This window comes from Glycomyces endophyticus (genome assembly GCF_039531525.1).
In the GTDB taxonomy this organism is placed as follows: Bacteria; Actinomycetota; Actinomycetes; order Mycobacteriales; family Micromonosporaceae; genus Glycomyces; species Glycomyces endophyticus.
This window is the reverse complement of the sequence record NZ_BAAAQF010000019.1, coordinates 57672-111527: the sequence shown is the minus strand read 5'-3', so window position 1 is coordinate 111527 and position 53856 is coordinate 57672. Positions and strand designations below refer to the sequence as shown.

Here is a 53856-nt window from a genome sequence, read left to right as displayed (position 1 = left end):
CTCCCGCGAAGGCGGCGCCGGGCTGGGGGACCGAGCTCTCGGTGGCGACGAGGTCGTTCAAGGGGTGCCTCCGGAGCTCAGATCGCCGCTTGGATGGACTGGTAGTCGGCGGCGACGGCCTGGTCGGCGGCGTCGTAGTCGTCCGCGGTGGAGCGCACGGCCTCCGCCAGGAGCTCGAGGTTCTCCTGGGCCAGCGTCGTCAGCTCCTTCTGCTCGTCCTGCCGGCCGGAGAGGATCGGCGGCAGGAACTGGCAGATGATCCCGTAGGCCTCGCCGTCCTGCGCGATCGTGTCGATGGCGCTGAGGACGGCGTCGAACCGCGCCCGCACGGCGTCGATGTTGGCGGCGTGGCCGCGCAGGTCGTCGGTGACGACCTCGAACCGGTCGCTCACGGCCGCTCCTCCGGCTCCGGTTCGGGGAAGCGCATCTTGATGCTGTCCACCAGGGCCCTGGCGGTGGGGGAGCCGGGGTCGAGGCGGGCCTCGACGGCGTCGCGGGCCTGCTTGAGGAGGACCTTGCCGGCGTTGCCGTAGGCCTCCATGAACTGGCGCTCGGCGTGGCGCAGCTGCATGCGCTGGAGTTCGGGGGCGAACTGGACGCCGATGACCGCGCCGGAGGAGTTGAGCTTGACGGCGACCGCGCCGTTGGCGTCCATGCCGACCGCGGTGAGCTCCTGGACGGCCTCGGAGGCGGCGATGGCGTCGGCGGCGCGCTGCTCGGCGCGCTCCTTCCAGTCGGCCAGGGCGGCGCGAGCGTCCTCGGGGCCGCGGATGTCGGCGAAGGGGTTGTCGTTGTCCACAGTCATTCCCGTTCCGTATGCAGACCGATGGACACTGACGGCCCGCCGGTGGTCACCACTCCGAAAGATAAGGCTTGTTCACCTACCGTAGGGGACGATTTCGGGACAGGGCAATGCGGTTGCGGTCCAGAGTTGCCGGTGGTGCGGTATTGGCGGCCTGCTTGGCACGAAATGGGGAGAGAGCGGGGACGCCGTCCGCCGGCCCCCGTTCAGTCGGCGGGCAGGTGCCGGGCGACGATCGCCTCGGCGTCCTTCACCGGTGTCGCGCCGAAGTTCAGGCCGCGCTCACCGCCGAGGCGCGACGCGCAGAACGCGTCGGCGACCTCGCCGGGGGAGTGGCGGATCAGCAGGGACGCCTGGAGGGCGAGGCCGAGGTCCTCGGTGAGGCGGCGGGCGCCGGACTGGTCGACGCCGGCGGCGAGGGTGCGCTTGAGGCCGTCCACGTGCGCGGCGAGGCGGGCGTCCGCCGCGGCCGCGGCCGCGATCTCGGCGAGGAAGGCCTCGGCGGTCTCGGGGGCGGTCCGCAACGCGCGCAGCACGTCGAGGGCGATGACGTTGCCCGAGCCCTCCCAGACGGACAGGAGCGGCTGCTCGCGGTAGCGGCGGGCGAGCGGCGCCTCCTCGACGTACCCGTTGCCGCCCAGGCATTCGAGGGCCTCGGCGGCGTGGGCGGGCCCGCGCTTGCAGACCCAGTACTTGGCGACCGCGGTGGCGAGGCGGCGGAACGGCGCCTCGGCCGGGGTGTCGTACGCGGAGGCCAGCCGCATCATGACGGCGGTGGCGGCCTCGGACTCGACGCTGAGGTCGGCGAGGACCTGGGTCATGAGCGGCTGGTCGATCAGCCGCCTGCCGAACGCGCTGCGGTGCGCCGCATGCCAGATCGCCTCGGCGGCGGACTGGCGCATCCCGGCGGCGGTGGCGATGACGCAGTCGAGGCGGGTGTGGTTGACCATCTCGATGATGACCGGGACGCCGCGGCCCTCGTCGCCGACGCGGTGGGCGAGGGCGTCGTGGAGCTCGATCTCGGCGGAGGCGTTCGAGCGGTTCCCGAGCTTGTCCTTCAAGCGCTGCAGGCGGATCGCGTTGCGGGTGCCGTCGGGGAGGACGCGGGGGAGGAGGAAGCAGGTGAGGCCGCCGGGGGCCTGCGCGAGGACCAGGAACGCGTCGTTCATCGGCGCGGAGCAGAACCACTTGTGGCCGCGCAGCGCGTACATGCCGTCCGCCGTCGGGGTCGCGGCGGTGGTGTTGGCGCGGACGTCGGAGCCGCCCTGCTTCTCGGTCATCGCCATGCCGACGAGGACGCCGGCCTTGCCGGCGGCCGGCCGCAGTCCGAAGTCGTAGGCGCGCGAGGTGATCCGGGGCTCCCACTCGGCGGCGAGCGCGGGCTCCGCGCGCAGCGCCGGGACGGCCGCGTACGTCATCGACACCGGGCAGCAGTGGCCCGGTTCCACCTGGGCGAGCAGCGACATGAGGACCGCCCGCGCGGCGTGCGCGCCCGGTTTCGCCGCCTCCCATGGCATCGCGTGCGCGCCGTGCTCGACGGCGAGGCCCATGAACCGGTGCCAGGACGGGTGGAAGTCGACCTCGTCGATCCGCTCGCCGTACCGGTCGTGGGTGCGCAGCACGGGCGGGTACCGGTGCGCCTCCTCGGCCCACCGGGCCGCCTCGGCCGATCCGAGGACGGCCCCGAGCTCGCGGGCCTCGGCCTCGATCCAGCCGGCGCCGGCCCGCGAGGCGGCCTCGCGCAGCGGGGCGTTGTCGTCGAAGAGGTTGCGGCCCAGCAGGGGCGGCGGCTGATTGGCGACGACGTGGGTCTCGGTCATGACGCTCCCGGGCTCGGCGGATCCCACATGGTAGTACGCGGGGGTGCGGCCGGACCAGTGTCCGGCCGCACCCGTCGCCGCTACGGGCCGTACGGTCCGGTCGCGGGCGAGCGCTCGCCCGCGGAGAGGCCCGCGATCCCCGGGAAGTCCAGGTTCGGGCAGCTCAGCCCCTTCTCGGGCTTGGTGCGGTGCACGAAGTAGTCGTTGACCGCCTCGTCGACGCACTCCGAGAACCCGCCGTAGATCGTGTGCCAGTAGCCCTCGTAGGTGATGAGGCTGCCGTCGGCCTGGTCGGCGGCGGTCTCGGTCCACGGGTAGACCGTGGCGTAGTCGTGCACGTTGCCGATGAACACGATCTCGGGCGCGCTGCGCGGGACGTCGAGTTCGTCGCGCTCGTTGGTGTGCTCGATGCCCGAGCCCAGGCAGGTGAGCGCGTGCTGGTCGTACGGCGACCACTCGACGTTCGGCGAGTCGGCGGCGAGCCGGTCCTGGAGCGTCGCGTACTCGTCGTAGTCGGCGATGTCCCAGCCCCAGTCCTGGCACCAGGCCGGGTAGTAGAGGTTCTCCCAGAGGACCGGCTCCTCCTGGAGCGCGCTCGCGCCGCCGAGCTGCTCGCCGTCCCGCATCGCCTTGAACTCCGCGGCGAGGTCGGTCCAGGCCTGCGGGAAGTTCGCCGAGAACGTGTAGAACGAGGAGAGCGCGTAGAAGTCGAGCGGCGTGCCGTCGTAGGGGTCGACGAGCTCACCGGCCCGCGCCCGCGCCTTGAGGTCGGCGTACACCGATGCCACGTCGGAGCCGTACAGGGCGCACTCGGGCGCGGACTCGCACCAGGACGCGAACTCCAGGAAGTTCTCCTCCACGGCCGCGGTCTCGGTCCGCAGGAAGTCCCATGTGGTCTCGAGGCTGTGGTCCATGTTGCCGTCCAGGACCATCGTGCGGATGTTGCGCGGGTACTCCTCGGCGTACTGCTGGCCCATGAGGGTCCCGTACGAGTATCCGAGGAAGTTGAGCTTCCCCTCGCCGAGGGCGCGGCGGATGCGCTCCATGTCCTCGACGGTGTCGAGGTTGGAGACGTGGTCGAAGAGCCGCCCGGTGTGCTCGCGGCAGTCCGCGGTGAGCGCCGCGTTCGCGGCCTCGATCGCCTCGAAGGACTCCTGGTCGACCGGGACGCCGAGCGCCGCGTTGTTCAAGGCCTCCTCGCTGCACAGGACCTGCGTGGAGGTGCCGACGCCGCGCGGGTCGAACCCGACGATGTCGAAGCGCTCGGCGGCCTCGCCGGTGAGGGGGTTGCCTCCGATGACCGAGCCCACGCCCGAGCCGCCGGGGCCGCCCGGGTCCATGAGGACGGTGCCGATCCGCTTGGCGGGGTTCGTCGCCTCGCGCTTGGCCAGGCCGATCTCGACGGTGCCGCGCCAGGGGCGCGCGTAGTCCAGCGGGACGTCGATCGTCGCGCACTCGACCGCCTCGGCGGGGTCGACTTCGGGGCAGGGGCCCCAGTCGATGCCGCGCGGGTGCGCGGCGGCGGCGAGCGGGGCGACGGCGAGGAGGGTGAGCGTGAGCGCGGCGGCCGAGGCGGCCGCCGCAAGGGTGCGGGTGAGTGGTCTCAAGCCGGAATTCCTTCCAGTCGAAGGGGGTCCGAGTCTCGCGCGGGCTTTGCGCGGTTCCTCTCAAATTGTAGGGAACGCACCCGTTTGCCGGGGTCCCCGCGACTCGTCCCTGCCGCCCGTCCGGTCTCCTGCGGCACGAGCGCCCGCGCCCTCCTCGACGTCCTCACCGGGAAGGACGCCCCCCGCGGACGCCTCCCCTTCGACGTCCCGTCGAGCACCGAGGCCGTCGCCGCCAGCCGCCCCGACGTGCCCTTCGACACGAAGGACCCGCTCTTCAGGTTCGGCCACGGCCTCGCCTATTAGCCGAGTCCGCGACATGCGGGGACCGTGTGCTACGGTTCCCGCATGTCCGCCGTCCGCTGGTATCAGCGCTTTACGCAGGCTCCGGGTGGAGCCCGCGGTCACCTGCGCTGACCATCGGACACCCGGAGCCACACGCCAGAGACGCCCGTCTCTGGCGTTCGTCGTCGAGGCGGGCCGGCACCGGGCTGACACCGAGTGGATTCCACCCGCCTCTGCAACCAGAGGAGACTTCCGCCCGATGAGCACGCCTTCCGGCCGCGCCGCCTCGGACCGCGCCGCCACGCATCTCGCCGCCGCCAACAGCGCCGCGCGCGCCGCCGCCCCGCAAACCAGCGACCTGCGCGTCCGCGGCTTCCAGCCGCTCGTCGCCCCGGCCGTCCTCCGCGGCGAGCTGCCCCTGGGCCCCGACCGCGCCGCCCTCGTCGCCGACAGCCGCGCCGCCGTCGACGACGTCCTCGCGGGCCGCGACGACCGCCTCCTCCTCGTCGTCGGGCCCTGCTCGGTCCACGACCCCGCCGCCGCGAGCGACTACGCGCGGCGCCTCGCCGCGGCCGCCGCGCCGCTCGCCGACGACCTCCTGGTCGTCATGCGCGTCTACTTCGAGAAGCCCCGCACCACCGTCGGCTGGAAGGGCCTCATCAACGATCCGCACCTGAACGGCACCCACGACATCGAGACGGGCCTGCGCCTGGCCCGGCGGGTCCTCCTCGACGTCCTCGACACCGGCCTGCCCGTCGGCTGCGAGTTCCTCGAGCCGCTCAGCCCCCAGCACATCGCCGACGCCGTCTCCTGGGGCGCGATCGGCGCGCGCACCACCGAGAGCCAGGTCCACCGCCAGCTCGCCTCGGGCCTGTCGATGCCCATCGGCTTCAAGAACTCCACCGACGGCGACCTCGGCGGCGCCATCGACGGCTGCCGCTCCGCCGCCGGCGAGCACACGTTCTTCGGCGTCGACGAGGACGGCCGCGCCTCCATCGTCTCCACCAGCGGCAACCCCGACTGCCACATCATCCTGCGCGGCGGGCGCGGCGGCCCGAACTACGGCCCCGCCGACGTGCGCGACGCGCTGGCGCTGCTCGCCAAGCACGACATGCCCGAACGCCTCGTCGTGGACGCGAGCCACGCCAACTCCGGCAAGGACCACGTCCGCCAGGCCGAGGTCGTGCGCGAGCTGGGCGACCGCATCGCCCTGGGCGAGCGCGGCATCGCCGGCCTCATGATCGAGAGCTTCATCGAGCCCGGCCGCCAGGAGCCGGCCCCGCTCGACACGCTCGTCTACGGGCAGAGCGTCACCGACGCCTGCGTCGGCTGGGACGAGACCGAGCGCCTCCTCGGCGAGCTCGCCGCCGCGGTCCGCCGGGGCCGCGAGCGCCGGGCCTGAGGCACGACGAGACGGGGCGCCCGCGACCGCGGGCGCGCCGTTCCGCGTCCCCTCAGCCCATCTGGTCGCCGGGGGAGAGGTGCTCGACGGTCACGCCCGTCTCGGTGAACGTACGCGTCACCGTCCCCGAGGGGTAGATCCACAGGATCGTCAGCGGCGTGTCGCCGACGTTGCGGTACAGGTGCGGCACCGGCGAGGGCACGTACGCGGTGTCCCACTTCTCCAGGCGGGTCGCCTCGCCGTCCACCACGACCTCGGCGACGCCGTCGAGGATCGTCACCTGCTCGTCGCAGTTGTGCGAGTGCAGCGGCGCGCCCGACCCGACCGGGTAGGTGCTGATCCCGGTGGTGATCCGGTTCTCGCCCTGGGCGACCGGGGTCGTCACCAGGGGGATCGTGCGGACGGCGCCGCCGCGGTCCATCACCTCGACGTCCGCGACTTTGACGATGACTGCCATGGCTCCTCCGATCGGGCAATTGACACGACGGTCTTCAGGCTAGATCCCGCGACCGCCGCGAACCATCACGCGGGCTGCAAGGTAAGGCTGCGCTCTCGACCTGTGACAGCGGTCAATTCCTGCTGTACGTTTTCGGAAACCCACTGGAAACAGCCCTCACAGGCGTCCCTGAGCGGACGCCGAAAGAGGACGGACGCAAGGCAATGGAGCTTATGAGACTTCCGATCATCGACCCGGAGGAGATGGACGAGCGGCAGCGCGCGATCGCCGACCGCATCGCCGGGCGGCGCGGCGCGGTCCGCGGCCCGTTCCGCGTGTGGCTCAACAGTCCCGAACTGTGCGACCGGGTCGAGTCCCTCGGGGCGTTCGTCCGCTTCGACTCCAGCCTCCCCACCCGCCTCTCGGAGCTGGCGCTGCTCCTGGCCGCCCGCGCCTTCGACGCCCAGTACTCGTGGAACGCCCACGTGGACAAGGCCGTCGACGCCGGCATCCCGCGGGCGGCCGTCGAGGCCATCGCCCGCAGGGAGGCCCCGGCCTTCGACCGCGACGAGGACGCCGCGTTCCACGCGTTCTGCGCCGAGCTGCTGGCCGACCACTTCGTTTCCGAGGCGACCTTCCGGGCCGCCGAGGCCCACTTCGGCGCGAAGGGCCTGGTCGAGGCCGTCGGGTGCCTCGGGAACTTCGCGATGCTCGCGATGTGCCTGAACGCCTTCGAGGTCGACCTCCAGCCCGACCGCGAGCCCCCGTTCCCCGACGTCCGCGGCTTCGCCAGGACCGGGACCCGGGAGGGCTGATGACCGCTCCCCTCGACAACGCGGTCGAGGCGCCCCTGCCGGTCGCCCCGCCCGTCATCCGCGTCCGCGGCGTCGTCAAGCGCTTCGGCGGCGCGGCCGCCCTCAAGGGCGTCAGCGTCGACTTCCGCCCCGGCGAGATCCACGCCCTCATGGGCATGAACGGCGCCGGCAAGTCCACCCTCGTGCAGCTCCTCGCCGGCGTCCACGCCCCCGACGCCGGAACGATCGAGGTCGGCGGCGCCGCGCACGACCACCTCACCCCCCGCCAGGCCCGCCGGCTCGGCATCGCCACCGTCCCCCAGCGGCGCGAGCTCGTCCTCGGGCTCACCGTCGCCGAGAACGTCATGCTCGGCGCGCTCCCCGGCCGCGGCGGCTTCGTCGACCGCCGCGCCATGCGCGCCACCGCCCGGGACGCCCTGCGGCAGCTCGGCATCGACCTCGACGTGGACCGCACGGTCGCCGACCTCACCGTCCCCGAGCAGACCATGGTCGAGGTCGCCCGCGAGGTGAACCGCGGCGGCGACGCCCTCATCCTCGACGAGCCCACCGCGTGCCTCGGGGCCGAGGACGCCGAGCAGATCCGGGCCCTGGTGCGCCGGCTCAGCGCCGCCGGGAAGGCCGTCATCTACATCTCCCACCACATCGACGAGGTCCTCGGCCTCGCCGACCGGCTCACCGTCCTGCGCGACGGCGAGGTGGTCGCCGGCGCCGCCGCGGGCGAGATGGACGAGCGGTCCCTGGTCCGGGCCATGGTCGGCCGCGAGGTCGTCTCGGTGCGGCCGCCCCGCCGCGCCCCCCGGCCCGAGGTCGGCCTGGCCCTGACGGGCCTGCGCGACGGCCGCTTCATCGAGCACCTCGACGTCGAGGTCCGCCGCGGCGAGATCGTCGCGGTCCTCGGCCCCGCCGGGGACGCCCAGTCCCGCCTGTTCGACCTCGTGTCCGGCCGCCGCCGCCCCGGCGGAGGCGCGTTCGCGGTCGACGGCCGGGCCGTCCCGTTCGGGCGCGTCGGCCGCTCCCTCGGCGCCGGGCTCCGCTGCGTCACCGGCGACCGCCGCACCCTCGGGCTGGTGCCGGAGCTGAGCGTCGACGAGAACGTCATGCTCGCCCACGACCGGCTCCACCGGCGCCGCCTCCACTTCCCGGCGGCCCTCGCCCGCCGCGCCGCGCCGCTGCGCGAGGCCTACAAGGTCCGTGCGCTGCAGCGCAACCCCGCGGTCGGCCGCCTCTCGGGCGGCAACCAGCAGAAGGTCCTGCTCGCCAAGTGGCTCGGCACCGACCCGGCGGCGTGCTTCCTGGAGGAGCCCACCAACGGCGTCGACGTCGCGGCCATGGCCGAGATCCACGCGCTCATCGACGCCCTCGCCGACCGCGGCGTCGCGGTCCTCCTCGCCTCCTCCTCCGCGGAGGAGGTCATGCGCCTGGCCGCCTCGGTCCTCGCCGTCCGCGGCGGCCGCGCCGTCGCCGGGTTCGACGTCGACGCCGTCACGCGCGAGGAGCTCATCGCCGCCGTCCTCGGCGGCGCCCTCCGCGAACCCCAGCCCCGCCCCGCTTTGCAAGGAGACCCCACGTGACCACGACCGCCACCGCCGCCGGTCCCGCCGCCCCCGCCGGCCTCAAGGAGCGGCTCCCCGGCTTCCTCCGCATCCCCCACCTCGGGCTCGTCGCCGTGATCGCCGTCGTCGTGGTGTTCGCGGCGAGCCGCACGGACAAGTTCCTCACCGTCACCAACCTCCTCAACGTCTCCCGGCAGGTCGCCGTCGTCTCGATCATCGCGGGCGGGCTCACCCTGCTCATGACGGCGGGCGGCATGGACTTCTCGATGGCGTCCATCACCGGCGTCGGCACCGCCGTCGCCGCGCAGCTCATCGAGGGCGGCTCGCCCGTCTGGCAGGCGGTTCTGGCGACCCTCGGCCTGGCGACGCTCCTGGGCCTGGTCAACGGCGTCGCCGTCACGTTCACGAACGTCGCGCCGTTCGTGGTCACCCTCGCCACCGCCACGCTCCTCGACGGCGTGAAGCTGCTGGTCCTGGGCGGGTTCTCGATCTCGATCGGGCTGAGCCTGTCGTGGCTCGGCAACGGCGCGGTCCTCGGCGTCCCCACGCTCGTGGTCGTCGCCGCCGCGGTCCTGATCGTCATCGGGATCGTCATGCGCCACACCGTGTTCGGCCGCGACGCGTTCGCGATCGGCGGGAACGAGGACGTGGCCCGCCTGTCGGGCGTCAAGGTCGCCCGCAACAAGCTCGTCCTCTACGCCGTCGCCGGGCTCCTCTCGGGACTGGCCGCGATCATGCTCGTCTCGCGCCTGGCCGCCTCCAGCCCCGAGACCGGCGGGCTCGCCCTCCAGCTCGAAGCCGTCGCGGCCGTCGTCATCGGCGGCACCTCCCTCGCGGGCGGCCGGGGCACCGTCGTCGGCACCGCGCTCGGCGTGGTCCTCCTCGGGATCGTCGGCAACGTCCTCAACCTGCTCCAGATCTCCAGCTACTACCACCTGGTCGCCACCGGCGCGGTGCTCCTCGTCGCGGCGGTCTTCAACTCCCTCCACAAGTCCGGCCACTAGGCCGGCGCCAACCCCTTCCAATGAAGAAAGGGCGGTGCTCCATGCCCGCACACCTCCGACGGCCCCTCGCCGCGCTCGCGGCCGCGGCCCTGACCGCACTGTCGGCCGCGGCCTGCTCCGACGACGCGGGCGGCGGCGACGAGGACGCCATCACCATCGGCTTCGTCAACGGCTCCACCACCGAGTTCCACACCTGCCTGGAGCAGTCCGTCCAGGACGCCGCCGCCGACCTGGGCGTCGAGGTCCTGGTCGCGAACTCGCAGCAGGACGCCGCGAAGGAGCTCTCGAACATCGAGGACATGATCGCCCAGCAGGTCGACGCCGTCGTGGTGCAGACCGTCAGCGCCGACGCGCTCGAAGGCGACATCGCCAAGGCGAACGGCGCGGGCGTCCCGATCTTCCTCACCTCGATCGTCGCGGACGCCGACCCCGAGGCCCTGCTCGGCGCGGTCGAGACCGACCTGCACGGCATCGGCGCGGCCGCGGCCGGGTTCGTCACCGAGGACTCGGCCGGCGCGCCGGTCACCGCGGGGATCATCGCGGGCGCGCCCGGCGCGGCCTCCGACATCCTCGTGGGCGGCTTCAAGGACGCCGTCGGCGACAACGTCGAGGTCGTCGCCGAGCAGCCCGGCATGTTCGACCGGGCCACCGCCCAGGACGTCGCCGAGAACATGATCCAGGGCAACCCGGAGCTCGACTACGTGTTCGTCGCCAACGAGGACATGGCGTTCGGCGCCCTGAACGCGTTCCAGGCCGCGGACTCCGACGTCAAGATCGTCGCCAACAACGGCACCGACGCGGGGCTCCAGGCGATCCGGGACGGCGAGTTCGCCGCCACGGTCGCCAACTCCCCGTACGTGCTCGGCCAGATGGCCGTCGACAACATCGTCGGCCTCCTCGAAGACCAGGAGGTCGAGCCGATCCAGTCGAACCCGTTCACCCTCATCACCGCCGACAACCTCGACGACGCCCCCGGCTACTGCGGCTAGACGCCCGCTGTCCATGAGCGGGACGGGCTCCGGCCCGCGGGGGAGGGGGACGCCCCTCCTCCGGCACCGCTCCACCATCGACCACAGGAGAGAGCCATGGACCGCCTCCTCATCATGAAGAGCTTCGTCACCGCCGCCAAGGTCGGCAGCTTCTCGGGCGCCGCCAAGGAGCTCGGCACCTCCGGGTCGCTGATCTCCCGGCACGTCGCCGACCTCGAGAAGCAGCTCGGCGTGCAGCTGGTCACCCGCACCGCCCGCTCGATCAGCCTCACCGAGTCCGGCTCCCGCTACGCCGAGTTCGCGCGCCGCATCCTCGACGACATCGACGCCGAGGACGCCGGGATCTCCGCGCTCCACGACCGCCCCGAGGGACCGCTGTCGGTCATCTGCCCCAAGTGGATCGGCACGCTCGACCTCGGCGACGCCGTCGCCGCGTTCGCCGCCGCGCACCCCAGGATCCACCTCCGGCTCGAACTCGGCGGCATGTCCGACCGGACCTACGACTTCCTGGAGAACGGGTTCGACGTCGCCTTCCACACCAGGGACCTGCGCGACTCCAACGTGCGCCTCAAGAAGATCGCCACGCTCCCGTTCGTGCTGTGCGCCTCCGAGTCCTACCTGCGGCGCAGCGGCCCCTTGGACGCCCCCGGCGACCTCAACGACCACGAGTGCCTGGTCCACCTGAACGACCCGGTCTGGCGCATCGGCCACGGCTACCGGTCGACCCTGCACAAGATCCGCAACACCGTGTTCCAGTCGAACTCGTACCTCGCGATCCAGAAGGCCGCCGTCCACGGCCGCGGCGTCGCCCTCATCCCGCAGCGCCCCGCCGCCGCCGACCTGGAGAGCGGCGCGCTCCGCGAGCTCCTCCCCGACCTGCCGGTCCCCGAGCGGCCCCTCTACGCCGTCTACGGCCCCAGCCAGAACGCCAGCACCCGCGTGAAGCTGTTCCTCGACTTCCTCACCAAGTGGTTCGCCGAGCAGCAGCCCGCGCCCCGCGCAAGCACCGGTTGAGGCGACGGTGCCGTCCGGACCCTTGTCCCACCGGGGACTCCATTCCTACGATCGCAATGCCGCCGACATCGGCGGCGACCTGCAAGGAGGCAGCATGGGCATCCAGCGCATCGAGTCGACGACCTTCGGGGTCGACGACCTCGACGAGTGCGCGCGGTTCTTCGACGACTTCGGCCTCACCCCCGCCGAGCGCACCGCGGACCGCGCCGTCTTCACCACCCTCGTCGGCCAGACCCTCGTCCTGGAGACCGACCCGCCCCCGCACCTGCCCCCGCCCGTCGAACCCGGGCCCACGATCCGCGAGGTCGTCTGGGGCGTCGACACCCCCGCCGAACTCGACCGCCTCACCGCGGCCGTCGCCGCCGACCGCGAGGTCGTCGAGACCGCCGACGGGGTCCGCCACTTCAGCGACCTCTCCGGCTTCGGCGTCGGCCTCGCCCTGGTGCGCGACAGCGGCTTCCGGCCCGCCGAGGCCCGCCCCGGCAACACCGCCGGGAACGTCGCCCGCTGGAACCGCGCCCTCACGAGCGTCGGCCGCGTCCGGCCCCTCCGCATGTGCCACGTCGCCCTCAACATCGCCAAGGCCGGCAAGGACGAGGCCAACGCCTTCTACACCGACCGGCTGGAGTTCACCCCGCGCGACGTCGTCAAGCCCATGGGCACCTTCATGCAGTGCGAGGGCGACGACGACCAGCACAACCTCCTGCTGTGCCACCGCCCCGACAAGACCGGCCACAACCACGTCTCCTTCGAGGTCCCCGGCTTCGACGACGTCATCGAGGGCGGCAACGCCATGATCGAGCGCGGCTGGCGCGAGGCCCGCCGCCTCGGCCGCCACACCGTGGGCTCCAACGTCTTCCGCTTCATCCACGCCCCCAGCGGCGGCCGCGTCGAACTCGCCGCCGACATGGACCGCGTCGACGACTCCTACGGCACCCGCGTCCACGAGACCACCCCGCCCCACCACATCTGGGCCCTGCGCACCAACCGGGACTCCGAGTCGGCGCAGCAGTAGAGAGGCACCCATGACACACCACTACCCCGACCTTCGGATGTACATCGACGGCGAGACATGCGTCTCGTCGGACGGCGCCACCCGCCCGGTCCTGAACCCCGCCACCGAACAGGAGATCGGCCGCGTCCCCACCGCCACGGCCGCCGACCTCGACCGCGCGCTCGCCGCCGCCGCCAGGGGCTTCCGGACCTGGCGCTCAACCCCCGTCAGCGAGCGCACCCGCATCCTCCGCAAGGCCGCCGACCTCATCACCGCCGACGCCGACCACTTCGCGCACGTGATGACCCTCGAAGCCGGGAAGACCTACCGGGAGACCCGCGGCGAGGCCCTGCGCGTCGCCGACACGCTCCGCTGGAACATCGAGGAGGCCCGCCGCGCCTACGGCCGCGTCGTCCCCGTCGACGACCAGACCCTCCTCACAGTGCGCCGCGAGCCCGTCGGCCCGGTCGCCGCGTTCACGCCCTGGAACTTCCCCATCGGCTCCCCGATGCGCAAGATCGCCGCCGCGCTGGCGGCCGGCTGCTCGATCGTCGTCAAGGCCGCCTCCGAGACCCCGGGCACCGCCAACGAGATCGCCCGCCGCTTCCACGACGCCGGGCTCCCCCCGGGGGTCCTGAACGTGGTCTTCGGCGACGGCGCCATGGTCGCGAAGCACCTCATCGAGTCCCCGGTGACGCGCCTGGTCGCGTTCACCGGCTCGGTGCCCGTGGGCAAGCAGGTCGCGGCCCTCGCCGGGTCCGTCATGAAGCCGTCCATCATGGAGCTCGGCGGGCACGCGCCCGTGATCGTCTGCGCCGACGCCGATCCGGTGACCGCGGCCAAGCGCGCCGCGAAGGCCAAGTTCCACAACGCCGGCCAGGTCTGCACCTCGCCGAGCCGGTTCCTCGTCCACGAGTCCCTCATCGAGGCGTTCACCGACGCGTTCGTGAAGGAGTGCGAGGCGGTCGGCCTCGGCGACGGCTTCAGCGGCGCCGACATGGGCCCGCTGTCGAACGTGCGGCGGCTGACCGCGATGCAGGACCTCGTCGCCGACGCCGTCGATCGCGGCGCGACGATCCGCACCGGCGGCACGCGACCGGACCGGCCCGGGTACTTCTTCCCGCCGACCGTCCTCACCGACGTGCCGCTGGACGCGCGCTGCATGGTGGAGGAGCCCTTCGGGCCGCTCGCGCCGATCGTGCCGTTCACCGAGTTCGACGAGGCGGTCCGGATCGCGAACTCGCTCCCGTTCGGCCTGGCCGCGTATCTGTTCACGAAGAACGCGGCCGTCGCCGAGCGGTTCACCCGCGAGATCGAGGCCGGCGTGCTCTCGGTCAACCACTGCGGCGGCTCGGTCTCCGAGGCGCCCTCGGGTGGGTTCAAGGAGTCCGGGTACGGCCGCGAGGGCGGGTCCGAGGTCCTCGACGCCTACCTGGCGACCAAGCGCGTGCACCACCTGCTGGAGGCGTGATGCGGTACTGCCGCGTCGAGGTCGAGTACCGCCGCTGGTGGGGACGGGTCGAGGGGGAGGAGGTCCTGCTCCTCACCGGCTCGCCGCTGACCGGCGCGCCCGAGCCCACCGGCGGGACCGTCCCGGTCGCCGCCGCGCGGTTCCTGCCGCCGGTCGCCCCGGGCGTGTTCTACGCCGTCGGCCTGAACTACCGCGGCCACATCGAGCACGCGCGGGCCATGGGCCACCCGGGCGCGGCCGTGCCCGAGCGCCCCGAGGTCGGCTACCGCGCCAACAACGCCCTGACCGGCCACCGCGACGCCATCGTCAGGCCCGCGGACCTCCAGGGCCGCTTCGAGGCCGAGGGCGAACTCGTCGCCGTCGTCGGGAAGCCCCTGCGCCGCGCGGGCGCCGACGAGGCCCGCGAGGCGGTGTTCGGCTGGACGATCGGCAACGACGTCTCGGCCCGCGAGTGGCAGCACGGCGACCGGACCCTGTGGCGCGCCAAGAACAGCGACACGTTCAAGCCCATGGGCCCCTGGATCGAGACCGAGGTGGACCCGCTCGCGCAGACCACCGAGGTCCGCGTGAACGGCGAGCTCAAGGCCGCGTTCGACACCGGCGCGATGGTCTTCGACCCGTACGAGTACCTCGCCGAGATGTCGCGGTACCTGACCGTCCACCCCGGCGACGTCCTCTGGATGGGCGCGGACGGCACCTGCGAGATCACGGCGGGCGACACCGTCGAGGTCGCGATCTCCGGGATCGGCGCCCTGGAGAACCCCGTAGTAGAGGACGAACCGATCGAGAGGAGCCGTCGATGAGCGACGACGACAAGCACCTGCCCCGCTACATCCACCACGTCAACTTCCCGACCACCGACGTCGACCGAACGGTCGAGTGGTACACGAAGGTCTTCGGGATGCAGCGGATCATGCCCAAGAGCAACACCAAGGTCGTGCTCCTGACGCGCGGCGGCTGGGACCTCCACTTCACGCCCGTGCAGGAGATGGAGCGCATGGCGCCCTACCACTTCGCGGTCGAGGTGGAGGACTTCGACGGGTTCCTCAAGCACCTCGCCGACCTGGGCGTGCGCTACACGCGGCCGCTCGCGCGGCCCGAGAACCGGTCCCAGTTCTGCTACATCCACGACCCCGACCACACCATGATCGAGATCGTCTACCACCCGAACAAGCGCCTGGAGGTCGAGCTGTACGTCAACCCGGCCGCCTTCGGGCCCAAGCCGGAAGGCGCCTGATGCCCTACGCCGACTCCTCCGGCTCCCGGATCTACTACGAGGTCCACGGCGCCGGACCCGCGATCCTCCTCGTGCACGGCTCCGGCGGGCACCACGCCGCCTGGTGGCAGCAGGTCCCGGCCCTCGCCGAGCGGTTCACCGTCGCCGCGGTCGACCTGCGCGGCTTCGGGAACTCCGACTCCGGCAGCGCCTTCGACGAGCAGCGGGAGGTCGACAGCCTCGAGTTCCCCGGCGACATCACCGCCGTGCTCGACGCCGCCGACCTGCGCGACGCGCTCCTGGTGGGCCAGTCCATCGGCGCGGTCGCGGCCCTGCGCGCCGCCGTCGCCTCCGACCGCGTCTCGGGAGTCGTCCTCGGCCACTCCCTCGGCGGCCTCAACCACCCCGAGCTGGCCGCGCTCGCCGCCGCCGACCGCGCCGAGGCCGTCAAGCTCCCGGTCATCGACCGGCTCCTCACCCCGGAGTTCCGCAAGCGCTCGCCCGAGCTGACGTTCCTGTTCACGCAGATGGGCACCTTCAACGCCGCCACCATGCAGGACCTGCGGAACCTCTCCACCGGCGGCCCCACCGTCGAAGAGGTCGAGCAGGCCGGCCTCGCGGTCACGTTCCTCGCCGGGGAGCGCGACGCCGTGATCCGCCCCGCGACGGTGCGCCGCGCGCACGAACTCCTCCCCGGCTCGCGCCTCGAACTCGTCGCGGGCGCCCCGCACTCGATGTACTGGGAGGCCCCCGACCTGTTCAACGCCGCCGTCGCGCGCGCCCGAGACGCCCTGACCACCAAGGAGACAGCATGAGACCCACCCTCCAGCAGGCCGAAGACCTGACCGACGCGGCCCTGAAGGCGGGTGCCGCGCTCGGCAAGGCCCTCTCGGTGGCCGTCGTCGACGAAGGCGGCTACACCGTCCTGGTCAAGCGCGCCGACGGCGCCCGGCCGATCACCCCGCAGATCGCCCAGGCCAAGGCCTACAGCGCCGCCGTCATGGAGCGGCCCTCCGCGCAGCTGCGGAACTGGGCCGACTCGAACCCGGTGTTCTTCAACCAGGTCGCGCAGATGGGCCACCAGCCGATCGTCCCCACCGAGGGCGGCATCCCCGTCAAACTCGACGGCCGCCTCATCGGCGGCCTCGGCATCTCCGGCGGCACCCCCGACGAGGACGAGCGGATCGCCCGCGAGACCCTCGCGGGCCTGGGCTACGAACTCGACTTCGCCGCCTGGGGCCAGCCCGGCACGAAGGCGGTGTGACCCGTGGCCGACGACAACCGGTTCCACATCGACCACCACGGCAGCCTCCCGCGCCCCGGCGAGATCCTCGAGGCCCGCCGCCGCTACGAGGCCGGCGCCATCGACTACGGCGAGCTGCGCGAACTCGAGGACGAGAACATCGCCGAACTCCTCGCCTGGCAGTGGATGACCCGCTCCACAGTGGTCACCGACGGCGACTGGCGCCGCGAGGACCTCCGCAGCGCCGTCTTCGACCACGTGCGCGGCTTCAAGGAGACCACCGAGACCGACCGCTGGGGCCGCACCCGCTGGACCGCCGACGGCGACCTCGCCGCCGAGTCCCCGCTCGCCGCCGACGACGCGGACTTCCTCCTCGCCAACACCGAGATCGCCGTCAAGACCACGCTCCCGTCCCCGGCCTGGATCGCCGAGCAGACCTACGAGCCCGGCGGCCACTGGTCCAGCGCCCGCGCCCTCGGCGACGCCCTCGCCGAACTCGTCCACGCCGAGATCAAGCGCTGCCTCGCCAAGGGCGTCAGGCTCGTCCAGCTCGACAACCCCGCCTACGCCAAGCACCTCTTCGGCCGCGAGCCCGTCCTGAGCCTCGCCGACGCCGTCGCCATCGACGCGGCCGCCGTCACCGGCCTCGACCGCCCCGACGACGCCCGCGTCGGCCTCTGCCCGACCCACAGCGCCGCAGACGGACTCGACCTCGACGCGGCCCGAGCCCTCTTCACCGGCGTCCCGGTCGACCGCTGGATCCTGCCCTACAGCACCGGCTCCGACACCGAGTTCGCGCTCTTCGACGCCGTCCCCGAGGACCGCGACGTCTGCCTCGGCGTCGTCGACGCCACCGACCCCGCCCTCGAAGACGTCGACACCCTTCTGTCCCGCGTCGACCGCGCCGCCGCCAAGCACGGCGAGGACCGCCTCGCCTTCAGCCCCTCCCAAGGCTTCGCACCCGCCGCGGGCCGCGACCTCCTCACCCTCGAACAGGCCCGCCAGAAGATGGTCCTGGTCGAGGTCCTCTCGCGGTACTACTGGGGCAACGAGTTCTGACGAGCCCTGCTCCTCCCCACGCCGGCAGGCCCCGCCACGGGGCCTGCCGGCGCTCTCATGCCCAGTCGGCGCTGATCGCCTGGTACAGCACGTGGTCCTGCCAGCGCCCCGCGATCCTCAAGTACTCCGGTGCCAGCCCGTACCGCACGAACCCGGTGCGCTCCAGCACCTTCCGCGACCCGAGGTTGTGGGGGAGGACCTCACCCTGCACCCGGTGCAGGCCCAGGTCCTCGAAGGCCACCCGCTTCGCGAGTCGCACCGCCGCGGTGGCGACGCCGCGCCCGGTCTCGGACTTCGCCACCCAGTAGGCGATGCTGCACGACTGGAACGCCCCTCGGATGATCGAGTTGAGCGCGATCTGCCCGACGATCCGGCCGCCGTCGAGGATGACGAGCGAGCGCCCGGCGTCGATCTCGGCCGCGGCGATGTCGGAGGCGATCCGTTCGAGCACGCTCGCGTCGGTGAAGTGCTCGTCGTCGCGCAGCGGCTCCCACGGGGCCAGGTGGTCGCGGTTGTCGCGCCGGAGCGCGGCGATCTCGGCGGCGTCTGACAGGTGTACGGGTCTGATCGCGGTCACCTGCGAATCATGCTCCGATCGCCCCTCAGAACGCAAGATATGCATGCAGTCCGACCCGTAGTCGCAGGCCACGGGCGTCCCTATCGTTGGCTTTCAGCAACCGCAGCAGTGGGAAGAGAGTGGTGTCCGTGCAGTCGATGAAGACCCTCACGGGAGGGCGCTGGATCGAGACCGGTCGATGGGTTGAGGTGTTCGACCCGGCCGATGTGCGCACGCCGGCCGCCCGCGTCCCGGCGCTCGCCGCGAGCGACGTCGAGGCCATGTTCGCCGCGGCGGCCGACGGGTTCCGGACCTGGCGCCGCACCTCGCCGCTCCAGCGGGCCCGGGTCCTCTTCCAGGCCGCCGCGCTCCTGCGCGAGCGCGCCGCCGACATCGCCGCCGCCGTCACCACCGAGATGGGCAAGACCCGCGCCGAGGCGGCCGGCGAGGTCGAGAAGGCCGCCGACTTCTTCGAGTACTACGCCGGCCTCGCCCGCGAGCCCTACGGCCACCTCGTCCACGACGCCCGCCCCGGCACCGAGACCCACTACCGGCGCGAGCCGGTCGGCGTCGTCCTCGCCGTCACGCCCTGGAACGACCCGGTCATCACCCCCGCGCGGAAGCTCGCGCCCGCGCTGGCGGCCGGGAACGCGGTCGTGCTCAAGCCCGCGAGCGAGACGCCGACCTCCGCCCTGCACCTGGCCCGCGCCCTCCACGACGCCGGGCTCCCCGCCGGCGTGCTCGGGGTCGCCACGGGCCGCTCCAAAGACCTCTCCCCGGCGCTGCTCGCGAATGCGGGGATCGCGGCGGTCACCTTCACCGGCTCCAACGAGGTGGGGGAGCGCCTGCGCCGGGCGTTCGCCGATCGGAACGTCCGCTTCCAAGGGGAGCTCGGGGGCAAGAACGCCACCGTGGTCCTCGCGGACGCGGACCTGGACGCGGCGGCCGACGCGGTGGTCGCCGCCGGGTTCGGCCAGACCGGGCAGCGGTGCACCGCCACCAGCCGGGTCCTGGTCGAGCACAGCGTCCACGACCGGTTCGCCGCGATCCTCGAGTCCAAGGCCGCCGCGCTCGCGGTCGGCCCCGGCGCCGAGCCGGAGACGCAGTGCGGCCCGCTCGTCAGCCCCGCGCAGCGCGACTCGGTCCTGGCCGACATCGCGCTGGCGGTCGAGCAGGGCGCCGCGGTCCTCCTCGGCGGCGACGTGCCGGCCGCGCATCCCCACGGCTGCTTCGTGAACCCGACGATCCTCACCGGCGTCACGCCCGGCATGGACGTGTGGCGGCACGAGGTGTTCGGGCCCGTGGTCGTGCTGCGCGCCGTCGCGGACCTCGACGAGGCGATCGACGCCGTCAACGACTCCGACTTCGGCCTGGCCGCCGCCGTCTTCACCCGGGACCTCGCCGCCGCGCACCGCTTCGCCGACGAGGTCGAGTGCGGGCAGGTCGCGGTCAACACCACCACCTCCGGGTGGGACGTCCACCAGCCGTTCGGCGGCTTCCGCGACTCCGGCTCGCCGTTCAAGGAGCAAGGGGCCGAAGCGGTCCGCTTCTACACGCGCGTCAAGACCGTGGCGGTCCGGCATGGCTGACCCGGTGATCGGGGTCGTCGGCGCCGGGATCGTCGGCCTCGCGATCGCCCGCGAGCTGACGGCGCGCCGCCCCGGTGCGCGCGTGGTGGTCCTGGAGAAGGAGGACCGGGTCGCGGCCCACCAGACCGGCCACAACTCCGGGGTCGTGCACGCCGGGATCTACTACCCGCCCGGCAGCCTCAAGGCCGCGCTCTGCACCCGGGGCGCGGGCCTGCTCAAGGACTACTGCGCCGAGCGCGCGATCCCCTTCGCGGAGGTCGGCAAGCTCGTGGTCGCCGTCCGCGAGGACGAGGTGCCGCGCCTGGACGCCCTCTACAAGCGCGCCAAGGAGAACGGCGTCCCCGGCCTGCGCCGCCTCGGCCCCGGCGCCATGCGCGGGGTGGAGCCGCACGCCGCGGGCCTCGCCGCGATCCACTCCCCGCGCACCGCGATCACCGACTACACCGCGGTCGCCCGCGCCTTCGCCGAGGACGTCGCGGCCGCCGGGGGCGAGGTCCGCCTGCGCACCCCGGTGACCCGCGTCGAGGCGCACGGCTCGCGGCTGCGCGTGAACGGCGGCCTCGTCGTCGACGAGCTGATCCTCTGCGCCGGTCTCCAGTCCGACCGCGTCGCGGGCCTCGCCGGCGACGGCCCCGGCCCCCGCATCGTCCCCTTCCGCGGCGAGTACATGCGCGTCAGCGACGCCAAGGCGGACCTGGTGCGCGGCATGGTCTACCCCGTCCCCGACCCGCGCTACCCGTTCCTCGGCGTGCACTTCACGCGCCGCACCGACGGCACCGTCGAGGTCGGCCCCAACGCCGTTCTCGCCCTCGCCCCCGAGGGGTACCGGCGCCGCGACCTCAGCCCCGCGCACCTGGCCCGGCTCGCCGCCTGGCCCGGCGCGTGGCGCATGGCCGCCCGCCACTGGCGCACCGGCGCCAAGGAGGTCTACGGCTCGCTCTCCAAGCGCGCCTACATGCGAGCGGCCCGGCGGTACGTGCCCGAGATCGGCGTCCGCGACGTCGAGCGCGCGGGCGCGGGGATCCGGGCCCAGGCCCTCGACCGGGACGGCGGCCTGGTCGACGACTTCCGCATCCACCGGCTCGGCCCGGTCACCGCCGTCCGCAACGCCCCGTCCCCGGCGGCCACCTCCGCGATGGCCATCGCCGAACACGTTTTGCACACACTCGAATAAGGAGCGACCATGTTCGTAGTCGACACTCAGGTCCACGTCTGGAAAGAGGAGACCCCGGACCGCCCGTGGGTTCCCGGCGCGCGCGAGCGCATCCGGCTCAACGGGCACCGCGAGGAGGCCTTCAGCTACGAGGAGTGCCTGGAGCTGATGGACGAGGCCGGCGTCAACCGCGCCCTCATCCTCCCCCCGAGCTGGGAGGGCAACCGCATCGACTACTCCCTGGAGGCCTGCGAGGCCCACCCCGACCGGTTCGGCGTCATGGCCCGCGTCCCCCAGGACGACCCGGTCGAGGGCACCGCGCTCCTGCGCGACTTCGCCCAGAACCCGCACGTCAGGGGCACCCGCCTGACCTTCCACCGCCCGCAGGACCGCAACTGGATGATCGACGGCACCAACGACTGGTACTGGCCCGTCGCCGAAGAACTCGGCATCCCCACGATGGTCCACGCCCCCATCTGGAAGCGCGAGCTCGGCCAGATCGCCGACCGCCACCCGGGCCTGAAGATCATCATCGACCACATGGGGATCATGGCCCGCTGCGTCGACGACGCCGTCGGCTACTGGGTCTCCGAGACCGCCGACCTCGCGAAGCACCCGAACATCTACGTGAAGGTCTCGGCGATCCCCGGCTACTCGACGCAGCCGTTCCCGAACCTGAACATCGAGCGGTACGTGCGCGAGATGGTCGACAAGATGGGCCCCGAGCGCTGCTTCTGGGGCACCGACATCACGCGCCTGCTCGGCCACGGCGTCACCTACACCGACACGATCGAGCAGTTCACCAAGCATTTCTCCTTCTCCGCCGAGGAGCTGGAGTGGATCATGGGGCGGGGGATCTGCGAGGTCCTCGACTGGCCGACCGAGAGCTGAGGGACCGATGACGACCGAGACCCACCAGGGCGCTGACGGCGGCGACGCGGTCGTCTCCGCCTTCAACGCCGCCGGCGCCGACTACCTGTTCTCCTCGCCGGGGTCCGAATGGGCCCCGGTGTGGGAGTCCCTCGCCCGCCGCCGCCGCGACGGCGAGCAGGCCCCGCACTACCTGGACCTCACCCACGAGACCGTCGCGGTCGGCATGGCCCACGGCTACGGCCTGGTCAAGCGCCGCCCCCAGGGCGTGCTCCTGCACGCCGGCCCCGGACTCCTCCAGGGCTCCATGGCCGTCCACGGCGCGCTCCTCGCGGGCGTCCCCATGGTCGTGGCCTCCTCCGAGTCCACCACCTACGGCGACGGACCGGGCAAGGACCCCGGCGGCCAGTGGTACCGCAACCTGTCCGTCGTCGGCGGCCCGCACCGGATCGCCGCGCCGTTCACCAAGTGGGCCAACGAGGCCGCGAGCGTCCACACCCTCCCGGTGATGATCGCCCGCGCCGCCGAGCTCGCCTGGCGGGCCCCCGCCGGGCCCGTCTACCTCAACGTGCCCCTCGAGATCCTCCTCGAGGAGTGGGACGGCCGCGAGGCCAAGCCCGTCGTCGCGCCCGGCGCCACCCAGTCGGCCCCCGCCGAGGTCGACGCGGTCGCCGAACTCGTCCGCGGGGCCCGCAACCCCGTGGTCGTCACCGAGACCGCCGGACGCGAAGCGGGCGGCTTCGAGGCCCTCACGGCCTTCGCCGAGGCCTGGGGCCTGCCCGTGGTCGAACCCGACTCGGCGGTGTGCGCGAACTTCCCGCGCACCCACGCCCTCCACGCTGGCAGCGACATCGGGCCCTGGATCGACGAAGCGGACCTCATCCTCCTCGTCAACTGCCGCGCCCCCTTCTACCCGCCGAGCCGCCGACCCGCGACCGCCCGCGTCGTCGTGGTCGACGAGGTCCCGCAGCGACCCCATATCGCCTACCAGGTCCTCTTCGCCGACCACTACCTCGAAGGCGGCGTCGCGAACACGCTCCGGCAGCTCGCCGCCCGCGTCACCGAGGCCGACGGCGCCGCCGTCGCCGGCCGCCTCGCCGCGGCCGAGTCCCGCCACGCCGGCGCCCGCGCCCGCCTCGCCGCGACCGAGGCGAAGGCCGACGAGGGCGACCGCATCGACCCGGCCCAGGTCGCCGCCGCGCTCCGCGACCTCCTCGCGGGCTCCGACGCCGCCGTCGTCGACGAGACGATCACCCACAGCCGCACCGTGAAAGCGCACCTCCTCGCCGACCGGCCCGACTCCTACTTCTACGTCCAGGGCGGCCTCGGGCAGGGCATCGCCGTCGCGCTCGGCGTCAAGCTCGCCGAGCCCCGGCGGCCCGTCGTCCTCACCATCGGCGACGGCGCGTTCATGTACAACCCGATCGTCCAGTCCCTCGACGCCGCCAAGGCCAACGGCCTCCCGCTGCTCATCGTCGTGTTCAACAACCGCCAGTACAAGTCCATGAAAATGAACCACCTGCGGTTCTACCCCGACGGCGCGGCCGTGCAGACCGGCGACCACCTCGGCGTCGACCTCTCCGGCCAGCCCGAGCTGTCCGCGTTCGCCGCGCCCTTCGGCATGCACGCCGAGGCCGTCGACCGGCCCGCCGAGCTCGCCCCGGCCCTCGCCCGCGCGCACCGGGCCGTCCAAGGCGGCACCACCGCCATCGTGAACGTCACCGTCTCCCGCTGACCCCCAAGGAGTCCCCATGGCCCCCAAGACCGTCGACGCCGCAAGCCTGACCGGGTTCGCCACCGCCGTCTTCACCCGCGCCGGCCTCGCCGCCGACCACGCCGCCACCCTCGCCGACGTCATCGTCTGGGCGAGCCTGCGCGGCGTCGACTCCCACGGCGCCCCCTACATCGCCCGCTACCTCGACCTCCTCGACTCCGGCAAGGCGAACGCCAAGCCCGACATCAGGATCGAGTCCACCTCCGCCGCCGTGTGCACTGTGGACGCCGACCGCGCGCCCGGCCCGGTCGCGCTGGCCCTCGCCGCCGACGAGGCCGCCGCCCGCGCCAGGACCCACGGGATCGGCGCGGCCGCCGTCCGCCGCACCACCCTCACCGGCGCGATCGGCTACTACGCCACCCGCATCGCCGAGGCCGGCCTGGTCGGCATCGGGTTCGTCGCCGGCATGCCGAACATGGCCTACCCGGGCGTCAAGGGCGCGGCCGTCGCCACCAGCCCGCTCGCCGTCGCCGCCCCCACGGCCTCCGGCCCGGTCCCGCTGCTGGACATGGCGACCGCGACGATGGCCCTCGGCCGCATCAAGCAGTACCGGCAGTCGGGCGAGCCGCTGCCGGAGGGCGCCGCGGCCACCGCCGACGGCGTGCCGACCACCGACCCCGCGCAGGCGGTGCTCCCGCTGCCGCTCGGCGGCGCCAAAGGTGCGGGCATGTCCCTCGCCTTCGAGCTGCTCACGAGCGTCCTCGTCGGCGAGCCGATCGTCTCGGCGTTCCACGAGGGGGACAGGAAGCACCGCCAGAACGCGCTCCTCATCGCCCTCGACCCCGCCGCGTTCGGCGCGGGGGACTACCCGGCCGCCGTCGCGGGCACGATCGCCGCCGTCAAGAGCCTGCCCCGCCTCGACGAGTCGGCCGAACCGCGCGTCCCCGGCGACCGCGGCGCGGCCTCGGAGGCCGACCGCCGCGCCGACGGCATCCCCTTGTCGCCCAAGGTGTGGGCCGACCTGGAGGCCGCCGCCGACCGCTTCGGCGTGCCGCTGCCGAGCGAGTGACCGCCCCGCGGCCGGGCCGACCGCCTCGGCCCGGCCGCGGGCGTTTGCGCGCCGTCCGGAGTGGATACCTTCAGACATGCGTATCGCGGCCTCACTCCTCGTCCTGCTCCTGGCCCTCGCCGGCTGCACCAGTCCCGACACGACGGTCACCTTCGACGCCGAGACCGTGACGGTGCGCGTCGGCGAGACCCTGCGGATCGAGTTCGGCAGGTTCAACGGCACCACCGGCGACAACTGGTACCTCGTGGACGGCGCCGACACCGGCGTGCTCGCCGACGCCGGCAAGTCCACCGACGACGACCCCGGGGCCGAGTACCTCACTTGGGACTTCGACGCCGTCGCCGCGGGGGAGACCACCCTGGTGTTCCAGTACTGCTACCGCTCCGAGCTCGACGACTGCGTGGGCGACGCCGACGGCAACGGCCCGCCCGACCCGATCCAGCTCGCCGTCACCGTCACCGATTGACCGGTCCGCAAGGGCCGCAGCGCTACACGTACGCCGCGTAGTGCTCCAGCAGCAGCGTCGCGTACTCCTCCGCCACGGCCCTGGCGGTGTCGGGCTCGACGGCGGCCACGCCTGAGGAGAGGCTCGCGGTGACCACCAGCTGCCCGTCGCCGACGGTGACGCCGTACTCCCCGGCGCCCTCCATCGAGAGGCGCCAGGCGAAGCCCTCCGCCTCCGCGACCGCGATGTCGACCACCTCGTACCCCGCCTCGCCGATGGGCCCGCGGAGGTCGGCGACGGTCGTCGCGGCGTAGTCGGGCGCGTCGCCGACCTGCACGCTGAGGTCCATGGTCTGGCCGTCCTGCGTCTCGTAGGTGCAGTGCAGCGAGTCGACGCCGGCGGCGCCGTCACCGGGCGTCGTGGCGTGCACGGCCGCGCCGGTCAGCTCCTCGAACCGCGCCGTGTCGATGTCGCTGCACAGCGACCCGTCGAAGTCGGCCGGGACCTCCGCGGACGGGCTCGGCGAGTCCGCGTCGCCGCCGGCCAGGAGGCCGCCGAGCCGGTCGGACAGGAACACGGCCGCGAGGACGACCGTCAGGACCAGCGCCAGGACCGCCACGATGACGATCCCGACGACCCATTTCAGGCCCTGCCCCGAGGAGGGCCGGGGCGGCGGCAGTGTTGACATGCATTGGCTCCCAGAGGATTCGGTCAGCGGAGCGGATACCGGCCCGGTCGCAAGAGGAACGGGACCACGACGACCGCGAGGATGCCGCAGCCTTCCGGACACGGGCGCTCCTCGCAATGGTGGGGCGTCAGCGGACGGAAGCGACCATATCCATCCGGCGCAACCCGCCCGCTATTCTAGCGCTAGAATAGCGGGATGGAGTCGCTCACCGACGCCGAGCTGACCGTGCTCGGCCTGCTCGTCGAGGCCCCGCGGCACGGGTACGCGCTCGAACGCGTCATCGAGGAGCGCGGTGTGCGCGACTGGACCGCGCTCGGGTTCTCCTCGATCTACTACGTCATCGACCGGCTCGCCAAACGCGGCCTGATCGAACCCGCCGGGCCGCCCGGGACCGGCAGGTCCCGCGTCGCGTACCGCGCGACCGCCGCCGGGCTCGCGCAGTGCGCCGCCGCCACCCGCGACGCCCTCGCCGAGCCCGCACCGGTCCGCGCCCGCGTCCTCGTGGGGATGGCGAACAGCCCCGTCCTCCCCGGCGCCGAGGTCGCCGCCGGGCTCGCCGAACGCGCTGCGGCGCTGCGGGACCGGCTCGCCGGAGTCCGCGCCGCCCGCGCCGCCCAGGAACCCCTGCCGCCCGCCGCCCGCGCGGTCTTCGACTACAGCGAGACCGTGCTCGCCGCCGAGATCGACTGGGCCGAACGCACCAGCACCGCCTACGACGAGGAGCGCACGATGGAGAAGTACGACGTCAAGAAGGCCCGCAAGGACCTCTACGCCCCCTCGGCGAAGGACTTCGCCCTCGTCGAGGTCCCCGAGCTGCGCTACCTCGCGGTCGACGGCCGCGGCGACCCGAACACCGCGCCCGCCTACACCGGCGCCGTCGAGGCGCTCTACGCCACCGCGTACGCCCTCAAGTTCGCGAGCAAGGCCGAGGGCCGCGACTTCACCGTCGGCCCCCTCGAAGGGCTCTGGCGCGCCGACGACCCCGCCGCCTTCCTCACCCGCGCCAAGGCCGAGTGGGACTGGACCATGCTCATCAGCCTCCCCGAGTGGATCACCGACGCCCAGGTCGCCGCGGCCGTCGCCAAGACCGCCGCGAAGCAGGACAACCCCGCGCTCGCCGAGCTGCGCGTCCTCGCCCTCACCGAGGGGCCCAGCGTCCAGATCCTCCACCTCGGCTCCTATGACGACGAGGGCCCGGTCCTCGCCCGCCTCCACACCGAGTACATGCCCGCCAACGGCCTCGCCTTCAACGGCGACCACCACGAGGTCTACCTCAGCGACCCCCGTCGCACCGCCCCGGCGAAACTCAAGACCGTGCTGCGCCAACCGGTCAAGCCCGCATAAGGGCCCGTTCGCGTCCGACCCGGGCGGGTCCCGCGCCGGTATGGTTGCCGCGTGACCCCTCCTCACCTCCTCGGCGTCGACTTCGGCACGTCCCATGTGGTCGCCGCGCTCCGCACGCCCGACGGGCGGACCCGGCCGCTGCTGTTCGACGGCTCCCCGCTGCTGCCCTCCGGGGTCTTCCTCGACGTCGCGGGCGAGACCCACCTCGGCCGCGACGCCCTGCGCCTGGCCGTGGGCGCGCCGGACCGGTTCGAGCCCAACCCCAAGCGGCACGTCGCCGAGCCGTCGATCCTGCTGGGCGACAGCGAGATCGAGATGTCGGCGGTTCTCACCGCGGTCTTCGCGAAGGTCCTGCGCGCCTGCACGGAGGAGACGCCCGTCCCGCCGCCGATCGTCCTCACCCACCCCTCCACCTGGGGCGCGGTGAAGACCGGCCTGCTCCGCGACGCCGCACTGGCGGCCGGGTTCCCGTCGGCGGCGACGGTCAGCGAGCCGGTCGCGGCCGCCGCCTACTACGAACGCGCGCTGGGGCACACGATCGACGGCGCCCTCGCCGTGGTCGACCTCGGCGGCGGCACGGTCGACATCGCGGTCCTGGCGCGCGATGGCGACGGGCCTCCCGCGGTCGTGGCCGAAGGCGGCCTGAGCGGCTTCGGCGGCATCGACATCGACGCGGCCGTCGTCGAACACCTGCGCGCCGCCGCCCCCGAGACCGAAGCCGGATTCTGGGCCGGCGTCGTGGACCCCAAGACCGATCGCCAACGGCGCGAACGCAACCAGGTGTGGACCGAGGCCCGCGAGGCCAAGGAGATGCTCTCGCGCGCGACCACCGCGCCCCTCGCTCTCCCCGGTCGCGACACGACCGCGCACCTCACCCGCGCCGAGCTTGAGGCCGTCGCCGAGCCGCTGCTCGCGCCCGTCGCCGCCGAGCTCGACCGGGTCCGCGAGCGCGCCGAGTCGGGCGGGCACGACCTCACCGCGATCTTCATGGTCGGCGGCGCCGCCCGGATGCCCCTGGCCGGCAGCGTCGTGCACCGCGCCACCGGCATCGCCCCGGTCCTGATCGAACGGCCCGAACTCGTCGTCGCCGACGGCGCGGCCGGCTTCGCCGGTCCGGCCGCCCCCGCGGACACGCCCACCGCGCCCGCCGAGCCGGCCCCCGGGCCGTACACGCCCCCGGCCGTGCCCGCGACGCCGCCGTCGACCGTCCACACCGCACCGGTCCTGCCCGCCCGCCCGACCCGTCCCAGGCGCCGTCTCGCGGTCGCGGCCGCAGCGGCGGCGGCGATCGCCCTGCTCGCGTCCGTGCTCTTCCTGAACCCGGGCGACCTCCTCTTCCCCGACCGGGCACCGGTCTCGGGCGCCCTCGTGACCACCGCGGGGACGGTCTGCGACGGGGCGGTCCCCGCCTTCCCCGAAGGGGCGACCGGGTTCCTTCGCGGCCCCCACTTCGAGCTGCGCCCCTCCTGCGCGGGCGTCCTCACTCCCGCCGAGGCGGCGGGGCTCGCCTGGCTCATCGAGGACCTGCCCGAGCTCGCCCCCGGCCAGCGGCTGGCGCTGGTGCACTTCGAGGCCGCCGAGCAGGTGCTCAGCCTGCCCGACGGCAGCGTCCACGAGGTCGCGACCGAGATCGTGCTCGGCGACCGGTCCTGGAACGTCACCGGAGTGCCCGGCGAGGACACGCTGTACTACGCCGTGATCCCTGCGGGCGACCGAACCGCCGTGACCGTCACCGACGCCGAGCGCGCGCAGACCCTCGACCTCGCGAGCGGCGAGGTCGAGACGCCGGTCCTTGCGTACTACCACGGGGCGCTCGACGAACGGCAGCTCCTGGTGAAGTGGAAGGTGGGACTGGAGTCCGACGACCAGGAGTGGACGGGCGGCTCGCTCTCGATGGAGGACCCCGTGCAGGTGTCCCGGCAGGCCTTCGACGAGACCGCGGGGTGGCTCACCGAACCCGGCATGGTCCGGCTCACCGCCGTCTTCTCGTACATCCACGACTACACCAACAACGACATGCGCTTCGAGTTCGACGCGCTGGAGCAGTTCTGGGTCAACACCCGGAACGGCCCGCTGGCGGCGGTCGGCGTCGAGGCGGTCGACCACTTCATCGAGAACGACGACCCCGGCTCGGAGGGCGAGGGCCGGACTTACACGATGGTGTTCGAGGTCCCCGCGGACATGACCTCGGTCGAGTTCGCGTTCGCGCCGCCGGACGCCGTCCTCGACTACAGCATCGACGTGTGGCTGTACCCCGTCGACGGCGAGGAGGTCTACTACTACACCTTGGACTTCGCCGCCTGACCGCCGCCGGCCAGGTCAGATGGGACCCAAGGCGTTGGTCAGCTTCGGGTGGTTCCTGAGCTCGGGGTAGCAGGTGCGGATCATGTCCCGGTAGGCCTCGTCGTACCTGGTCGGGTCCTTCAGCGGCCGGTTGTGCGGGTTCGGGCTGTAGTCGGGCTGGACCATCATCTGCGTGTTGTGGTAGGCCAGTTTGGACTGCATGTCGGTGTGCTCCAGCAGCAGCGCCTCCGCCATCCGGTCCTCGCGGGACTTGGTGGGGTCGTTGAGGACGTCCTCGAGCTTCTTCAGGTGCGCCGGGTCGGCGCCGCTGCCGGTGGTGCTGACGACGCGGTGGTCCTCGTAGTCCAGTTCGATGGCCGACGCGTGGCCCTTGGTCCAGGGCTTGCCGTCGCTGTAGGTCCACGGCGGGTTCAGCTTCGACATGATCTGCTGCGGCGGCACGTGGTTCGACTCCAGGCCGTTCGCCTTCAGGTTGCTGTGGTTGGAGTGCCAGCCGCCGCCGTAGGGGCGCGTCGTCGGATTGGGGTTGCGCATGGTGGCGGAGTTACCCGGCTTGAGGTTCGTGACGTGGCGGCCCAGTCCGATCTGGTGGACGGGCCGGTGGTCGTGGACCGCCGCGGTGTTGTTGCGGATGGCGGCTCCGACGGGCGGCTGCGTCGCGCTGACCCGGGCCCGCGACGGCCCGCCGGTGGTGGTGTCCGGGCTGTCGCCGGAGTCCCCTCCGGAGCGCCGGTGCAGGCCGGTGACCGCGATGAGGGCGCCCAGGAGCAGTGCGGTCCTGAGGGCGCGGGCGAAGGGTGCGCGCATGAAGGGGTCCTTACACGTCGAGGAGGGCACGGAGGGATTCGATCGAGGTCACCAGGCCCATGAGCCAGCCGAAGATCCGGCCGACCCACTTGACCACCGCGGTGGCCATCTGGGCCGCGACGATGGGGGTGGCCACGCCGAGGGAGAAGACCACTTCGGCGAGCCAGACCACCACCTTCGCGATGCAGTCGGCGATGAATCCGCGCACGAACTCGCGCACCATGGCCACGAGGTTCCCGGCGCCGCGCACCGCCTCGCCCATGCCCGCGGCGGTGCCCGCGAACGCGCCGGTGAGGTCGACGTTCGCCGCCGCCATCGCGCGGTAGGCCGCGGCCGCGTCGTCGTTCCACCCGGGGAGGTCCGCTTCCAGTGCGGCGCCGAACTCCTCGCCGATGGCGAACAGCTCGCCGGCGATGTTGTCCCATGTCATCGCGATCGTCTCGATCGTCTCGGGGTCGCCCGCGAGCCAGTCCAGGGCCTCCTTGAGCGGCTGGACCTGCTCCATCGCCCATTCGATGCCCATGGCGAGGAGCGTGCTGAAGGGGTCGATCAGGGTCGAGCCGACGTTCAGCGCCGCACCGAGTCCCGCGATCGAGCCGTCGATCCAGCTCCCCGACGCGATGGCCTGGCTGATGCCCTGGTAGTCCTCGTAGAACGCGAAGCCGGTGCCGCCGTCGCGGTAGCCGGCCTGCCCTTCCTTGATCTGCCCGGTGGTGGCGATCAGATCGCTCATGTCAGCTCGCTCCCGGGTCGCGCACGCCGGACTGGAGGTCGGAGAAGCCGCCGGCCGCGAACTCGTCCGCGGACTCGTACTCGGCGGCGCACTCGTCGAGGGCCTGCGCGAGCAGCTCGAAGTTCTCGGCGAGGGCGTCCATGCCCGCGTCCTGGTCCTGGTGGCGCTGCTCCATGATCGGCGGGAGCATCTGGCAGAGCTGCCCGTAGGCGTCGTCCGACATGGCGATGTGGGAGCTCGCCCCGCGGATCGCGGCGAAGCGCCCGTGGAGGGCGCGGAGGTGCGCGGCGTGGGTCCGGAGCTCCTCGGGGTTGACGTCGATGCCCGCGCCCATGGCTAGGACGCCTCCCCGACGTCGGCCCGGCCGCAGGGAAGGGGCGCCCGGCGCAGGCCGGACGCCTCGGTGCAGAAGGGTCGTGTCATCCCAGCTCCGTTCGGTCGCATGCCTTCCGGTCGGGCCGAAGGCGGTCGGGCGTGGGGACGAGTATATGAAAACAAAGCTAACTTCAGGGAACGGCGAGATGGACGCCCGCCCGGACCGCCGCAGGGGACGACTGCCGGTCCACATCAGACCTCGCCTGCTCGCCTACGCCGCCTGCTGGAACACCACCGCCGCGCCGTGGGCGGCCGTGGCCGGGAGGAACGGGCGGCCGTCGGCGGCCCGGCGGACCGTCACGCCCCGGGAGCGGAGGTAGGCGACCGTGTCGTCGAGGTCCCCGACCGCCACGGTGTACGCGGCGACGCCGGGTATCTGGCGCGGAACCGCTCCGGGGAGGCGCTCGGCGAGGTCGCGGGGCGTGGTGAGGACGAGCCGGCCCGAGCCGGCCGCGAAGACCGACGCGGACCCCTCGGACACGGGGTCCCGGCCGAGGTAGCGCCCGTACCGCTCGATCGTGGACCGGCGGCGGTCGTTGCCGACGCAGATGAGCGCCTCCACCACGCCGACCGCGCCGTTGGGGTGCTCGGTGCCCAGCTGGGCGTCGAGGAGGTCGGCCGGGGCGTCCTCGGCCGCGCCCACCCGGCCCTCGCCGACCATGCCGAAGGACGCCGAGGCCGCGTCGTGGATCTCCAGGAACCGCACGTCGGCCAGGCGCGTCCCCTCGGCGGTCGCGACGGGCCGCTGGGCCCCGAGGGCGCCGCTGGTGCGCACCCCGGCCGCGGCCAGGCGCTCGGCCGTCTCGGCCGCGTCGCGGGTGCCGAACACCAGGATGTGCGCGCCCTCGCCCTCGCGCAGCCGCCGGGCCAGGCCGCCGAGGGTCTGCTTGACGACCGCGCGGGTGGCCGCGAGCCGGTCGTCGGGGACCTGGAGCGGGATCAGCTTCGCGGAGGCGGGCAGCCGCGCAGGGTCCTTGGGCGCGAACGCGAGCAGCTCGATGAAGCTGCGCGGGAAGTCCGCGTGCGTGTTCCCGGCCCCCACCGGCTCGGGCGCGGCGCCCGGCCGCGGCGGCAGCGCCGGGTACGCGGGCGCGCCGACGTGGAAGCCCAGGTGCCGGAAGGTCTCCAGGGCCGCCTCCATGTCGCGGACCACGAGTCCGATGTGGTGGATGCCGGTGATGTCCTCGGTCATGCCGTGCGCCTTTCGGTCGTGGATCGGTCGGCGTCGCCGTACGCGGTGCGCCGGAAGGCGGCGGCGAGGCCGGTGAAGGCCGCGGCGACCCGCGGGGCCGCGTCGCGGTAGCGGTCCGGGGAGGGCGCGCGGGCCGGCTCGAACGCGCGCCGGACCACCGCGGCGAGCTGATCGGCGCGGTACCCGGCGTCCGTGCCGGGCCGGAACGGCTCGGAAGCGAAGAACCCGTAGGCCACCGCCTCCATGCCGAACTCGGCGTCGGCGAGGTCCAGGCCCGCCCGCAGCAGCCGGTGCTCGGCGAGCGCGGCCAGGTACTCACGGGTCGTCGCCGCCTTCACCGCCGCGGTCTCCTCGCGGGCCGGGTGCCGCGCCAGCGCTTCGAGCTCGTCCGGCCCGGCGCCGAAGACGAGTCCGAGGACCGGGCGCCCCAGCGCCTCCAGGAAGTGCCGCCGCAGGTACCGGTGCGGCGCGGCCTCGATCGGGTCGGCCGCGACCGCTTCGGCGATCCGGGTCCACATCGCCGCGGCCTCGCGCGCGCCCACCGCCAGGAGCAGGTGGTCGCGGCTCGCCCAGTGCAGGTACACGGTCCCCTTGCCGACCCCGGCCCGCGCGGCGACCTCCTCGATCCTGATCCGGCGCGAGCGCCGCTCCAGAAGCAGGGCCGACGCCGCGTCGAGCAGCGCGTCCGCGCGCCGTCCGAGATCCGCCCGCTGCGACACCGCCATGGCCGCCTCCGTTCAACTCGTGACCAGAATACACTTCTGGTCACGAGTCTGCGAGTGGCGCTACTGCTCCTCGGTCCGGTACACCCGGAACCCGCGCCGCTCGTAGTTGCCGAGCGCCACGGGGGAGTCGTCGGTGCACGTGTGCCCCCAGACCCGCTGCGGCGCTTCGAGACCGGGCCACCGCTCGGCGAGGGTCCAGGCCCGTGCGATCCCCTCCGACAGCAGGTGCCCGCCCAGGCCGCGGCCGATGAACGCCGGGAGCAGCCCGAAGTACGCCAGCTCCACCTCGCCCGCGCGGCTCCCGTCGAGCTCCGCGAACCCCGCCGGCGTGCCCCGCACGTACCCGACCCAGGTCTCGACCCCGGGCCGCTCCAGGTACCCGCGCCACTCCTCCTCGGACCACGCGAGCCGGTCCGTCCAGTTCCACCGGCCGCCCACGGCCGTGTACAGGAACCGGCTGAACTCGGCGCTCGGGATCTCGGCCCGCACGACGGCGAGGTCCTCGGCCGGGGCCTTCGCCGGGGCCAGGTCCGTGCGGTCGCGCATCTCGAAGTACCAGGTGGTCAATGTCATGCGGTGCCTTTCTCGCGGTGGCCGGATGATCGCACATGCGAGGATGCGGAACCATGACCGCCCTGCCCGCCGACGCCCTCGCCTGGACCGCGCTGGCGTTCGGAGCCCTGCTCGTCGGCTTCTCGAAGGCCGGGATCAGCGGCACCTCCTCGATCGCGATCGTGCTGTTCGCCGCCGTGATGCCCGCGAAGGAGTCCACCGGGGCGATGCTCCTGTGCCTCATCCTCGGCGACCTCTTCGCGATCCGCTACTACGCGCGGCACGTGGAGTGGCGCATCCTGGCCCGGCTCGCGCCCTGGACCGTGGTCGGCGTCGTCGCCGGGGCCCTGGTCCTGGACGCGGTGGACGACGGCGCCATGCGCCCGTTCATCGGCGTGATCCTCCTGGTGCTCCTCGCGGTCCAGCTCGTCATGAAGTACGCCCGCCGCGGCCGGGAGGAGGCCCCCGAGCTGCCGCCGCTGCTGCGCCACGGCGCGTCGGCGGCCACCGGCACGGCCGCGGGCGCGGCCACGATGCTCGCGAACGCCGCGGGCCCGGTCATGGTCCTGTACCTGTTCCTCGCCGGCTTCACGAAGCTTCAGTTCCTGGGGACGATGGCCTGGTTCTTCCTGGCCGTCAACCTGTTCAAGGTCCCGTTCAGCATCGGCCTGGGCATCATCGACTGGGGGACGGCCCTGCTGGCGGGGTGCCTGCTGCCGGCCGTCGCGCTCGGCGCGCTGGCGGGCCGGGCGGTCGTCAAGCGGGTGGAACAGCGCCAGTTCGAGATCGCGACGCTGGTGATGACCGGGGTCGGCGCGGCGCTGCTGGTCGCCGCCTAGGTTCGGTCGAGCTCCTTGGCGTGGGCCACGTCGTGCTCGCGGGTCGGCGTCTCGGAGACCAGCGGCACGCCCTTGAGGAGCGGCGCGGCGGCCACGGACCGCAGTCCGTCGTCGCCGAGGACCCCTTCGCCGAGCGTCTCGTGGCGGTCGCGCCGCGAGCCCATGGGGTCCCGGCTGTCGTTGTAGTGCACGAGCCCGACCCGCTTCGGGCCGATGGCCGCGTCGAGCACCTTGAGCGAGGCGTTGAGCTTCCTGCGGTCGGCGAGCGGTTCGCCCGCGGCGTGGAGGTGGCAGGTGTCCAGGCACAGCCCGACCTCGGGGATGCCGATCGCGTCGATGTACTCGGCGGTGCTCTCGAAGGTCCACGCCATGGCGTTGGAGGCGCCCGCGGTCGGTTCGACGAGGAGCCGCACCGAGTCGGGCGCGCCTTCGAGGACCGATTCGTACACGGCGGCGAGGCGCCCCAGCGCCCCCGCGCGGTCGCCGTCGCGGGAGGAGCCGGCGTGGACCACGACGCCCGCGGCTCCGACCTTCGCCGAGGCCGCCAGCGCCGCGCGCAGGTGCTCGACCGAGCGCTTCACCCCGTCGGCGTCCGGCGAGGCGAGGTTGATGAGGTAGCTGGAGTGCACGTAGACGGGCCACCCGCGCGCGGCGCACTCCTCGCGGAACCGCTCGGCGACCCGTTCGTCGACCTTGGGGAGCGCCCAGCCGCGCGGGGAACCGAGGAAGATCTGAAGCACCTCGGCGCCGATCGCCTCGGCCTCCGCGACGCCGGTCTTGACCAGTCCGCCGCCGACCGGCACGTGCGCCCCGATCGCCCGCTTCCGCCTCGCCCCCATCGGTGGCCTCCTCCCCGCCCGCGGCCGCCGTGCCGCGGCCGCGCAACAGCCTACCGCTTCACCGGGGCCCGCACCCGCGCATCGCGCGCCTCAGCGCCAGACGACGCGGAGGTTGTCGCGGTGGCCGAGGCGTTCGAGATGGACGCCGAGGGCGTCCCGGAGGTTGCTCAGGGACGCGCCGTCGTCGGCGATCACCATGAGCGACAGCGACTCGGGGCCGAAGTTGAGCAGGCCCTCGCCGATGCCGAAGTCGAGCCGGTAGCCGCCGGGCCGCGACTCGACGGGGACCTTGCGGCCCAGGAACTCCGCCAGCAGGTCGGCGTAGTTCGCCGACCTGGGGGTCGCGACCTCGGCCGTGGAGACCAGCAGGGCTCCCTGGTCGTCGCGGATGGCCGTCGTCTGGATCATGCGTTCCCCTCCGAGAACTGCCGTTTCATTGCCTCGAACCCTTCGCCGCGGGGGTACATCCGCAGGTTAATCACTGGGACACCTATTTGTCAATGACGACAACAAATCCAGGTCGGGGCGGGTTGACAGGGATGTTATCGATAAATATATTGATATCAATGTGACCGTGCACATACTCCAGTTAGGAGCACTCTATGCCGTCCTCACCTGTGACTCGCCGCCGCCTCTTCCAGGCCGCCGGCGCCGCCGCGGTCGCGACCGCCGCGGCCGCACCCGGCGCCGCCCACGGCGCCGTCGCCCCCGTGCGCACCGACATCGGCAACCTCGCCCAGCCCTTCGCCCTCGGCCGCGTCCGGCTCAACGCCGGGCGCTGGCTCGACAACCAGAACCGCACCCTCTCATACCTCCGCGACGTCGACGTCAACCGGCTCCTCTACAACTTCCGCGCCAACCACCGCCTCTCCACCGCCGGCGCCGCCGCCAACGGCGGATGGGACGCCCCCACGTTCCCCTTCCGCACCCACGTCCAGGGCCACTTCCTCACCGCCTGGGCCCAGGCCTGGGCCGTCCTCGGCGACACCGCGGCGCGCGACAAGGCCAACACCATGGTCGCCGAACTCGCCAAGTGCCAGAACAACAACGCCACCGCGGGCTTCGCCGCAGGCTACCTCTCCGGCTTCCCCGAGTCCGACTTCACCGCCCTCGAAGGCGGCACCCTCACCAACGGCAACGTCCCCTACTACTGCATCCACAAGACCCTCGCCGGCCTTCTCGACGTCTGGCGCCTGAACGAGAACACCCAGGCCCGCGACGTCCTCCTCGCCCTCGCCGGCTGGGTCGACACCCGCACCGCCCGCCTCTCCGCCACCCAGATGCAGAACGTGCTGCGCACCGAGTTCGGCGGCATGAACGCCGTCCTCACCGACCTCTACCAGCAGACCGGCACCGCGCGCTGGCTCACCGCCGCCCAGCGCTTCGACCACGCCGCCGTCTTCGACCCGCTCGCCAACGGCACCGACGCCCTCAACGGCCTCCACGCGAACACCCAGGTGCCCAAGGCGATCGGCGCCGCCCGCGAGTACAAGGCCACCGGCACCGCTCGGTACCGCACCATCGCCGCGAACTTCTGGAGCATCGTCTCCGCCGCCCACACCTACGCCATCGGCGGCAACTCCGAGGCCGAGCACTTCCGGCCCCCGAACGCCATCGCGTCCTTCCTGGACACCGACACCTGCGAGGGCTGCAACTCCTACAACATGCTCAAGCTCACGCGCGAGCTGTGGCAGCTCGCCCCGGAGAACACCTCCTACTTCGACTTCTACGAGCGGGCGCTCCTCAACCACCTCATCGGCTGGCAGGACCCCGGCAGCGCCCACGGGCACATCACCTACTTCACGCCCCTCAACCCCGGCGGCCGCCGCGGCGTCGGCCCCGCGTGGGGCGGCGGCACCTGGTCCACCGACTACAACTCGTTCTGGTGCTGCCAGGGCACCGGGATCGAGACGTTCACCAAGCTCATGGACTCCGTGTACTTCCACTCGGGCACCACGCTGTTCGTGAACCTGTACACGCCCTCGACCCTCACCTGGTCCGAGCGCGGCATCACCGTCACCCAGGCCACCACGTATCCGGTGAGCGACACGACCACCCTCACCGTCACCGGCTCGGTCGGCGGCTCATGGACGATGCGCCTGCGCATCCCCGCGTGGACCGAGGGCGCGACGGTCAGCGTCAACGGCGCCGTCCAGTCCATCGCGACCACCCCCGGCACCTACGCCACCCTCACCAGGAACTGGGCCTCCGGCGACACCGTCACCCTCAAGCTCCCGATGACCTTGGAGATCGAGCCCGCCAACGACAACGACGGCGTCGCCGCAGCGGTCTTCGGCCCCACGGTCCTGTCCGGGAACTACGGCTCCACGGCCCTGACCGCCCTCCCGATCCTGGAGACCGAGTCGATCCAGCGCACCAGCGCCACCTCCCTCGCGTTCACCGCGACCGCCAACGGCGCCACCGTGAACCTCGGCCCCTTCTGGGACGCCCACAACCACAACTACACCGTCTACTGGAACACCGGCGGCGGCAGCACCGACACCCCCGCGTACAAGCTCTACAACGCGGGCTCGAACCTCGTCCTCGGCGTGCAGGACATGTCCACCGCCGACGGCGGCCTCGCCCTCCAGTGGAACGACACCGGCACGCCCGACCACCACTGGGAGCTGCTCGTCTCCGGCTCCGCCCTGAAACTCCGCAACCGCAACAGCGGCAAGGTCCTCGGAGTCCAGAACATGTCGACCGCCGACAACGCCCCGGCACTCCAGTGGGCCGACAACGGCACCGCCGACCACCTGTGGACCCCGGTCGACCAGGGCGACGGCACCCACAAGCTCCGCAACTCCCACAGCGGCAAGCTCCTCGGCATCCTCAACGCCGCCACCACCGCCGGGGCCCAGGCCGTCCAGACCCCCGACGACGGCACCGCCGACAACCGCTGGCGCTTCGTGCCCGCCGGCGCCCGCCGCATCCAGAACGTCAACAGCGGCCTGGTCCTCGGCATCCAGAACATGTCCACCGTCAACGGCGGCCTCGCGGTCCAGTGGACCGACAACGGCACCGCCGACCACCTCTGGACCGCCGTGCTCGACACCGGCGGCTACTTCAAACTGCGCAACTCCCACAGTGCCAGGGTCCTCGGCGTCGAGAACGCCTCGACCGCCAACGGCGCCCGCGCGATGCAGTGGGACGACAACGGCACCAACGACCACCGGTGGCGCCTGCGCTGGGGCGGCGGCAACGCCTTCCGCATCCAGTGCGCCAACGGCGGCCGGGTCCTCGGCGTCTCGAACGCCTCCACCGCCACCGGCGCCCAGATCGTCCTCTGGGACGACAACGGCACCACCGACCACCTGTGGCGGTTCATCTAGGGCCGAACGCGCGGATCGGGGCGACGGGAGCCGCCTCGACTCGCGCGCACGGACGCCGGGCGGTCGCTCCCCTCCCGCCTGCCACGTCCTCGATGGACTCGCTCGCATCCGGTGTGGACTTCCGTGCATTACCGTTGAGTTGCAAGGTCATCCGTTCGGAGGATTGCCCTCCGTGGTCGAACTGCAACAGACTTCTCGGGAGCATCGCATCGATGATGTTCGATAGTTATCCGCAGAGGAGTCTTATGCGAACCAACCTTCTCCGGCGCGCGCTCGTCGCCTTCATCGCCGCACTCGCCCTGAGCTTCGGATCGGTCATGGCGGCCTCCCCGGCACAGGCCGCCTGGGGCGCTCAGATCCCCGTCAGCATCATGGTCACCGGCAACGGCCAGCAGCTCGGCTACGCCACCGGCTGGGTCCAGTTCGACACCGGCGGCACCACCTTCCAGTACTCGATCACGGTGTGCCGCCAGTCGAGCTACACGCTCCCCACCCTCACGGTCGCCGTGAACTCGACCGGATCGAACCCGAACGGCACGGTCGTCGCCACGCACTACATGTCCTCTCCCGGTCCCAACATCGCCGCTCCCTGCTACCAGGGAAGCCAGAACTTCACGGGCACGCTGGCGTACTCGGGCCTGTCGAACGTCTACTTCAAGGTCGCGGGCAACACCTTCGTCAACGGCAACAACTTCACGGTGTTCACACAGGATCGACTGGTCGCCAAGCAGTACTAGACCGGTCCGGCCGGGGCGCGCGAACCGCGCCCCGGCCCGCCACGGTGTCCAACGGCCGCGAGCCGGGCACAGCGCCAGTAGCGCCGCGCCTGGTTCGCCCGCTAGTGCGGGATCGGGCGCCCGGTCGGGGCGTACTCCACGAGCAGGATCCGGCCGTCGAGCACCGTGTGGTCCACGAGCGCCAGCTCGGCCTCCTCGACCCCGTCGAACGTGGCCTCGCGCCCGCCTGGGCCCACCAGCAGCGGGAAGGTCATGAGCCGCAGCCGGTCCACCAGCCCCGCATTGAGCAGCTGCTTCACCAGCGACAGGCTTCCCATGGTGCGCAACGGAACCTCGCTGCGCTCCTTGAGCTCGCCCACCGCCTCCACCAGGTCTCGGGACTCCACGACCGCGCCCGGCCAGGCGGCCGACGACAGCGTCCGCGAGAACACCGTCGTCGGCAGGCGGGTCATCTGCTCGTAGCCCTCGTCGCGGGCCTCGGCGGGCACGGCGTCCAGGGCCTCGTAAGTGAGGCGGCCCATGACCACGTGCTGCGGCCGCGCCGACTCCTCCTCGATCCATCGCCCCAGCTCGGGGCCGAAGTAGCCGAAGTACCCGGGCGAACGCTCGCCTCGGGCCCAGCCGTCCGCCGACACGAACAGGTCGGCGGTGAGAGTGGCGGTCGGCATGGGCGTCTCCTTTGCTCGCGGCAACCGGGCGCGCCGATCGCGCGCACACCGACGGTGCCGGTCTCTATAGGAGTAGACGCCCCGAGCGTCCCGGATTCATCGCATTCCCGCGATCCGCACGCCGCACGTGTGCTGATCCTGCCGCCGCCGCTCGGCGGGCGGCTTACCGAAGCGGCTGCCGCGACCTCAGACCGGTTGCCTGCAGGAAGCGGCCGCGACGAACTTCGGCGGACGGCTCACCGGGGGGCGGCCGCCGCCGAAGGCCGCCGGATCGGCCGGTGGGAACGGCCGCCGAGGTTGCCTGCCCCACCGGCCGGCGGAAGCGGTGGCGAGTCGCCGGGCGGGCAACCCCCGCTGGATAGTCGAGGCCGGTCGCGAGGCTGCTCAGCGGCGTGCGGGCTCCACTGCCAACCGCTCGGCCAGGAACGCCACGATCGCCTCGCGGGCCGGGCGTGCGGCCGGGACCAGGCCCGGGGTGCTCACGTACCCGTGGGTCGCCCTGGGGTGCACGATGATCCGCGCGGCCGAGCCGGCCTCCTCCAGGCGCTCGACGTACCGCCGCCCGTGGTCGAGCGCCGCATCGAGCCCGCCGACCACGACCAGCGCGGGCGGGGCGTCCGCGAGGCCCGCGAACTTGGCGGGGGAGTAGACCTCACCGTCGTCGCCCGGCGCCAGTGCCAGATCGGCGCACTTGCGGAACCGCTCGACCGACAGGCCCGGGTTGCGCCCGTTCCGCTCCATCGAGGGGTACTCGGTGGCCGTCGCGGACCAGTCGGTACCGGGGTAGACCAGCACCTGCGCCCGCACACGCGGACCCTCCTCCCGCGAGCGCAGCGCCAGCAGCGCCGCGATCGTGCCGCCCGCGCTCTCGCCGAACACCGCGATCCGCTCGGGGTCCACGCCCCAGCCGAACGGGTCCCGCGCGAGCGCTTCGAGCGCGTCCACGCCGTCCTCGACCGGCGCGGGCAGCGGGTGCTCGGGCGCGAGCCGGTAGTCCACGCCGACCACGACCGCACCGAGTGCGGCCGACATGCCGCTGTTCACCCAGTCGTTCTGCTCCGGCGACCCGCCGATGAACCCGCCGCCGTGGAACGACAGCACCAGCGGCCGCGGGCCCTCCGCCCGCTCGGGCACGAACGCGCGCAGGCGAAGCCGCCTGCCGGGCAGGTCGAGGTGGCACTCCTCGATCCGGGCGCCGGCGTCGGGCCGCTTGGTCACGAACCGCAGCAGGGGCGAGGCCAGGAGCTTCTCGGCCTTCGCGCGCATGGCGACGATCCCGGCGGTGTCGATCGAGTCCCAGTCGGTCGCGTCCTTGACCAGCAGCCGGACGCCGAGGTGGGGTTTCTCGGACATGGTCTCCTCCAGTTCCCTAATACGCTACTCGAAGTAGCGTAATCTCAGGATAGCCTGTCCGAGTGCAGGGAACCAACACGTCTTCAGCAGGGCGCCCGCGCTCGGACCTCAACGCGGTCGTCTTCGCGGCCACGCGAAGGACGGTCGACGAGCTCGGCTACGCGGGCGCCACCATGGACCGCATCGCGGCCGCGGCCGGGACCGCGAAGACCACGCTGTACCGGCGCTGGCCCTCCAAGGGCGCGCTCATCATCGACTGCCTGCTCGACGCCTTCAGCCCGATGCCGGAGCTCACCGAGGACCGCCCGGCCTCGCTCGCGGGAGCGATCCGCTGGCTCGCGGGCAAGATCGGCGAGCCGGGCGTGGGCGCCGCCTTCGCGGGCGTCTTCAGCGACGCGGTCAACGACCCGGCCCTGCGCGAGCTGCTCAGCACCCGCTTCCAGGCGCCCTATCTGGCGATGCTGCGCGACTACCTCGGCGAGTCCGAACAGCGCATCCTGCTGTTCATCGACGTCATCACCGGCACCCTGCTCCACCGCATGGGCATGACCGGCCGCCCGATGGAGGACCGTGACGTCGAGCTGATGATCGACATGGTGCTCAAGACCTTCGGGGAATGAGGCGGCGCGCGGCTTCGGACGGTGCCGCCCGCTCGGGAGGGAGCGGCGTGAGGTTAGAGCGGGAGCCGACGAGCGGTGGTCAAGGGCCGCGTCATCTGGGCTGGGCGCGGTCGATCCAGTCGGCGACGTGGTCGACGACTTCGGGGTCGACATGCTGGGGAAGCAGGTAGTCGTCCGGGAGGGACGGGCCGGTCCCGGAGAAGAACATGTGGTCGTCGGCCTCGAACACCGCGAAATCGACGCCGGAGCGGTCGGCGAGGCCCGAGCGCCATCGGGCCAGGTCGTCGGCGACCGTGACCTGGTAGTCGCGGCCGCCTTGGACGATGAGCATCGGCTGGTCGAGCGCGGCGGCCTCCTCGACCGGATCGAAGTCGCGCAACTCGAGCCAGTACGGGGCGGGCAGGCCGAACGGCAGGTCCCCGGCAGGGGTCTGCGGCGTCAGGTCGGGACCGTCGACGAGCGCGGCCTGCCGGGCGATCGTCTCGACGGCCGAGGCCGGCACCTGGTCGGGGACGGTCCCGGCGAGATAAGTGACCACTCGGACGGCGGCGTGGTGCATCGGCTCGGTGTCGCCGGCCATGATCACCAGCCCGGCGACGGTCGGCACGGACGCGGCGACCCGCGGCGCGACTTTGCCGCCCATGCTGTGGCCGAGGAGGAAGACGCGGTCGGCGTCGACCTCGGGACGGTCGGCGAGCTGCTCGACCGCGTCGACGGCGTAGGGCACGTATTCGCCGGTCATGGTCAGGTCTGATGCGGCCGCGAACTCGGGGTGGGCGAAGGTGGGTTTGTCGAAGCGCAGCACTGCGATGCCGCGGCCGGCCAGGCCCCAGGCCAGGTCCTTGAGCGGTTTGTTGGGCCCCGCGGTTCCGTCGCGGTCGAACGGACCGCCGCCGCCCAGCAGCACCACAGCCGGTGCCGGCGTGCGGCGGGCCGGGAGGCTCACGGTGCCGGGTACCGCGAAGGGGCCGGTCCCGACGGTGACCGCCTGCTCGGTGAAGCGCGTCGGGTCGGCGTAGGCGGGCGGGGTCCAGCCGGTGTTCGCGGTGTCAGTCGGGACGGGGTCGCTCATCATCTCAACCTTTCTCAATCTATGCGAACGATAGCATGATGTGAGATCATTGCGGGATGGAAGGTTTCGAACTCCTCGCGCACCCCGTGCGGCTGCGGGTGATCCATGCGATGCGCGGCGGTCGGGAGCTGACGACCGCCGAGTTGTGCGAGCGCATCACCGACGTCTCCAAGGCCACGGTCTACCGGCACGTCGAGCTGCTCGTGGCCGGCGGCGTCCTGGAGGTCGCCGCCGAGCGTCGGGTGCGGGGTGCCGTCGAGCGCCGCTTCCGGCTGCACCAGGACCGCGCCGTGATCGACGCCGACATGGTCGCGTCGCTCTCCCGCGACGACCACCGGCGCAGTTTCGCGGCCGCCCTGGCGACCCTTGCCGCCGAGTACGACGCCTACCTCGACCGCGACGACGCCGCCCCGATCACCGACCAGGTCGGGTACCGCCAGCACGCCGTCTGGCTCAGCCCTGAAGAGCTGCAAGCGATGATCGACCTGATGCGCAAGGCGATCGCACCCCGCATCGCCAACGAGGCCACGCCTGAACGCACCCAGTACCTCATCAGCCCGATCCTCTTCCCGATCGCGGCACCACCCACCGACCCCGGCGCGGGGACCCGCGTCTAGTCACACCGGACTCATGACGAAGCGAACCGGCCGCGCTCGTCTGGGCGCGACCGGCTCGGTGGTCGGTGTGCTTATGCGGTCGCGCTGATGAGCGCGGCCAGGTCGCGGTCACTCAGATCGAGGAGAGGGGAGGCGTCGCCCAGCTTCGAGTCCCGAAGGTGGAAGCCGGTGTCCTGACAGGGGGAGATTTCAACGCACTCGTTGGTTCCCGCAGCGTTGCTTCGGGTGCTCCTGCGCCACGAGCGTCGTAGCTCGACGCAGTTGCCGTCGCTGCCGCTGCTGCTGCGAGTGCTCTTACGCCAAGCGGTCACGTTCTGCATCGAGGAATGCCTCCAGGTCATCGCAGCGCGTCCAGTTCTTCTTGATGCGCTCATGGTAGCTCTCCACTCGCGTGAGCTCCTCGATGCACCAACTGCGGTCGTGGATTTGCGCGTAGACGAAGGCTGGCCCTGCGGTACGACTTTTCCCGGGCACGTAGACCTCAAACGGGCCCCCAAGGTCGCTGCATTGGTTCATGACTCGGATGTCCCAGTGCGGAAGAGCGTTCCAGCTTCTCAGCGCCTCGATCTGGTCCTGTCGGTCTGACCGGTTCATTGTCTTGAGGTCGGAGAGCGCGCTTGAACCGATGATGATGCTGATACGGAAAGGTGAGGTCCGGGCTTTGAGTTCGACCTGGCGAAGCTCCTTGAAGTTGGCTCCGAACTCGGCTTGCGCATCGGTGGTTCCCTCGGCGGGCTGCAGTACCTGCGAGTTGTACTGCCGCGTCTGCACGATGCCAGGAAGAACCAGCGGTTCGCACTTCCAGATCGAGCCGTAGTGAAGCTCCGCCTTCGCCAGACCCAGTGCGTTATATCGCGGGTGGGTCTCCAGGTTGAGGCTGGTCTTGTCTCGGGCGATGTCAGCCAGGAACTGGGTGATCTCCTCGCCCATGTTGAGGGTCTTGCCGATCCCGAGCATTTCAGGGTAAGTGGGCAGGGTGACGCCCTTCTCCCAGTTGCGGATCGTTCCTTCGCTGACCCCGAGGATCACCGCGAGCTGTTTGGGTGACAGTCCCATGAGTTCTCGCCCATCGGCGAGGTGGACACCGACCTGCCAGCTCGTGAGTGCAGAAGGAACAGCCATGAGCACCTCCGTCGTACCTGGTGGGACATTCAGGCTCCCATGTCCGCAGGGCAAACGAGAACCGCCACGAGCGGCTACTTCTTAAGTGCTCGTTGCGACCTCAAATATTGGCCGCAAGAATTTCGCGCAAAAATTACACGGCCGCCGCGACAAGTTGCGGCAGCACCTCGCCGATCGGTTGGCGCAGAACGGCATTGGCGTCCTCGTCGTACGGCGTCGGCTCGCCGTTGAGGATGACCAATCGAGTCCCGTGTGCTATCGCGTAATCGCACAGTCCTGCCGCCGGGTAGACGCCGAGCGAGGTGCCGATGGCCACGAACAGGTCCGCACCGCGTGTCGCCTCGACCGCCGCTTCGATGACCTCCGGCAGGAGTTCCTGTCCGAAGGAGATGGTCGCCGACTTCAAGATCCCGCCGCACCGCAGGCACGCCGGATCCTGCTCGCCCGCTTCGATCCTCGGCAGCGTGCCCTGCATCGGGTTCCGGTCGCCGCAGTCGAGGCACATGACCTCCCGGGCGGTCCCGTGCAGCTCCACGACCAGGTTCGGCGACGAGCCCGCCGCCTGGTGCAGGCCGTCGATGTTCTGGGTGAGGACCGCGCGGAGCCGTCCGGTGCCCTCGTAGTCGACCAGCGCGCGATGCCCCGCATTGGGCTCGGCGGTCCATACCGGACTCGCGAGCCGCGCCGTCCACGCCTGCTTCCGCACCTCGGGGTCGGCGAGGTAGTTCTGGTACGTGAACATGAACTGGGCCGCCGGGTTCTTCGTCCACACCCCCTGCGGACCCCGGAAGTCCGGGATGCCGGACTCGGTCGAGATCCCGGCGCCGGTGAGGACCACGACGGCCTCGGCCTCGGCGAACCACCGGGCCACCTCGGATACAGAAGACTCGCTCACCTGACGGAACGTACCCCAACACCGGACCGAACGCCGGACCTGGGCGGCCGCGATCGAACCCCCTCCCTCGACACCGGCAACAAGCAGGACCTCGAATATGCGCGACAGCGCATCGCCCCGTGGACTACTCCGACTCCGTCGGCCGCGACGACTCGAGCGCCTGCGTCCCGATGACCGACAGGAGGTACAACTTCTCGTGACTCTCGCTGCCAGGCGTCGCCGTGTACACCAGGAGCGCGTGCGACTCACCCGGGTCGACCAGGCGCTGGCACTCCAGTTCCAGCGCCCCGACCTCGGGATGGACGAAGTGCTTGGTGTCGCGGGGCCGGACCCCGATCTCGTGCGCGTTCCAGGCCCGCTCGAACTCCTCGCTCTCGGCCAGCAGCAGCTCGCAGAGCTCGGCGGCGCGCGAGCGAGGCCCCCGGAGCGTCACCATCTCGCGCAGCCCCGAGGCGTACATGCGGGTCATGAACGCGTGCTCCCGCGGCGCGTACCGGGCCCGCGTCTCAGGGTCGGTGAACCACCGGTAGCCGAGGCTGCGGGACGGTCCGGTGTAGCGGGTCGTGTCGCCGTTCAGCGCCACGCCGAGGGCGTTCTGGCGCAGCGTCTCCCCAAGCTCGGTGACGATCTCCGCGGGCGTGTCGCCGAGGCGGTCGAGGACGCGCAGCAGACCCGGGCTGATGTGCTCGCCCCCGCCGCCGCGCGCGGGTGGGTTCTGGCCCGCGAGGCGGAACAGGTGGTCGCGCTCGTCGAGCGAGAGGTGCAGGCCCTGCGCGATCGAGGCGAGCATCTGCGCCGACGGCTGCGGGCCGCGCTCGCGTTCGAGCCGCGAGTAGTAGTCCGTCGACATGTGGCACAGCCCCGCGACCTCCTCACGGCGCAAGCCGCTCGTGCGGCGGCGCGGGCCGCGCGGAAGGCCCACGTCCTCCGGCTGGAGCGCCTCGCGGCGCCTGCGGAGGAACTCGGCCAGTCCGGCGCGGTCGATCACGGTGTGCCCTCTTCTCTCGGTCCTGCCTCGTTTCTACCGCCTCGCCGCGACCGCATCCACGGATCACCGATCCCACCCTCACGCCTGCGCGCGGGGACCGGGGCAGCCGGGGATCGGGAAGTCCTGGATACGGGCGGCGAGCCGATCTACGGTCCAAGGCGAACCCGACACCGAGGAGCGTCACCATGGCACGTCGACCGATCGACATCACCGTCCCCGACCTGACCGGGAAGCGCGCCGTCGTCACCGGTGCGAGCGACGGGATGGGCCTGGGCATCGCCGAGCGCCTCGCCGCGGCCGGCGCCGAAGTCGTGATGCCCGTGCGCAACCGGCGCAAGGGCGAGGCCGCGGTCCTGAGCATCCGCGAGCGCGTGCCCGGGGCCGACGTCTCGCTGCGCGACCTCGACCTGTCCTCGCTCGACTCCGTCGCCGCGCTGGGGGAGACCCTGCTCGGCGAGGGCCGCCCGATCGACCTCCTCGTCAACAACGCCGGGGTGATGACCCCGCCCGACCGGCAGACCACCGCGGACGGCTTCGAGCTCCAGTTCGGCACCAACCACCTCGGGCACTTCGCGCTCGTCGGCCGCCTCCTGCCGCTGCTGCGAGCGGGGCGCGCCCGCGTCACCTCGCAGGTCAGTGTCGCCGCCCGCCGCGGGCGCATCAACTGGGACGACCTGAACTGGGAACGGGGGTACGACGGCGGGCGCGCCTACGCGCAGTCGAAGATCGCGTTCGGCCTCTTCGGCCTCGAACTCGACCGCCGCAGCAGGGCCGGCGGCTGGGGGATCACCAGCAACCTCTCCCACCCCGGCGTCGCCCCCACCAGCCTCCTCGCCGCCCGGCCCGAGATCGGCCGCACCAGCGACACCGCGGGGGTGCGCCTCATCCGCGCACTCTCCAAGCGCGGCATCCTCCTCGGCACCGTCGAGTCCGCGACGCTCCCCGCCCTCATGGCCGCCACCGACCCCGCCGCGAAACCCGGCGTCCTCTACGGTCCCGAGGGCCCCGGCCACCTCGGCGGCCCGCCCGCCGAGCAGGCCCTCTATCGGCCGCTGCGCAGCGCGGACGAGGCCGCGCGCGTGTGGGAGGTCTCGGAGCGCCTGACCGCCACCGTCTTCTCGGCGGCGTGACCGGGGGGGGGGCCCTGGCCCCGCCGCCGGCGCCCGGTCAGTTGTCGCGGATGTTCCGGTACCGCCGCGGGATGTAGTTCTGAGCCCGCAGCGAGGCGGGGGAGACCTGGATGTGCCGCATGTCCGACGAGGGCGTCGCCAGGTCGTAGATCCAGATGTTCCCGTCGTCGCCGCGCATGTGGTACAGCATGCAGTGGTTGTCGTAGGAGTTGACGACGTCGCCGGGTTTGAGCTCGCTCCACTCGATCCTGGCGGCGATGTCGGGGATGCTCCGGGTGCTGTGGCCCGGGGTGGAGGTGTGCCAGGCCATCGAGACGAAGCCGGAGCAGTCCTGCCGGTAGGTGTGGCTGCCTTCGATGTCGGAGGCCCGGCTGCCGCCGTTGTACTGGATGTCGCGCAGGAACCAGTTGCGGGCCCGGTTCATGACCTCGTCGCGGGTGACGAGGCCCCGGTAGGCGGCGCTCGCCGGGGCGGCGACGGCGAGCACGGGGATCGCGCTGGCGGGGACCAGCGCGGCGGCCTGGAGCAGACGGCGCCGAGAGAGCAGCGGTCGTTCGGTCATGTGGTGCTCCTCTGAGAGACGGCCGGCCGGGGGGTCCGGTCGGCATGTCCTCCATCCTTCGTGGAGCGGACGCCTCATTCCAGGCGGAACCGAGGCAGAACGGAGGCGGGATCGCGGTGCTCCTCGGGTTCTCGAAGCTCAAGCCGGGACCCGCATGGAGGCGCTCATCGGCGAACTGCCGCCCGTACAAGGCGGCGGGCCGGTCCCGATGGGGCCGGCCCGCCTGGTTTCCCTTGCGGATCAAGCGATCTTCTTGTGGTAGGTGACCATCGCGAAGATGTAGGCGACGATCAGGATGCCCACGAGCCACGCCAGGGCGATCCAGATGTCGTTCCCGACCGGCTGCTCCGCGAAGAGCGCCCGGATCGAGTTGACGATCGAGGTGACCGGCTGGTTCTCGGCGAACCACTCCACCGGCGCGGGCATCGTGTCGGTCGGCACGAATGCCGAGCTGATGAACGGCAGGAAGATGAGCGGGTAGGAGAACGCGGAGGCGCCGTCGGGGGAGGTGGCCGCCAGCCCCGCGATCACCGCCAGCCAGCTCAGCGCCAGCGTGAAGAGGACGAGGATGCCCGTCACCGCCAGCCAGGCGCCGACGCCCGCGGAGGTGCGGAAGCCCATGACCAGCGAGACCACCACGATGACGGCCACCGAGATCATGTTGGACACCAGCGAGGTCAGCACGTGCCCCCACAGGACCGAGGAGCGGGCGATCGGCATCGAGTGGAACCGCTCGAAGATGCCGCTCTGGAGGTCGCTGTAGAGCCGGTAGGCCGTGTACGCGATGCCGCTGGCGATCGAGATGAGCAGGATGCCGGGCATCAGGTAGTTGACGTAGTTGTCGGTGCCCGCGTCGATGGCGCCGCCGAGCACGTACGTGAACAGCAGCATCATCGCGATCGGGGTGATCGTGACGGTGAGGATGGTGTCCAGGCTTCGGAAGACGTGGCGCATCGAGCGCCCGAGCATGACGTTGGCGTCGCTGAAGGTGTGGGCGCTCATCGCGTCTCCTCCTTGCCGTTCGCGGGGGACTTGTCGCCGACGATCGCGAGGAAGACCTCCTCCAGGGTGGGCTGCCGCTCCACGTACTCCACTGTGGCCGAGGGCAGCAGCGTGCGCAGCTCGGCGAGCGTGCCGTCGACGATGATGGTGCCCTGGTGGAGGATCGCGATGCGGTCGGCGAGCTTCTCGGCCTCGTCGAGGTACTGGGTGGTGAGCAGGACCGTGGTCCCGCCGTCGGCGAGGTCCTGGACGACGTTCCAGACCTCGATGCGGGCCTCCGGGTCGAGCCCGGTGGTGGGCTCGTCGAGGAAGATCACCGGCGGCTCGCCGATGAGGCTCATGGCGATGTCGAGGCGGCGGCGCATGCCGCCGGAGTACGTCGCCACGCGCCGCCGGCCCGCGTCGGCGAGGCCGAAGCGCTCCAGCAGCCCGTCGGCGATCCGCTTGGGCTCCTTCACCTGCCGGAGCCTGGCGATCATGACCAGGTTCTCGTGGCCGGTGAGGATCTCGTCGACCGCGGCGAACTGGCCGGTCAGGCTGATGGACTCGCGGACCCGGGCGGGATCGGCGGCGACGTCGAAGCCGTTGACGGTCGCCGTGCCCCCGTCCGCCTTGAGGAGGGTCGCGAGGATCCGCACGAGGGTGGTCTTGCCGGCGCCGTTGGACCCGAGCAGCGCGTAGATGCTGCCGCGGGCGACGTCGAGGTCGACCCCCTTGAGCACGTGCAGGTCCTTGTAGGACTTCTCAATGCCCTTGATCCGGATCGCCGGTGGCACAGGGGTGTTCATGTCTTCTCGCTTCACTGGTGGGTAGAGGGTGAGCAGCAGGCCGAGATCGAGCACGGCCTACTCGCAGTAGATGCGCACCTTGGTGTCCGTCTGGTCGACGTCCAGGGTGAGGTCGTCGAGGGCGTCGACGAGGTCTTCGAGCTGGTTCGGCTTGATCTCGGTCAGGTCGACCGGCACGCCCTGCTTGACGAGCTCCTGGTTGGCGCGCTCGAGGGCCTGCGGCGGCACGAAGACCGCGAGCTTGACTCCGGCGCGGAGCAGCTTGAGCGGCACGCGGATGTTGACCTTGGTCTCGCCGCTGTACTCGTCGTTCGCGTCCACGACCAGGCGCAGGAACTTCGGCCGCTTCCCGCCGCGGGCCGCGGGCGCCGCGTCGGGCTCCTCGGTCTCGACGGCCGTGAGGAGGCGCTCGGCCTCGTCGGCGGTGATCTTGCCTTCTGCCAGCATCTGGAGGATCTGGCGTCGCTGTTCGCTCATGGTTCCCGGTTTCCTTTTCATCTGACGGAGACGACCACGGCGGTGCGGCCCTGCTCGATCTCGAAGCGGGCGCCCGGCAGCGCCCAGAAGACGCGCCCCACGCCGGCGAGTGTTTTGAAGGGCGGCATGTCGAACATCAGGCAGGCGACCACCCCGCCGATCACGGCGAGCACGAGCAGCGGCGACAGCAGCAGCACGATGGGGACCACGGGGAGGAAGAGCCGCCTGACACGGCCGTCGGGGCGGCGCCAGCGCGCCGTCACCAGCTGGGGGATCATCGGGACCTCTCAAGTTCCGCCAGCGCCTCGTCGACGCTGATGTCCCCTTGGCGCAGGCGCTCGATGACGTCGGCGCCGGTCGGGGCGGGGTCGGTGTCGACGAAGTCGAGTCGGCCGGCGATCCGGTTGAGGCGGGCCTTGACCGTCGGGTAGCTGACCCCGAAGATCCGCTCCATCTCCTTGATGGACCCGTGCGACCTGACGAACGCGGCGACGAACACCTGGTCGTCGGCGCCGAGCTGCGCGAGCTGCGGCGGCTCGAACTCCCCTTCGACCGCGATCCCGCTCTCCACGAGCCGGACGCGCTCGACGGTGAACTCCTGGCCGCGCGTCAGATCGGTCAACTCCTGCCAGTCCATCCCGGCCCCTTCTTCCTCGACGATGTTCGTCCTTCATTTGTAGCTTGAGAATCTTAAGAAGTCAACTCGAGAATCTTAATTATCTTGATTTCGAGTTCAAGGGCATGAAAAAACCGCCCTGTTACAGGCGGTTTGTAGTGATTTTTGAGTGAGCCTGTGACCTAGGCGTCCTCTTCCAGGTAGGCGCGGATGCCCGCGACGACGAGCGCGTGGTCCTCCAGCGACGCCAACCCCGAGGCCGTCACCGCCGCGACCACCCCGACGCCGCGCACCCGGATCGGGAACGACCCGCCGGTGACCGCGTACTCGGCCGGGTCCATCCCGGCCTCGGCGGGCGAGACGCCCTTCGCGGCCAGCTGCTCCTTCACCAGCGCCGAGCTGTGCTCCTTGCGCAGCACCACCGCGGCCTTGCGCGCGATCCACGACTCCTGGTCCGGCGTGCTCCCCGGCAGCGCCGCCCGGAACAGGATCAGACCCGGACGGCGGATGTCGATCCCCACCCCGTGCCCGGCCTCCTGCGCGATCGCCGTGATCCGCGACCCCAGCCGCCACGCGGCCCCGTGGTCGAACGAGCCGAACACCAGCTCGGCCTCCTGGCGCTCGAACTCCTCGATCGCATCGCCCATCTCCGCACGTCCTCCACTCGTATCGACGGCCGGATCAAAGATACGGCCCCGCGCGCGAACCCGCCCGCACCCGCCGAACCTGCGGCAGGATACGCACATGCTGGGCCTCGAACTCATCGTCGTCATCGGCGCGGTCCTGGTCGCCTGCCGCGTCGGCGCGCAGCGCACCGGGATCGCCGCGCCCGTGCTCCAGCTCGCCGCCGGCGTGCTCCTCGGCCTCCTCCCCACCTTCGGCGCCCTCGAACTCCCCTCCGAAGTGGTCCTGCTGCTGTTCCTGCCCGCGCTGCTGTGGTGGGAGGCGTTCAACACCTCGCTGCGCGAGATCCGCCGCTACCGGCGCGCGATCTTCCTGACCAGCACCCTCCTCGTGGTCGCCACGGCCGCGGCCGTCGCTGCCACCGCCCACGCCTTCGGCGTCCCTTGGGGACCGGCATGGGTGCTCGGCGCCGCGCTCGCCCCCACCGACGCGACCGCCGTCAACGTCGTCGCCCGGTACCTGCCCCGTCGCCAGATCATGGTCCTGCGCGCCGAGAGCCTGGTCAACGACGGCACCGCGCTGGTGGTCTTCGGCCTCGCCGTGGGCGTCGTCGTCAGCGGCGAGGAGCTGAGCCCGGCCCACATCGGCTGGGAGCTGCTGGTCTCCTACGGCGGCGGCATCGCCGCGGGCGTCGCCGCCGCGCTCGTCTGGGTCGCGCTGCGCCGCCACATCACCGACACGCTCGCCGCCGCCACGATCTTCTTCCTCATCCCCTTCACCGGGTACCTCCTCGCCGAGCTCGTCCACGCCTCCGGTGTGCTCGCCGCCGTCGCGGCCGGCCTCATCGTCGCCCAGACCAGCCCCGTCTACGGCTCCGCGCCCGCCCGGCGGCAGGTGTTCGCCACCTGGGGCTTCGTGACCTTCCTGCTCAACGGCGCCCTGTTCGTGCTCATCGGCATCGAGTCGCAGGCGGCCGTCAGGGGCATGGAGGGCGCCGACCTGCTCCAGGCCCTCGGCATGGTCGCGGTCATCGCGCTCGTGCTCGTGGCGGTGCGGATCGCATTCCTGTTCACCTCGGTGTTCTTCATCCGCCTGCTCGACCGGCGCCCGCAGCAGCGCCTCCTGCGCGTGGGCGCCCGCGCCCGCATCGTCTCGGGCCTCTCCGGGTTCCGCGGCGCGATCTCCCTCGCCATCGCGATCGCCGTCCCGACCGCGATCGACGCCGGTTCGGCCTTCCCCTACCGCGACACCATCGTCTTCACGACCTTCGGCGTCATCTGCGTGATGCTCCTGCCCGCCTTCTTCCTCCCGGCGGTCATCCGCTGGGCCCGGATGCCCGAGGACACCGAACCCGAGGAGGAGCTCCACTACGCCCGCACCCAGACCTCCACCGCCGCACTCGAAGCCCTTCCGCGCCTCGCCGACGAGCAGGGCGCCCGCGCCTCCACCCTGCACCGCCTGGAGACCGAGATGCGCGAGCACCTCGACGTCCTCGGCGCCGACCCCGACGACGACGCCCCCGACGCCGCCCCGCAGCTCCGCAGCGACTACAACCGCCTCCGCCTCGCCGTCATCGCCGAGAAGCGCGCCACCCTCATCCGCCTGCGCCGCGACCGCCGCATCGACGACACCGTGCTGCGCCGCATGCAGTTCACCCTCGACATCGAGGAGATCCGCCTCCTCGAAGACCCCGCCGACGACGAGTGAGCGGCGGGCGAGGGCCCGGCCCTGAGCCGGGCCCTCGGGTGGGCT

At 72.1% G+C, this 53856-nt stretch carries 60 protein-coding genes (2 of these 60 running past the window's edge); 29 read left to right on the top strand and 31 right to left on the bottom strand.

All coding sequences use genetic code 11. From position 1 onward, the window contains the following. From ABD419_RS20035 to ABD419_RS20015, 5 genes are all read right to left on the bottom strand, one after another. Window positions 1-61: the 5' portion of a hypothetical protein gene (locus ABD419_RS20035; RefSeq protein ID WP_344490158.1), read on the bottom strand. It extends 647 nt beyond the left edge of the window; 61 of the gene's 708 nt are visible here — the first part of the coding sequence; its start codon is at window positions 59-61; its stop codon lies beyond the left edge, outside the window. A gap of 16 nt (window positions 62-77) precedes the next feature. Beyond that, window positions 78-392: a type VII secretion target gene (locus tag ABD419_RS20030; protein ID WP_344490156.1), complete on the bottom strand. Its 315-nt coding sequence runs from the start codon at window positions 390-392 to the stop codon at window positions 78-80. Beyond that, complete coding sequence (locus ABD419_RS20025; RefSeq protein WP_344490153.1) at window positions 389-805, bottom strand: hypothetical protein; 417 nt, start codon at window positions 803-805, stop codon at window positions 389-391. Before ABD419_RS20025 ends, ABD419_RS20030 begins: the two co-directional genes overlap by 4 nt. Window positions 806-1008: 203 nt before the next feature. Further along, window positions 1009-2622: an acyl-CoA dehydrogenase family protein gene (locus tag ABD419_RS20020; RefSeq protein WP_344490151.1), complete on the bottom strand. Its 1614-nt coding sequence runs from the start codon at window positions 2620-2622 to the stop codon at window positions 1009-1011. 80 nt (window positions 2623-2702) lie between these two features. Next, window positions 2703-4229, bottom strand: a complete 1527-nt coding sequence (locus ABD419_RS20015; RefSeq protein ID WP_344490148.1) for an alpha/beta fold hydrolase — start codon at window positions 4227-4229, stop codon at window positions 2703-2705. Window positions 4230-4313: 84 nt separating this feature from the next. Between ABD419_RS20015 and ABD419_RS20010 the strand changes: the two genes are divergently transcribed. After that, entirely contained in the window at window positions 4314-4532 is a 219-nt protein-coding gene (locus ABD419_RS20010) for a glycoside hydrolase family 3 C-terminal domain-containing protein (protein ID WP_425556133.1), read from the top strand. Between the two features lie 238 nt (window positions 4533-4770). Then, window positions 4771-5913 (top strand): 3-deoxy-7-phosphoheptulonate synthase, encoded by a 1143-nt coding sequence (locus ABD419_RS20005; RefSeq protein ID WP_344490146.1) that lies wholly within the window; start codon window positions 4771-4773, stop codon window positions 5911-5913. 52 nt (window positions 5914-5965) lie between these two features. On the opposite strand, the gene ABD419_RS20000 is transcribed toward ABD419_RS20005, so the two are convergent. Continuing rightward, window positions 5966-6370: a cupin domain-containing protein gene (locus tag ABD419_RS20000; protein ID WP_344490144.1), complete on the bottom strand. Its 405-nt coding sequence runs from the start codon at window positions 6368-6370 to the stop codon at window positions 5966-5968. 212 nt (window positions 6371-6582) lie between these two features. On the opposite strand from ABD419_RS20000, the gene ABD419_RS19995 reads away from it, so the two are divergent. The 12 genes from ABD419_RS19995 (at window position 6583) to ABD419_RS19940 (ending at window position 17707) form a co-directional block, all read left to right on the top strand. Further along, on the top strand, window positions 6583-7164 hold the full coding sequence (locus ABD419_RS19995; protein ID WP_344490142.1) for a carboxymuconolactone decarboxylase family protein: 582 nt from the start codon (window positions 6583-6585) through the stop codon (window positions 7162-7164). Beyond that, entirely contained in the window at window positions 7164-8735 is a 1572-nt protein-coding gene (locus tag ABD419_RS19990; protein ID WP_344490139.1) for a sugar ABC transporter ATP-binding protein, read from the top strand. Before ABD419_RS19995 ends, ABD419_RS19990 begins: the two co-directional genes overlap by 1 nt. After that, the gene (locus ABD419_RS19985; RefSeq protein WP_344490137.1) at window positions 8732-9721 is read left to right on the top strand and encodes an ABC transporter permease; all 990 of its coding nucleotides are present in this window, start codon (window positions 8732-8734) and stop codon (window positions 9719-9721) included. The genes ABD419_RS19990 and ABD419_RS19985 overlap by 4 nt, the downstream gene beginning before the upstream one ends. Window positions 9722-9762: 41 nt before the next feature. Next, complete coding sequence (locus ABD419_RS19980; protein WP_344490134.1) at window positions 9763-10710, top strand: sugar ABC transporter substrate-binding protein; 948 nt, start codon at window positions 9763-9765, stop codon at window positions 10708-10710. Window positions 10711-10806: 96 nt separating this feature from the next. Further along, window positions 10807-11724: a LysR family transcriptional regulator gene (locus ABD419_RS19975; protein ID WP_344490131.1), complete on the top strand. Its 918-nt coding sequence runs from the start codon at window positions 10807-10809 to the stop codon at window positions 11722-11724. A gap of 94 nt (window positions 11725-11818) precedes the next feature. Next, complete coding sequence (locus ABD419_RS19970) at window positions 11819-12739, top strand: VOC family protein (RefSeq protein ID WP_344490128.1); 921 nt, start codon at window positions 11819-11821, stop codon at window positions 12737-12739. A 10-nt stretch (window positions 12740-12749) separates the two neighbouring features. Then, window positions 12750-14189: an NAD-dependent succinate-semialdehyde dehydrogenase gene (locus tag ABD419_RS19965; protein WP_344490125.1), complete on the top strand. Its 1440-nt coding sequence runs from the start codon at window positions 12750-12752 to the stop codon at window positions 14187-14189. Continuing rightward, a complete protein-coding gene (locus tag ABD419_RS19960; RefSeq protein ID WP_344490122.1) occupies window positions 14189-14992 on the top strand; it encodes a fumarylacetoacetate hydrolase family protein in 804 nt (267 codons plus the stop codon). Before ABD419_RS19965 ends, ABD419_RS19960 begins: the two co-directional genes overlap by 1 nt. Beyond that, a complete protein-coding gene (locus ABD419_RS19955; RefSeq protein WP_344490119.1) occupies window positions 14989-15426 on the top strand; it encodes a VOC family protein in 438 nt (145 codons plus the stop codon). The genes ABD419_RS19960 and ABD419_RS19955 overlap by 4 nt, the downstream gene beginning before the upstream one ends. Next, the gene (locus ABD419_RS19950) at window positions 15426-16220 is read left to right on the top strand and encodes an alpha/beta fold hydrolase (protein WP_344490116.1); all 795 of its coding nucleotides are present in this window, start codon (window positions 15426-15428) and stop codon (window positions 16218-16220) included. Before ABD419_RS19955 ends, ABD419_RS19950 begins: the two co-directional genes overlap by 1 nt. After that, window positions 16217-16669: a GlcG/HbpS family heme-binding protein gene (locus tag ABD419_RS19945; RefSeq protein ID WP_344490113.1), complete on the top strand. Its 453-nt coding sequence runs from the start codon at window positions 16217-16219 to the stop codon at window positions 16667-16669. The genes ABD419_RS19950 and ABD419_RS19945 overlap by 4 nt, the downstream gene beginning before the upstream one ends. 3 nt (window positions 16670-16672) lie before the next feature. Beyond that, a complete protein-coding gene (locus tag ABD419_RS19940) occupies window positions 16673-17707 on the top strand; it encodes a methionine synthase II (cobalamin-independent)-like protein (RefSeq protein WP_344490110.1) in 1035 nt (344 codons plus the stop codon). A 55-nt stretch (window positions 17708-17762) separates the two neighbouring features. On the opposite strand, the gene ABD419_RS19935 is transcribed toward ABD419_RS19940, so the two are convergent. Next, on the bottom strand, window positions 17763-18284 hold the full coding sequence (locus ABD419_RS19935) for a GNAT family N-acetyltransferase (RefSeq protein WP_344490107.1): 522 nt from the start codon (window positions 18282-18284) through the stop codon (window positions 17763-17765). Between the two features lie 137 nt (window positions 18285-18421). On the opposite strand from ABD419_RS19935, the gene ABD419_RS19930 reads away from it, so the two are divergent. The 6 genes from ABD419_RS19930 to ABD419_RS19905 all read left to right on the top strand — a co-directional run bounded on the left by ABD419_RS19930 (window position 18422) and on the right by ABD419_RS19905 (window position 25124). Beyond that, window positions 18422-19852 carry an aldehyde dehydrogenase family protein gene (locus ABD419_RS19930; protein WP_344490230.1) on the top strand — a complete coding sequence of 477 codons (1431 nt, stop codon included), beginning with the start codon at window positions 18422-18424 and terminating at the stop codon, window positions 19850-19852. Beyond that, window positions 19845-21026, top strand: coding sequence for an L-2-hydroxyglutarate oxidase (lhgO, locus tag ABD419_RS19925; protein ID WP_344490104.1), 1182 nt, complete (start codon window positions 19845-19847; stop codon window positions 21024-21026). The genes ABD419_RS19930 and lhgO overlap by 8 nt, the downstream gene beginning before the upstream one ends. A gap of 9 nt (window positions 21027-21035) precedes the next feature. Beyond that, window positions 21036-21896 (top strand): amidohydrolase family protein, encoded by an 861-nt coding sequence (locus tag ABD419_RS19920; RefSeq protein ID WP_344490101.1) that lies wholly within the window; start codon window positions 21036-21038, stop codon window positions 21894-21896. Window positions 21897-21903: 7 nt separating this feature from the next. Then, the gene (locus ABD419_RS19915) at window positions 21904-23610 is read left to right on the top strand and encodes a thiamine pyrophosphate-dependent enzyme (RefSeq protein ID WP_344490098.1); all 1707 of its coding nucleotides are present in this window, start codon (window positions 21904-21906) and stop codon (window positions 23608-23610) included. A 16-nt stretch (window positions 23611-23626) separates the two neighbouring features. After that, window positions 23627-24658, top strand: a complete 1032-nt coding sequence (locus ABD419_RS19910; RefSeq protein ID WP_344490095.1) for an Ldh family oxidoreductase — start codon at window positions 23627-23629, stop codon at window positions 24656-24658. Between the two features lie 76 nt (window positions 24659-24734). Then, window positions 24735-25124 (top strand): protease inhibitor I42 family protein, encoded by a 390-nt coding sequence (locus ABD419_RS19905; protein WP_344490092.1) that lies wholly within the window; start codon window positions 24735-24737, stop codon window positions 25122-25124. A gap of 22 nt (window positions 25125-25146) precedes the next feature. Here the strand turns inward: ABD419_RS19905 and ABD419_RS19900 are convergent, their stop codons facing one another. Next, a complete protein-coding gene (locus tag ABD419_RS19900; RefSeq protein WP_344490089.1) occupies window positions 25147-25791 on the bottom strand; it encodes a hypothetical protein in 645 nt (214 codons plus the stop codon). Between the two features lie 195 nt (window positions 25792-25986). Between ABD419_RS19900 and ABD419_RS19895 the strand changes: the two genes are divergently transcribed. After that, window positions 25987-27135 carry a GyrI-like domain-containing protein gene (locus tag ABD419_RS19895; protein WP_344490086.1) on the top strand — a complete coding sequence of 383 codons (1149 nt, stop codon included), beginning with the start codon at window positions 25987-25989 and terminating at the stop codon, window positions 27133-27135. Window positions 27136-27186: 51 nt separating this feature from the next. Continuing rightward, window positions 27187-29439 carry an Hsp70 family protein gene (locus ABD419_RS19890; RefSeq protein WP_344490083.1) on the top strand — a complete coding sequence of 751 codons (2253 nt, stop codon included), beginning with the start codon at window positions 27187-27189 and terminating at the stop codon, window positions 29437-29439. A 15-nt stretch (window positions 29440-29454) separates the two neighbouring features. On the opposite strand, the gene ABD419_RS19885 is transcribed toward ABD419_RS19890, so the two are convergent. From ABD419_RS19885 to ABD419_RS19860, 6 genes are all read right to left on the bottom strand, one after another. Beyond that, entirely contained in the window at window positions 29455-30246 is a 792-nt protein-coding gene (locus ABD419_RS19885) for a hypothetical protein (RefSeq protein ID WP_344490080.1), read from the bottom strand. Window positions 30247-30256: 10 nt separating this feature from the next. Continuing rightward, the gene (locus tag ABD419_RS19880; protein ID WP_344490077.1) at window positions 30257-30979 is read right to left on the bottom strand and encodes a hypothetical protein; all 723 of its coding nucleotides are present in this window, start codon (window positions 30977-30979) and stop codon (window positions 30257-30259) included. 1 nt (window position 30980) lies between these two features. Further along, window positions 30981-31313: a type VII secretion target gene (locus ABD419_RS19875; RefSeq protein ID WP_344490074.1), complete on the bottom strand. Its 333-nt coding sequence runs from the start codon at window positions 31311-31313 to the stop codon at window positions 30981-30983. Window positions 31314-31565: 252 nt separating this feature from the next. Next, a complete protein-coding gene (locus ABD419_RS19870) occupies window positions 31566-32546 on the bottom strand; it encodes a VOC family protein (protein ID WP_344490072.1) in 981 nt (326 codons plus the stop codon). Further along, entirely contained in the window at window positions 32543-33271 is a 729-nt protein-coding gene (locus ABD419_RS19865; protein ID WP_344490069.1) for a TetR/AcrR family transcriptional regulator, read from the bottom strand. Before ABD419_RS19865 ends, ABD419_RS19870 begins: the two co-directional genes overlap by 4 nt. A gap of 60 nt (window positions 33272-33331) precedes the next feature. Next, entirely contained in the window at window positions 33332-33844 is a 513-nt protein-coding gene (locus ABD419_RS19860; protein WP_344490066.1) for a GNAT family N-acetyltransferase, read from the bottom strand. Window positions 33845-33897: 53 nt separating this feature from the next. Between ABD419_RS19860 and ABD419_RS19855 the strand changes: the two genes are divergently transcribed. Beyond that, entirely contained in the window at window positions 33898-34662 is a 765-nt protein-coding gene (locus ABD419_RS19855; protein ID WP_344490063.1) for a TSUP family transporter, read from the top strand. Here the strand turns inward: ABD419_RS19855 and ABD419_RS19850 are convergent. Together ABD419_RS19850 and ABD419_RS19845 are read right to left on the bottom strand one after the other, a co-directional pair. Then, window positions 34659-35501, bottom strand: coding sequence for a deoxyribonuclease IV (locus ABD419_RS19850; protein ID WP_344490060.1), 843 nt, complete (start codon window positions 35499-35501; stop codon window positions 34659-34661). The two genes, ABD419_RS19855 and ABD419_RS19850, sit on opposite strands and share 4 nt — an antisense overlap. A gap of 90 nt (window positions 35502-35591) precedes the next feature. Continuing rightward, window positions 35592-35909, bottom strand: coding sequence for a DUF2218 domain-containing protein (locus tag ABD419_RS19845; protein ID WP_344490057.1), 318 nt, complete (start codon window positions 35907-35909; stop codon window positions 35592-35594). 194 nt (window positions 35910-36103) lie between these two features. On the opposite strand from ABD419_RS19845, the gene ABD419_RS19840 reads away from it, so the two are divergent. Both ABD419_RS19840 and ABD419_RS19835 read left to right on the top strand, forming a co-directional pair. Next, complete coding sequence (locus ABD419_RS19840) at window positions 36104-38833, top strand: beta-L-arabinofuranosidase domain-containing protein (protein ID WP_344490054.1); 2730 nt, start codon at window positions 36104-36106, stop codon at window positions 38831-38833. 245 nt (window positions 38834-39078) lie between these two features. Then, window positions 39079-39570 (top strand): hypothetical protein, encoded by a 492-nt coding sequence (locus tag ABD419_RS19835; RefSeq protein WP_344490051.1) that lies wholly within the window; start codon window positions 39079-39081, stop codon window positions 39568-39570. Window positions 39571-39671: 101 nt separating this feature from the next. Here the strand turns inward: ABD419_RS19835 and ABD419_RS19830 are convergent, their stop codons facing one another. Together ABD419_RS19830 and ABD419_RS19825 are read right to left on the bottom strand one after the other, a co-directional pair. After that, a complete protein-coding gene (locus ABD419_RS19830; RefSeq protein WP_344490048.1) occupies window positions 39672-40238 on the bottom strand; it encodes a dihydrofolate reductase family protein in 567 nt (188 codons plus the stop codon). Window positions 40239-40622: 384 nt separating this feature from the next. Next, entirely contained in the window at window positions 40623-41591 is a 969-nt protein-coding gene (locus ABD419_RS19825) for an alpha/beta hydrolase (RefSeq protein WP_344490045.1), read from the bottom strand. A gap of 62 nt (window positions 41592-41653) precedes the next feature. Between ABD419_RS19825 and ABD419_RS19820 the strand changes: the two genes are divergently transcribed. Next, window positions 41654-42211: a TetR-like C-terminal domain-containing protein gene (locus ABD419_RS19820; RefSeq protein WP_344490042.1), complete on the top strand. Its 558-nt coding sequence runs from the start codon at window positions 41654-41656 to the stop codon at window positions 42209-42211. Between the two features lie 91 nt (window positions 42212-42302). Here the strand turns inward: ABD419_RS19820 and ABD419_RS19815 are convergent, their stop codons facing one another. Beyond that, window positions 42303-43283 (bottom strand): alpha/beta hydrolase family protein, encoded by a 981-nt coding sequence (locus ABD419_RS19815; protein WP_344490039.1) that lies wholly within the window; start codon window positions 43281-43283, stop codon window positions 42303-42305. A gap of 56 nt (window positions 43284-43339) precedes the next feature. Between ABD419_RS19815 and ABD419_RS19810 the strand changes: the two genes are divergently transcribed. After that, entirely contained in the window at window positions 43340-43900 is a 561-nt protein-coding gene (locus ABD419_RS19810; RefSeq protein WP_344490036.1) for a helix-turn-helix domain-containing protein, read from the top strand. 71 nt (window positions 43901-43971) lie between these two features. Here ABD419_RS19810 and ABD419_RS19805 read toward each other — a convergent pair whose 3' ends face one another. The 4 genes from ABD419_RS19805 to ABD419_RS19790 all read right to left on the bottom strand — a co-directional run bounded on the left by ABD419_RS19805 (window position 43972) and on the right by ABD419_RS19790 (window position 46905). Continuing rightward, window positions 43972-44220 carry a DUF397 domain-containing protein gene (locus ABD419_RS19805; RefSeq protein WP_344490033.1) on the bottom strand — a complete coding sequence of 83 codons (249 nt, stop codon included), beginning with the start codon at window positions 44218-44220 and terminating at the stop codon, window positions 43972-43974. Beyond that, the gene (locus tag ABD419_RS19800; RefSeq protein WP_344490031.1) at window positions 44195-45022 is read right to left on the bottom strand and encodes a Scr1 family TA system antitoxin-like transcriptional regulator; all 828 of its coding nucleotides are present in this window, start codon (window positions 45020-45022) and stop codon (window positions 44195-44197) included. The genes ABD419_RS19805 and ABD419_RS19800 overlap by 26 nt, the downstream gene beginning before the upstream one ends. A 133-nt stretch (window positions 45023-45155) precedes the next feature. Then, window positions 45156-45917, bottom strand: a complete 762-nt coding sequence (locus ABD419_RS19795; RefSeq protein ID WP_344490028.1) for an SIR2 family NAD-dependent protein deacylase — start codon at window positions 45915-45917, stop codon at window positions 45156-45158. Window positions 45918-46041: 124 nt separating this feature from the next. Further along, window positions 46042-46905, bottom strand: a complete 864-nt coding sequence (locus ABD419_RS19790; protein WP_344490025.1) for a helix-turn-helix transcriptional regulator — start codon at window positions 46903-46905, stop codon at window positions 46042-46044. A 185-nt stretch (window positions 46906-47090) separates the two neighbouring features. On the opposite strand from ABD419_RS19790, the gene ABD419_RS19785 reads away from it, so the two are divergent. Further along, complete coding sequence (locus ABD419_RS19785) at window positions 47091-48035, top strand: SDR family oxidoreductase (protein ID WP_344490022.1); 945 nt, start codon at window positions 47091-47093, stop codon at window positions 48033-48035. A 37-nt stretch (window positions 48036-48072) separates the two neighbouring features. Here the strand turns inward: ABD419_RS19785 and ABD419_RS19780 are convergent, their stop codons facing one another. From ABD419_RS19780 to ABD419_RS19750, 7 genes are all read right to left on the bottom strand, one after another. Further along, window positions 48073-48597, bottom strand: coding sequence for an NlpC/P60 family protein (locus ABD419_RS19780; protein WP_344490019.1), 525 nt, complete (start codon window positions 48595-48597; stop codon window positions 48073-48075). Between the two features lie 240 nt (window positions 48598-48837). Beyond that, window positions 48838-49599, bottom strand: coding sequence for an ABC transporter permease (locus ABD419_RS19775; protein ID WP_344490016.1), 762 nt, complete (start codon window positions 49597-49599; stop codon window positions 48838-48840). Further along, complete coding sequence (locus ABD419_RS19770; protein WP_344490013.1) at window positions 49596-50387, bottom strand: ABC transporter ATP-binding protein; 792 nt, start codon at window positions 50385-50387, stop codon at window positions 49596-49598. Before ABD419_RS19770 ends, ABD419_RS19775 begins: the two co-directional genes overlap by 4 nt. A 57-nt stretch (window positions 50388-50444) precedes the next feature. Beyond that, window positions 50445-50864, bottom strand: coding sequence for an SHOCT-like domain-containing protein (locus tag ABD419_RS19765; protein WP_344490010.1), 420 nt, complete (start codon window positions 50862-50864; stop codon window positions 50445-50447). A gap of 17 nt (window positions 50865-50881) precedes the next feature. Continuing rightward, window positions 50882-51142 carry a hypothetical protein gene (locus ABD419_RS19760; RefSeq protein ID WP_344490007.1) on the bottom strand — a complete coding sequence of 87 codons (261 nt, stop codon included), beginning with the start codon at window positions 51140-51142 and terminating at the stop codon, window positions 50882-50884. Next, window positions 51139-51501: a DUF2089 domain-containing protein gene (locus ABD419_RS19755; RefSeq protein WP_344490004.1), complete on the bottom strand. Its 363-nt coding sequence runs from the start codon at window positions 51499-51501 to the stop codon at window positions 51139-51141. The genes ABD419_RS19760 and ABD419_RS19755 overlap by 4 nt, the downstream gene beginning before the upstream one ends. A gap of 161 nt (window positions 51502-51662) precedes the next feature. After that, a complete protein-coding gene (locus ABD419_RS19750; RefSeq protein ID WP_344490001.1) occupies window positions 51663-52127 on the bottom strand; it encodes a heme-degrading domain-containing protein in 465 nt (154 codons plus the stop codon). Window positions 52128-52224: 97 nt separating this feature from the next. On the opposite strand from ABD419_RS19750, the gene ABD419_RS19745 reads away from it, so the two are divergent. Then, entirely contained in the window at window positions 52225-53811 is a 1587-nt protein-coding gene (locus ABD419_RS19745) for a Na+/H+ antiporter (RefSeq protein ID WP_344489997.1), read from the top strand. 43 nt (window positions 53812-53854) lie between these two features. Here ABD419_RS19745 and ABD419_RS19740 read toward each other — a convergent pair whose 3' ends face one another. Continuing rightward, on the bottom strand, window positions 53855-53856 hold a 2-nt sliver of the coding sequence (locus tag ABD419_RS19740; RefSeq protein WP_344489994.1) for an exo-rhamnogalacturonan lyase family protein. It continues 2773 nt past the right edge of the window; only 2 of the gene's 2775 nt are visible here; the start codon falls outside the window, past its right edge; the stop codon is cut by the window's right edge — 2 of its three bases fall inside, at window positions 53855-53856.

What these genes read in the sequence shown, in the direction of transcription:
- ABD419_RS19775 (WP_344490016.1), bottom strand. Translation starts at nt 49,599, where the DNA reads ATGAGCGCCCACACCTTCAGCGACGCCAACGTCATGCTCGGGCGCTCG.
- ABD419_RS19960 (WP_344490122.1), top strand. Translation starts at nt 14,189, where the DNA reads ATGCGGTACTGCCGCGTCGAGGTCGAGTACCGCCGCTGGTGGGGACGG.
- ABD419_RS19840 (WP_344490054.1), top strand. Translation starts at nt 36,104, where the DNA reads ATGCCGTCCTCACCTGTGACTCGCCGCCGCCTCTTCCAGGCCGCCGGC.
- ABD419_RS19845 (WP_344490057.1), bottom strand. Translation starts at nt 35,909, where the DNA reads ATGATCCAGACGACGGCCATCCGCGACGACCAGGGAGCCCTGCTGGTC.
- lhgO (WP_344490104.1), top strand. Translation starts at nt 19,845, where the DNA reads ATGGCTGACCCGGTGATCGGGGTCGTCGGCGCCGGGATCGTCGGCCTC.
- ABD419_RS19850 (WP_344490060.1), bottom strand. Translation starts at nt 35,501, where the DNA reads ATGGGGGCGAGGCGGAAGCGGGCGATCGGGGCGCACGTGCCGGTCGGC.
- ABD419_RS19755 (WP_344490004.1), bottom strand. Translation starts at nt 51,501, where the DNA reads ATGGACTGGCAGGAGTTGACCGATCTGACGCGCGGCCAGGAGTTCACC.
- ABD419_RS19885 (WP_344490080.1), bottom strand. Translation starts at nt 30,246, where the DNA reads ATGCGCGCACCCTTCGCCCGCGCCCTCAGGACCGCACTGCTCCTGGGC.
- ABD419_RS19805 (WP_344490033.1), bottom strand. Translation starts at nt 44,220, where the DNA reads ATGCAGAACGTGACCGCTTGGCGTAAGAGCACTCGCAGCAGCAGCGGC.
- ABD419_RS19910 (WP_344490095.1), top strand. Translation starts at nt 23,627, where the DNA reads ATGGCCCCCAAGACCGTCGACGCCGCAAGCCTGACCGGGTTCGCCACC.
- ABD419_RS19815 (WP_344490039.1), bottom strand. Translation starts at nt 43,283, where the DNA reads ATGAGCGACCCCGTCCCGACTGACACCGCGAACACCGGCTGGACCCCG.
- ABD419_RS19760 (WP_344490007.1), bottom strand. Translation starts at nt 51,142, where the DNA reads ATGATCCCCCAGCTGGTGACGGCGCGCTGGCGCCGCCCCGACGGCCGT.
- ABD419_RS19750 (WP_344490001.1), bottom strand. Translation starts at nt 52,127, where the DNA reads ATGGGCGATGCGATCGAGGAGTTCGAGCGCCAGGAGGCCGAGCTGGTG.
- ABD419_RS20025 (WP_344490153.1), bottom strand. Translation starts at nt 805, where the DNA reads ATGACTGTGGACAACGACAACCCCTTCGCCGACATCCGCGGCCCCGAG.
- ABD419_RS19800 (WP_344490031.1), bottom strand. Translation starts at nt 45,022, where the DNA reads ATGGCTGTTCCTTCTGCACTCACGAGCTGGCAGGTCGGTGTCCACCTC.
- ABD419_RS19975 (WP_344490131.1), top strand. Translation starts at nt 10,807, where the DNA reads ATGGACCGCCTCCTCATCATGAAGAGCTTCGTCACCGCCGCCAAGGTC.
- ABD419_RS19810 (WP_344490036.1), top strand. Translation starts at nt 43,340, where the DNA reads ATGGAAGGTTTCGAACTCCTCGCGCACCCCGTGCGGCTGCGGGTGATC.
- ABD419_RS19870 (WP_344490072.1), bottom strand. Translation starts at nt 32,546, where the DNA reads ATGACCGAGGACATCACCGGCATCCACCACATCGGACTCGTGGTCCGC.
- ABD419_RS19860 (WP_344490066.1), bottom strand. Translation starts at nt 33,844, where the DNA reads ATGACATTGACCACCTGGTACTTCGAGATGCGCGACCGCACGGACCTG.
- ABD419_RS19930 (WP_344490230.1), top strand. Translation starts at nt 18,422, where the DNA reads ATGAAGACCCTCACGGGAGGGCGCTGGATCGAGACCGGTCGATGGGTT.
- ABD419_RS20005 (WP_344490146.1), top strand. Translation starts at nt 4,771, where the DNA reads ATGAGCACGCCTTCCGGCCGCGCCGCCTCGGACCGCGCCGCCACGCAT.
- ABD419_RS19765 (WP_344490010.1), bottom strand. Translation starts at nt 50,864, where the DNA reads ATGAGCGAACAGCGACGCCAGATCCTCCAGATGCTGGCAGAAGGCAAG.
- ABD419_RS19950 (WP_344490116.1), top strand. Translation starts at nt 15,426, where the DNA reads ATGCCCTACGCCGACTCCTCCGGCTCCCGGATCTACTACGAGGTCCAC.
- ABD419_RS19780 (WP_344490019.1), bottom strand. Translation starts at nt 48,597, where the DNA reads ATGACCGAACGACCGCTGCTCTCTCGGCGCCGTCTGCTCCAGGCCGCC.
- ABD419_RS19770 (WP_344490013.1), bottom strand. Translation starts at nt 50,387, where the DNA reads ATGAACACCCCTGTGCCACCGGCGATCCGGATCAAGGGCATTGAGAAG.
- ABD419_RS19830 (WP_344490048.1), bottom strand. Translation starts at nt 40,238, where the DNA reads ATGCCGACCGCCACTCTCACCGCCGACCTGTTCGTGTCGGCGGACGGC.
- ABD419_RS19915 (WP_344490098.1), top strand. Translation starts at nt 21,904, where the DNA reads ATGACGACCGAGACCCACCAGGGCGCTGACGGCGGCGACGCGGTCGTC.
- ABD419_RS19955 (WP_344490119.1), top strand. Translation starts at nt 14,989, where the DNA reads ATGAGCGACGACGACAAGCACCTGCCCCGCTACATCCACCACGTCAAC.
- ABD419_RS19945 (WP_344490113.1), top strand. Translation starts at nt 16,217, where the DNA reads ATGAGACCCACCCTCCAGCAGGCCGAAGACCTGACCGACGCGGCCCTG.
- ABD419_RS19980 (WP_344490134.1), top strand. Translation starts at nt 9,763, where the DNA reads ATGCCCGCACACCTCCGACGGCCCCTCGCCGCGCTCGCGGCCGCGGCC.
- ABD419_RS19905 (WP_344490092.1), top strand. Translation starts at nt 24,735, where the DNA reads ATGCGTATCGCGGCCTCACTCCTCGTCCTGCTCCTGGCCCTCGCCGGC.
- ABD419_RS19895 (WP_344490086.1), top strand. Translation starts at nt 25,987, where the DNA reads ATGGAGTCGCTCACCGACGCCGAGCTGACCGTGCTCGGCCTGCTCGTC.
- ABD419_RS19835 (WP_344490051.1), top strand. Translation starts at nt 39,079, where the DNA reads ATGCGAACCAACCTTCTCCGGCGCGCGCTCGTCGCCTTCATCGCCGCA.
- ABD419_RS19865 (WP_344490069.1), bottom strand. Translation starts at nt 33,271, where the DNA reads ATGGCGGTGTCGCAGCGGGCGGATCTCGGACGGCGCGCGGACGCGCTG.
- ABD419_RS19995 (WP_344490142.1), top strand. Translation starts at nt 6,583, where the DNA reads ATGAGACTTCCGATCATCGACCCGGAGGAGATGGACGAGCGGCAGCGC.
- ABD419_RS19880 (WP_344490077.1), bottom strand. Translation starts at nt 30,979, where the DNA reads ATGAGCGATCTGATCGCCACCACCGGGCAGATCAAGGAAGGGCAGGCC.
- ABD419_RS19920 (WP_344490101.1), top strand. Translation starts at nt 21,036, where the DNA reads ATGTTCGTAGTCGACACTCAGGTCCACGTCTGGAAAGAGGAGACCCCG.
- ABD419_RS19745 (WP_344489997.1), top strand. Translation starts at nt 52,225, where the DNA reads ATGCTGGGCCTCGAACTCATCGTCGTCATCGGCGCGGTCCTGGTCGCC.
- ABD419_RS19965 (WP_344490125.1), top strand. Translation starts at nt 12,750, where the DNA reads ATGACACACCACTACCCCGACCTTCGGATGTACATCGACGGCGAGACA.
- ABD419_RS19875 (WP_344490074.1), bottom strand. Translation starts at nt 31,313, where the DNA reads ATGGGCGCGGGCATCGACGTCAACCCCGAGGAGCTCCGGACCCACGCC.
- ABD419_RS19970 (WP_344490128.1), top strand. Translation starts at nt 11,819, where the DNA reads ATGGGCATCCAGCGCATCGAGTCGACGACCTTCGGGGTCGACGACCTC.
- ABD419_RS20000 (WP_344490144.1), bottom strand. Translation starts at nt 6,370, where the DNA reads ATGGCAGTCATCGTCAAAGTCGCGGACGTCGAGGTGATGGACCGCGGC.
- ABD419_RS19900 (WP_344490089.1), bottom strand. Translation starts at nt 25,791, where the DNA reads ATGTCAACACTGCCGCCGCCCCGGCCCTCCTCGGGGCAGGGCCTGAAA.
- ABD419_RS19825 (WP_344490045.1), bottom strand. Translation starts at nt 41,591, where the DNA reads ATGTCCGAGAAACCCCACCTCGGCGTCCGGCTGCTGGTCAAGGACGCG.
- ABD419_RS19990 (WP_344490139.1), top strand. Translation starts at nt 7,164, where the DNA reads ATGACCGCTCCCCTCGACAACGCGGTCGAGGCGCCCCTGCCGGTCGCC.
- ABD419_RS19785 (WP_344490022.1), top strand. Translation starts at nt 47,091, where the DNA reads ATGGCACGTCGACCGATCGACATCACCGTCCCCGACCTGACCGGGAAG.
- ABD419_RS19855 (WP_344490063.1), top strand. Translation starts at nt 33,898, where the DNA reads ATGACCGCCCTGCCCGCCGACGCCCTCGCCTGGACCGCGCTGGCGTTC.
- ABD419_RS20020 (WP_344490151.1), bottom strand. Translation starts at nt 2,622, where the DNA reads ATGACCGAGACCCACGTCGTCGCCAATCAGCCGCCGCCCCTGCTGGGC.